Annotated in this window: 49 protein-coding genes (1 of these 49 running past the window's edge); 24 read left to right on the forward strand and 25 right to left on the reverse strand. The window is 66.3% G+C overall.

Annotated features, from left to right (window positions below; genetic code table 11):
• Window positions 1–132: 132 nt before the first annotated feature.
• From KF833_13050 to KF833_13065, 4 genes are all read left to right on the forward strand, one after another.
• On the forward strand, window positions 133–1,170 hold the full coding sequence (locus KF833_13050; GenBank protein ID MBX3746226.1) for an IS630 family transposase: 1,038 nt from the start codon (window positions 133–135) through the stop codon (window positions 1,168–1,170).
• A gap of 304 nt (window positions 1,171–1,474) precedes the next feature.
• On the forward strand, window positions 1,475–1,987 hold the full coding sequence (locus KF833_13055; GenBank protein ID MBX3746227.1) for a thioredoxin family protein: 513 nt from the start codon (window positions 1,475–1,477) through the stop codon (window positions 1,985–1,987).
• Between the two features lie 12 nt (window positions 1,988–1,999).
• Window positions 2,000–2,455, forward strand: coding sequence for a hypothetical protein (locus tag KF833_13060; protein ID MBX3746228.1), 456 nt, complete (start codon window positions 2,000–2,002; stop codon window positions 2,453–2,455).
• A gap of 115 nt (window positions 2,456–2,570) precedes the next feature.
• Window positions 2,571–3,617, forward strand: a complete 1,047-nt coding sequence (locus KF833_13065; protein ID MBX3746229.1) for a DHH family phosphoesterase — start codon at window positions 2,571–2,573, stop codon at window positions 3,615–3,617.
• Between the two features lie 71 nt (window positions 3,618–3,688).
• On the opposite strand, the gene KF833_13070 is transcribed toward KF833_13065, so the two are convergent.
• On the reverse strand, window positions 3,689–5,779 hold the full coding sequence (locus tag KF833_13070; protein ID MBX3746230.1) for an elongation factor G: 2,091 nt from the start codon (window positions 5,777–5,779) through the stop codon (window positions 3,689–3,691).
• A 515-nt stretch (window positions 5,780–6,294) separates the two neighbouring features.
• Here KF833_13070 and ilvB point away from each other — a divergent pair.
• The 5 genes from ilvB (at window position 6,295) to ald (ending at window position 12,322) form a co-directional block, all read left to right on the forward strand.
• Window positions 6,295–8,109, forward strand: coding sequence for a biosynthetic-type acetolactate synthase large subunit (gene ilvB, locus KF833_13075; protein ID MBX3746231.1), 1,815 nt, complete (start codon window positions 6,295–6,297; stop codon window positions 8,107–8,109).
• A 77-nt stretch (window positions 8,110–8,186) separates the two neighbouring features.
• Window positions 8,187–8,447, forward strand: coding sequence for an exodeoxyribonuclease VII small subunit (xseB, locus tag KF833_13080; GenBank protein ID MBX3746232.1), 261 nt, complete (start codon window positions 8,187–8,189; stop codon window positions 8,445–8,447).
• Between the two features lie 93 nt (window positions 8,448–8,540).
• Complete coding sequence (gene dxs / locus KF833_13085; protein MBX3746233.1) at window positions 8,541–10,544, forward strand: 1-deoxy-D-xylulose-5-phosphate synthase; 2,004 nt, start codon at window positions 8,541–8,543, stop codon at window positions 10,542–10,544.
• A 45-nt stretch (window positions 10,545–10,589) separates the two neighbouring features.
• Complete coding sequence (locus tag KF833_13090) at window positions 10,590–11,054, forward strand: metallophosphoesterase family protein (protein MBX3746234.1); 465 nt, start codon at window positions 10,590–10,592, stop codon at window positions 11,052–11,054.
• Window positions 11,055–11,209: 155 nt separating this feature from the next.
• Window positions 11,210–12,322, forward strand: coding sequence for an alanine dehydrogenase (gene ald / locus KF833_13095; GenBank protein ID MBX3746235.1), 1,113 nt, complete (start codon window positions 11,210–11,212; stop codon window positions 12,320–12,322).
• A gap of 15 nt (window positions 12,323–12,337) precedes the next feature.
• Here the strand turns inward: ald and KF833_13100 are convergent, their stop codons facing one another.
• From KF833_13100 to KF833_13155, 12 genes are all read right to left on the reverse strand, one after another.
• Window positions 12,338–13,267, reverse strand: coding sequence for a type II secretion system protein (locus KF833_13100; protein MBX3746236.1), 930 nt, complete (start codon window positions 13,265–13,267; stop codon window positions 12,338–12,340).
• A 665-nt stretch (window positions 13,268–13,932) separates the two neighbouring features.
• On the reverse strand, window positions 13,933–14,484 hold the full coding sequence (locus KF833_13105; protein ID MBX3746237.1) for a CvpA family protein: 552 nt from the start codon (window positions 14,482–14,484) through the stop codon (window positions 13,933–13,935).
• Between the two features lie 195 nt (window positions 14,485–14,679).
• Entirely contained in the window at window positions 14,680–16,488 is a 1,809-nt protein-coding gene (locus KF833_13110; protein ID MBX3746238.1) for a secretin N-terminal domain-containing protein, read from the reverse strand.
• 329 nt (window positions 16,489–16,817) lie between these two features.
• Window positions 16,818–17,453, reverse strand: a complete 636-nt coding sequence (locus KF833_13115; GenBank protein MBX3746239.1) for a hypothetical protein — start codon at window positions 17,451–17,453, stop codon at window positions 16,818–16,820.
• On the reverse strand, window positions 17,450–18,070 hold the full coding sequence (locus KF833_13120) for a hypothetical protein (GenBank protein MBX3746240.1): 621 nt from the start codon (window positions 18,068–18,070) through the stop codon (window positions 17,450–17,452). The genes KF833_13115 and KF833_13120 overlap by 4 nt, the downstream gene beginning before the upstream one ends.
• A complete protein-coding gene (locus KF833_13125; GenBank protein ID MBX3746241.1) occupies window positions 18,067–19,521 on the reverse strand; it encodes a hypothetical protein in 1,455 nt (484 codons plus the stop codon). The genes KF833_13120 and KF833_13125 overlap by 4 nt, the downstream gene beginning before the upstream one ends.
• Before the next feature lie 145 nt (window positions 19,522–19,666).
• Window positions 19,667–20,830 carry a type II secretion system protein gene (locus tag KF833_13130; protein ID MBX3746242.1) on the reverse strand — a complete coding sequence of 388 codons (1,164 nt, stop codon included), beginning with the start codon at window positions 20,828–20,830 and terminating at the stop codon, window positions 19,667–19,669.
• Between the two features lie 22 nt (window positions 20,831–20,852).
• Window positions 20,853–22,019: a type II secretion system protein gene (locus tag KF833_13135; GenBank protein ID MBX3746243.1), complete on the reverse strand. Its 1,167-nt coding sequence runs from the start codon at window positions 22,017–22,019 to the stop codon at window positions 20,853–20,855.
• A gap of 36 nt (window positions 22,020–22,055) precedes the next feature.
• Window positions 22,056–23,279 carry a type II secretion system F family protein gene (locus tag KF833_13140; protein MBX3746244.1) on the reverse strand — a complete coding sequence of 408 codons (1,224 nt, stop codon included), beginning with the start codon at window positions 23,277–23,279 and terminating at the stop codon, window positions 22,056–22,058.
• Between the two features lie 15 nt (window positions 23,280–23,294).
• The gene (gene tadA / locus KF833_13145) at window positions 23,295–25,022 is read right to left on the reverse strand and encodes a Flp pilus assembly complex ATPase component TadA (GenBank protein MBX3746245.1); all 1,728 of its coding nucleotides are present in this window, start codon (window positions 25,020–25,022) and stop codon (window positions 23,295–23,297) included.
• Between the two features lie 107 nt (window positions 25,023–25,129).
• Window positions 25,130–25,810, reverse strand: coding sequence for a prepilin-type N-terminal cleavage/methylation domain-containing protein (locus tag KF833_13150; GenBank protein ID MBX3746246.1), 681 nt, complete (start codon window positions 25,808–25,810; stop codon window positions 25,130–25,132).
• A 577-nt stretch (window positions 25,811–26,387) separates the two neighbouring features.
• Entirely contained in the window at window positions 26,388–27,146 is a 759-nt protein-coding gene (locus tag KF833_13155) for an SDR family oxidoreductase (GenBank protein MBX3746247.1), read from the reverse strand.
• A 682-nt stretch (window positions 27,147–27,828) separates the two neighbouring features.
• Here KF833_13155 and hypA point away from each other — a divergent pair.
• From hypA to KF833_13185, 6 genes are all read left to right on the forward strand, one after another.
• Window positions 27,829–28,173 (forward strand): hydrogenase maturation nickel metallochaperone HypA, encoded by a 345-nt coding sequence (gene hypA, locus KF833_13160; GenBank protein MBX3746248.1) that lies wholly within the window; start codon window positions 27,829–27,831, stop codon window positions 28,171–28,173.
• A 1-nt stretch (window position 28,174) separates the two neighbouring features.
• On the forward strand, window positions 28,175–29,047 hold the full coding sequence (gene hypB / locus KF833_13165; GenBank protein ID MBX3746249.1) for a hydrogenase nickel incorporation protein HypB: 873 nt from the start codon (window positions 28,175–28,177) through the stop codon (window positions 29,045–29,047).
• Window positions 29,048–29,053: 6 nt separating this feature from the next.
• Window positions 29,054–31,642 carry a carbamoyltransferase HypF gene (hypF, locus tag KF833_13170; protein ID MBX3746250.1) on the forward strand — a complete coding sequence of 863 codons (2,589 nt, stop codon included), beginning with the start codon at window positions 29,054–29,056 and terminating at the stop codon, window positions 31,640–31,642.
• Between the two features lie 3 nt (window positions 31,643–31,645).
• Entirely contained in the window at window positions 31,646–31,900 is a 255-nt protein-coding gene (locus KF833_13175) for a HypC/HybG/HupF family hydrogenase formation chaperone (protein MBX3746251.1), read from the forward strand.
• The gene (gene hypD / locus KF833_13180; protein MBX3746252.1) at window positions 31,897–33,003 is read left to right on the forward strand and encodes a hydrogenase formation protein HypD; all 1,107 of its coding nucleotides are present in this window, start codon (window positions 31,897–31,899) and stop codon (window positions 33,001–33,003) included. Before KF833_13175 ends, hypD begins: the two co-directional genes overlap by 4 nt.
• 642 nt (window positions 33,004–33,645) lie before the next feature.
• Window positions 33,646–34,887 (forward strand): DUF1343 domain-containing protein, encoded by a 1,242-nt coding sequence (locus KF833_13185; protein ID MBX3746253.1) that lies wholly within the window; start codon window positions 33,646–33,648, stop codon window positions 34,885–34,887.
• Window positions 34,888–34,899: 12 nt separating this feature from the next.
• Here KF833_13185 and KF833_13190 read toward each other — a convergent pair whose 3' ends face one another.
• On the reverse strand, window positions 34,900–35,550 hold the full coding sequence (locus KF833_13190; GenBank protein ID MBX3746254.1) for an NAD(P)H-dependent oxidoreductase: 651 nt from the start codon (window positions 35,548–35,550) through the stop codon (window positions 34,900–34,902).
• 70 nt (window positions 35,551–35,620) lie between these two features.
• Window positions 35,621–37,594, reverse strand: coding sequence for a GreA/GreB family elongation factor (locus KF833_13195; protein ID MBX3746255.1), 1,974 nt, complete (start codon window positions 37,592–37,594; stop codon window positions 35,621–35,623).
• A 41-nt stretch (window positions 37,595–37,635) separates the two neighbouring features.
• Between KF833_13195 and rsmB the strand changes: the two genes are divergently transcribed.
• Window positions 37,636–38,931, forward strand: coding sequence for a 16S rRNA (cytosine(967)-C(5))-methyltransferase RsmB (rsmB, locus tag KF833_13200; protein MBX3746256.1), 1,296 nt, complete (start codon window positions 37,636–37,638; stop codon window positions 38,929–38,931).
• Between the two features lie 57 nt (window positions 38,932–38,988).
• On the opposite strand, the gene KF833_13205 is transcribed toward rsmB, so the two are convergent.
• Genes KF833_13205 through KF833_13220 form a run of 4 tightly spaced genes read right to left on the reverse strand, consistent with a single transcriptional unit; the run spans window position 38,989 to window position 41,102 of the window.
• On the reverse strand, window positions 38,989–39,219 hold the full coding sequence (locus KF833_13205; GenBank protein ID MBX3746257.1) for a hypothetical protein: 231 nt from the start codon (window positions 39,217–39,219) through the stop codon (window positions 38,989–38,991).
• 13 nt (window positions 39,220–39,232) lie between these two features.
• Window positions 39,233–40,009, reverse strand: a complete 777-nt coding sequence (locus KF833_13210; GenBank protein MBX3746258.1) for a hypothetical protein — start codon at window positions 40,007–40,009, stop codon at window positions 39,233–39,235.
• The gene (locus tag KF833_13215) at window positions 40,006–40,473 is read right to left on the reverse strand and encodes a biopolymer transporter ExbD (GenBank protein ID MBX3746259.1); all 468 of its coding nucleotides are present in this window, start codon (window positions 40,471–40,473) and stop codon (window positions 40,006–40,008) included. Before KF833_13215 ends, KF833_13210 begins: the two co-directional genes overlap by 4 nt.
• Window positions 40,470–41,102 (reverse strand): MotA/TolQ/ExbB proton channel family protein, encoded by a 633-nt coding sequence (locus tag KF833_13220; GenBank protein ID MBX3746260.1) that lies wholly within the window; start codon window positions 41,100–41,102, stop codon window positions 40,470–40,472. Before KF833_13220 ends, KF833_13215 begins: the two co-directional genes overlap by 4 nt.
• A gap of 428 nt (window positions 41,103–41,530) precedes the next feature.
• On the opposite strand from KF833_13220, the gene argA reads away from it, so the two are divergent.
• Together argA and KF833_13230 are read left to right on the forward strand one after the other, a co-directional pair.
• Window positions 41,531–42,811, forward strand: coding sequence for an amino-acid N-acetyltransferase (argA, locus tag KF833_13225; GenBank protein ID MBX3746261.1), 1,281 nt, complete (start codon window positions 41,531–41,533; stop codon window positions 42,809–42,811).
• Window positions 42,812–42,816: 5 nt separating this feature from the next.
• Window positions 42,817–43,389 (forward strand): L,D-transpeptidase, encoded by a 573-nt coding sequence (locus KF833_13230; protein MBX3746262.1) that lies wholly within the window; start codon window positions 42,817–42,819, stop codon window positions 43,387–43,389.
• A 260-nt stretch (window positions 43,390–43,649) separates the two neighbouring features.
• On the opposite strand, the gene KF833_13235 is transcribed toward KF833_13230, so the two are convergent.
• Window positions 43,650–44,603, reverse strand: a complete 954-nt coding sequence (locus tag KF833_13235; GenBank protein ID MBX3746263.1) for a hypothetical protein — start codon at window positions 44,601–44,603, stop codon at window positions 43,650–43,652.
• 360 nt (window positions 44,604–44,963) lie between these two features.
• On the opposite strand from KF833_13235, the gene KF833_13240 reads away from it, so the two are divergent.
• The 3 genes from KF833_13240 to KF833_13250 are packed head-to-tail and all read left to right on the forward strand — an operon-like array spanning window position 44,964 to window position 45,711.
• On the forward strand, window positions 44,964–45,170 hold the full coding sequence (locus KF833_13240; protein MBX3746264.1) for a hypothetical protein: 207 nt from the start codon (window positions 44,964–44,966) through the stop codon (window positions 45,168–45,170).
• Window positions 45,171–45,187: 17 nt separating this feature from the next.
• On the forward strand, window positions 45,188–45,415 hold the full coding sequence (locus KF833_13245) for a hypothetical protein (GenBank protein MBX3746265.1): 228 nt from the start codon (window positions 45,188–45,190) through the stop codon (window positions 45,413–45,415).
• Window positions 45,412–45,711 carry a hypothetical protein gene (locus KF833_13250; GenBank protein ID MBX3746266.1) on the forward strand — a complete coding sequence of 100 codons (300 nt, stop codon included), beginning with the start codon at window positions 45,412–45,414 and terminating at the stop codon, window positions 45,709–45,711. The genes KF833_13245 and KF833_13250 overlap by 4 nt, the downstream gene beginning before the upstream one ends.
• A gap of 387 nt (window positions 45,712–46,098) precedes the next feature.
• Here the strand turns inward: KF833_13250 and KF833_13255 are convergent, their stop codons facing one another.
• Complete coding sequence (locus KF833_13255) at window positions 46,099–47,301, reverse strand: tetratricopeptide repeat protein (GenBank protein ID MBX3746267.1); 1,203 nt, start codon at window positions 47,299–47,301, stop codon at window positions 46,099–46,101.
• An 821-nt stretch (window positions 47,302–48,122) separates the two neighbouring features.
• Between KF833_13255 and KF833_13260 the strand changes: the two genes are divergently transcribed.
• Together KF833_13260 and KF833_13265 are read left to right on the forward strand one after the other, a co-directional pair.
• Window positions 48,123–48,431 carry a hypothetical protein gene (locus KF833_13260; protein MBX3746268.1) on the forward strand — a complete coding sequence of 103 codons (309 nt, stop codon included), beginning with the start codon at window positions 48,123–48,125 and terminating at the stop codon, window positions 48,429–48,431.
• 158 nt (window positions 48,432–48,589) lie between these two features.
• Window positions 48,590–49,747 carry an aminotransferase class V-fold PLP-dependent enzyme gene (locus KF833_13265; protein ID MBX3746269.1) on the forward strand — a complete coding sequence of 386 codons (1,158 nt, stop codon included), beginning with the start codon at window positions 48,590–48,592 and terminating at the stop codon, window positions 49,745–49,747.
• Window positions 49,748–49,802: 55 nt separating this feature from the next.
• Here the strand turns inward: KF833_13265 and KF833_13270 are convergent, their stop codons facing one another.
• The gene (locus KF833_13270) at window positions 49,803–51,719 is read right to left on the reverse strand and encodes a CRTAC1 family protein (protein MBX3746270.1); all 1,917 of its coding nucleotides are present in this window, start codon (window positions 51,717–51,719) and stop codon (window positions 49,803–49,805) included.
• A gap of 143 nt (window positions 51,720–51,862) precedes the next feature.
• Between KF833_13270 and KF833_13275 the strand changes: the two genes are divergently transcribed.
• Complete coding sequence (locus KF833_13275; protein ID MBX3746271.1) at window positions 51,863–53,350, forward strand: sulfatase; 1,488 nt, start codon at window positions 51,863–51,865, stop codon at window positions 53,348–53,350.
• A gap of 44 nt (window positions 53,351–53,394) precedes the next feature.
• Here KF833_13275 and KF833_13280 read toward each other — a convergent pair whose 3' ends face one another.
• The 3 genes in view from KF833_13280 to KF833_13290 are tightly spaced (at most 59 nt apart) and all read right to left on the reverse strand, a layout consistent with a single transcriptional unit that may run on beyond the window.
• The gene (locus KF833_13280; protein ID MBX3746272.1) at window positions 53,395–55,089 is read right to left on the reverse strand and encodes a CRTAC1 family protein; all 1,695 of its coding nucleotides are present in this window, start codon (window positions 55,087–55,089) and stop codon (window positions 53,395–53,397) included.
• A 53-nt stretch (window positions 55,090–55,142) separates the two neighbouring features.
• Entirely contained in the window at window positions 55,143–56,801 is a 1,659-nt protein-coding gene (locus KF833_13285; protein ID MBX3746273.1) for a CRTAC1 family protein, read from the reverse strand.
• A 59-nt stretch (window positions 56,802–56,860) separates the two neighbouring features.
• Window positions 56,861–57,671, reverse strand: the 3' portion of a protein-coding gene (locus tag KF833_13290) for a tetratricopeptide repeat protein (protein MBX3746274.1). 713 nt of this gene lie beyond the right edge of the window; only the last 811 of its 1,524 coding nucleotides appear in the window; the start codon falls outside the window, past its right edge; the stop codon is at window positions 56,861–56,863.

The following is a 57,671-nucleotide window of genomic DNA, read 5'->3' on the forward strand; positions in this document are numbered from 1 at the left end:
GTTTTCGGAAAATAGACAGGAGAGTGGGTAGGCTGTTTGTCTGAGTACAATGCCTCTCAGTTTAAACCCGCAATTTGAATACTGGCCACATTCAGTATTGCACTGATAGCTGGTATATATATGATTTCTCTCATGGTTCGCTTGTCACTCACTCAGACCGAGTTGAAAGACATCACTGAAGCGCTGGACGATCCCTCTGTCGAAGAGCGTGCCAAGCGAAAGCTTCTCGCTGTCCGGATGCACGTGCTGAACGTTCCACACTCGGCCATTGCACAGATCTTGGACATCACGGACGACACGGTGACAAACTACCTGAAGCGCTACCAGGCGGAGGGTCTTGCTGGTTTGCTGGAGGATAGGTTCTTCCAACCAACCAGCAAGGTAGCTCCGTTCTTCGAGACGATCAGGAAGTCACTCGCTGAGGAACCTGTTGCTTCTGCGAAAGAGGGCGCGGCTCGAATCGAGAAGCTCACGGGCATTCTGCTTTCCGAGACGCAAGCCCGGCGTATCATGAAGCAACTTGGTCTGGAGTATCGGAAGACGGCTGCGGTTCCTGGCGGTGCGGACCCGCAGCTGCAATTGGATTTTTTGACCCATGAGCTTCTTCCCCGGCTGGAGGAAGCTCAGATGGAAAAGCGCCGAGTCTTCTTCGTGGATGCAGCTCACTTTGTCCTCGGGGCGTTCGTTGGAATGATATGGTGCTTCGCACGCATATTCATTCGAAGCGCCAGTGGCCGGAGGCGCTACAGCGTCCTTGGAGCAGTGGAGACCAGGGACCATGATTTCGTCTCGATCCAGACGGACGGCTCTGTCAATGCTGGGACAGTATGCGAGCTCATTCGCAAGCTAGATGCAAGGTATCCAGGAGAGGAGCTGACTCTCGTGATGGATAATGCGCGCTATCAGTACAATGCTCAGGTTCAGGAGTTGGCCAAAAGTCTTAACATTGAGCTCCTGTATCTTCCTGCGTATTCGCCCAACCTGAACTTGATTGAGCGGGTTTGGAAGCTCGTGAAATCCAAATGCCTTCGTAACAAGTACTATGAGGATTTCGACGCTTTCCGATCTGCGATTGACACATTCCTGATTTCCTTGAGGGGTAGAAACAGGGATCTACTCAGATCACTCATCACTGATAACTTTCAGTGCTTGCCGAATCCGAAAATTTGATGCCGCGCAGTATACCGCAACATTGCGATTGTCGCGCTCATCGCGGCCATGCTTCAGTTTCTTTGTGTTGTCCTGTGTCGCGAGTGGGTCAAGACCGACCTCCGGCAGCGGCTATGCAAGGCGCACAGCATCCGGTGGCGGCCCTTTGCGTGGCGGACGAATGGGATCACGTGCTCCTTCAGAGTCGTCTATTCGGACTTTCGCGGACACATTCACCGAGCGATCTGCCGGACATATTGGCATCGCGCAAGCGTGACGTGGGTTGAGGACGAGATTGTCGATTTCAGACATGAATCGAAAGCGTATGAAAGGCCCGGAAGACCCCTACCCTAACTCATCTGACACCGCATCAGCCGGCGCGAAACGGAAACGCCACCCATTCTGGCGATGGTTCTGGCTGGCTTTCCTGGTGGCTTCCCTTGGCTATGCATACCATTCGTTCTACGTTCCTTCGAATGATGTCGTGTGGGCTGATGACATTGCGTCGGCTCGACAGCGGGCGAATGAATCCGGGAAGAATATGCTGTTGTTCTTCACCGCGGAGTGGTGCGTTCCGTGCCGGATCATGAAGCGTGAGGTGTTCGCGGATGACGAAGCAATGACTGCGATCAATGCGCAAGTCATCCCGGTGATGATCCATGCGGACGATCCTGGTGCGGAAGAGGCTTTCAGCCGGTATCACGTCGGCGGTACACCGGTGACGATTTTTACGGACCCTCAGGGCAACGTAATCGATTACGCAGTCGGAAGGATAGGAAGGGGGAGGTTCCTCGAGATGCTTGATAACCTGGGGAGCATTGGCGGCGAAAGGCTGTGACATGTCGCTGCGGTGGAGAATGGCGGTTGGCTGTTCCTCAGCGCAAAGCCGGCTTCCGCGGCGACGGCGGCGCTCGGCTTGGCCGGATACGTGCGGCTCGCCTTCGGGCAGTCGGGTGCAACTGCGAGGATCGTTGTGGCGCTTGTGGCGATCGGACTTCTGACGCTCGTCGTCGCCTGCGTGGACCTTACCTGGTCGTTCCGTGCGGTCACCGTGCTGGTTTACTACACCCTCACCCATCTCGCGGCCTTGCGGCTTCCGAAGGAGAGCAGGCTGTACCCCAGGCGGGTACCGGTCTGCGGCCTTGTATCCTGGCTTGGCCTCGCTTTCTGGGTGGAACCGGGGATCGGGTTGGCGGGCCTCGTGCTCATGGGTGCAGGCCTGCTTTGGCACAAGCACTTCAGGAGGCGCGCCCGGAAGGACGGCAGGACGGAGGATCCCCAACACGATCGTTCGACAAGGCACTGAAGGGGAACGCTCCTCCGCTGAGGCGTCCGAGCGTCCCTCCGCCTGAGGGTTCAGGAAACAGCGGGTGCCGTTGCACCAACAACGCCGATCCCCGGCAACCGTCCGCCGAGGCGCCATGAACCGGGGCGCTGGATCGGCACCCTGCACCAGGGACACCACCGCGCCGAACACCCCGGTTATTTCGCGTGAGGCGTCGCACGCCGACGGGTACGGTGCCGCGCACATGGACATCGCCGCGTTGCCCAGACCGGACGTCATCCTCACCCACGAAAGCGACCTGGACGGCTTTGTGGCCGGGCACCTGCTGGTGCGCCTCGCCCGGAATCTCTTCGAGACCGACGTCCCGCTCGAGGCCTGGAACAACCAGGGCTGGCGTCAGCGGCCCATGCGCGAACGAGCCGCCTGGATTTGCGACCTTGCCTTCGAGGAACGCGTCGATCGTCCCGACTGGGTGATCATCGACCATCACGTCGTCCCCGGCGCCCCGGTCAACGCGCGCCTCATCCACAATCCCGCCAAATGCGCCGCCCGGCTCTGCTACGAACTCTGCCAGGCCCGCGGACTGGGCAGTTCGAACCTCGACCGGCTGGTGGAATTGACCGAGGTCGGGGACCTCTTCCTCGAGGCGCATCCCGACTTTACCCTTGCCAATGACTATGCGTCCCTCCTCAAAGCCTATCCCTTCTGGAACCTGAGCCGACTGCTCGACGGCAACCTCGATCGACTCCTCGATCATCCCCTCCTCGAAGTCACCCAGGTCCGGCGAAGGGTCGAGGATCCCATCGGACTCGCCTGGAGCCGGGAACGGGTGGTCGAGGTCACGCCGCAGCTCGGATTCGTGGATGTCGTGGTCGGCAACGGCAATCTCATCGTGCACGAACTGCTCGCCGCCCCCGAGTGCCGTCACCCGGTCCTGATGACCCTCCTGAAGAAGGGTGCCGCCGGCGTGGTGGCGAGCTTCCGGAGCCGGGACGGGCAGGCCATCGAGGTTGCCCGTCGGTTGCAGGGCGGCGGCCACCCGAATGCCAGCGGAGCCACCCTGCCCCGCTCGGTCCAGTCCATTCCGGACGCTCTCACTTACCTCCGGCGCGTGCTCAATCCGACCCGCGCCGTTGCCGCCGCCCTGGTGGAGGATCCCGGAGGACTCCGCTGGGACGCCTGAACAGGACACGGGGCGGGACGAACGCCCGGCTGATTCCCGCCCTTGCTCCGACAGGCCCTGGACCGACTAACTCAGGCCTTCTTCTCCTCCTCATGGAGACGCTTGCTTTCCGCAATGACCTTGGCCTCGAGTTCGGCCGGCATGTGGTCGTAGTGGCTGAACTCCTCCGCGTGGTGGCCCCGTCCACCCGTGAGTGAGCGGAGCGCTGCGGAGTACAGGTAAAGCTGGTTCTGCGGGACGTGCGCCTTCACCACCTGGTAGCCGTCGGCGGTGTCCATTCCCAGAATGCGGCCCCGCCGGCTCGACAGGTCGCCCAGCACGTTCCCCATGAATTCCTCGGGAATCCGCACCTCGACCGAGCAGATCGGTTCCAACAGGCACGGACGGGCCGCCCGGAACGCCTCCTTGAAGGCCTCCTTGCCCGCGATCTGGAAGGCGATGTCCTTGGAATCCACCGGGTGCATCTTGCCGTCGTAGAAATCCACCCGCACATCCACCACCGGGTATCCCGCCAGAATCCCCTCGGTCACCGCCGAGCGAACCCCTTTCTCGACCGAGGGCACAAAGACGCGATCGACGTTCTGGCCCGTGAGGGATTCGTCGAACTCCACACCGTTGTTCCGCTCCAGGGGTTCGATGCGCATCCAGACCTCGGCGAACTGACCCGCCCCGCCGGTCTGCTTCTTGTGACGATACTTCGACTCGGCCCGGCCCCGGATGGTTTCGCGATAGGGGACCCGGGGTTCGTGCAGTTCGAAGTCGATCCGGTACCGCCGCTTCAGCCGCTCCGCCACGATCTGAAGATGCAGTTCCCCCTGCCCGGAAATGACCGTCTGATGGAGCGCCGAATCCACGTGATAGTGAAAGGTCGGATCCTCCTCGTGAAGCGCCGCCAGGCCGGCCGCCAGCTTGTCCTCCTCGCCCTTGGTTTTCAGCTTGAGCGCCATGTGGACGTTGGGCTTGGGAAACGCGACCTTGGGCAGGCTCACCACGTACTTGCTCGAACACAGCGTGTTGCCCGTGTGCGTGTCCTTCAGCTTCACCGCCGCCCCGATGTCCCCCGCGTTCAACCGGTCCATCACCGTGCGGGTCTTGCCGTTGAGACTGAAGAACTGGCCCAGCCGCTCGTTGGTCTTCCGGTCGCTGTTGTAGAGGTCGGTGTTGATGTGGACCGCCCCCGAATAAACCCGGAACAGCGACAGGTCGCCGAACTGGTCCTCGTGCGTGGTCTTGAAGACGTACAGCACCGGATGCTCGCCGTTCAACGCCACCTCGACCCCGTTTCCGGCCGCGTCGTGCGCCGCGAGCTTCATACGGTCCACCGGCGAGGAACCGTACTTCGCGATGAAGTCCATCAACCGGGCCACGCCGATGTTGGTTTCCGCCGAGGTGAAAAACACCGGGATGAAGGCCTGCTTCTGAAGGGCCGTGTGCTCGCCTGCCCGCAGCTCCTCCTCGGTCAGACTTCCCTTCTCAAAGAACTTCTCCATCAGGGCATCGTCCGCCTCCGCCGTGTACTCGATCAGTTCGCGGTGCAGCTGGGTGACCCGCTCCTTCCATTCGCCCTCGGCCGCCGCCTCGGTGTACTTCCCCGAGGCGTCCGTGGCGTAGGTCACGATTTCGCTGCGCATGACATCCAGTTCGCGGTTGAATCCCGGGCCCGGATTCACCGGCCAGGTCATTGGAAAGACCCGCGGCCCGTACTTCTCCCGCAGGGCCGCCAACATCGCGTCCGGATTCACGTTCTCCCGGTCGCATCCGTTCACCACCAGAATCTTCGGAAGCCCGTACTGGGTGGCGTAGCGCCACACGGTGTCGGTTCCCAGCGCCGGCCCGTGCAGGGCATGCACCACGACGAGGGCGAAATCGCCGACCTGCATGGCCACCGGCGCCTCGCTGATGAAATCCATGTAGCCCGGCGTGTCGATGATGTTGAACTTCCGGCCCAGCCACTCCAGCCGCAGCGGCGTGGCGTGGATCGAGATCTGGTGGAGCTTCTCGCCCGGGTGGTAATCCGAAACCGTCGTTCCATTCGCAATGCTCCCCATCCGGTTGATCTCCCCCGCGGTCGCCAGCATCGCCTCGCACAACATGGTCTTCCCGGCGGTCGCGTGGCCAACAACTGCGAAGTTCCGAATCTCTGCGGCTTGGTAGGTTTTCATGGGGCGCCAGGGGGCGTGGATGTGCTTCGCGCGGGATCATCCGCAAGGACCGTCCCCAGGCCAAGGCCGGATTGACGGACTGCCGAAAACCGGGGGCCGGGTACCACGAGGCCGCAGGAGGGCGGAGCAAGGGGTTGAGGACTCGCAGGGCTCGTCCCTCCGGTTCGCTGCCTCCCCACCCCCAACCCGGGGATGCACCGCGGGGATGCACGGCCCGAAACAGGACCTTGACCCGTGGCATTCCCGATCACTAGGTTTCCCGCCGATGTCGGATCGCCAACCCATGCCCCCGGGGCTCCTCGTACTGGTCGTCGTATCGACCGGCCTGGCCGGGGGGGTGAGTTGTCGGTGAACTCGTTCGAAACCTCCACCCACGGCCGGAACCGGTCGTGGGTTTTTTGTTCACCCCGCCCCGTCCGGCCTCATTATCCAAGAAGATGAGCAGCAAGACTCGAACCGCCCGCAACGGCCGCAAATCCGCCGGCCCCCGCACCCCCGCCGAACTCGGCCCCGCCATGCTGGGCCGGGATATCTTCGTCCAGGCCCTCGAGCGCGAAGGCGTCGAGGTGATCTTCGCCTACCCCGGCGGCGCCAGCATGGAACTGCACCAGTCCCTCACCCAGTCGAAGATCCGCACCATCCTGCCCCGTCACGAGCAGGGCGGCAGCTTCGCCGCCGAGGGCTACGCCCGCGCCACCGGCAAGGCCGGCGTCTGCATGGCCACCAGCGGCCCGGGCGCCACCAACCTCGTCACCGCCATCGCCGATGCCTACATGGATTCCTGCCCCCTGGTCGCCATCACCGGCCAGGTGCCCCAGGCCATGATCGGGCGCGGCGCCTTCCAGGAGACGGACATGATCGGCCTCACCCTGCCGATCGTGAAACACTCCTACCTGGTCACCGACGTCAACGACATCCCGGCCATCGTCAAGGAGGCCTTCTACATCGCCCAGTCCGGTCGCCCCGGCCCCGTGGTGATCGATGTCCCCAAGAACGTCCAGCAGGCCCGCACCCAGCCCGTCTGGCCCACCCTCGACGATGTCCGGAAACGGCTCCGCGGCTACAATCCCGAGATCTACGCCGGCGACCTCGAACTCAACGAGATCATCGGCCTTCTCGAAAAATGCGAACGCCCCGTCCTCTACACCGGCGGCGGCATCATCACCTCCGGAGCCGCCGCGGAATTGAAGAAGTTCGCCGAAACGGCGGGCATCCCGGTCACCACCACCATCATGGGCATCGGCGGGTTCCCGGAGGAACATCCCCTCTCCCTCCGCTGGCTCGGCATGCACGGGGCCGCCTTCGCCAATTGGGCCGTCAGCGGCGAGTTCGCCCACCGCAAGTCGCCCGCCGATCCGATGGTCAAACTCAAGGACGGCGCCGATCTCCTCCTCGCCTTCGGCGTCCGGTTCGATGACCGCGTCACCGGCAAGTTCACCGAGTTCGCCAAGGGCGCCACCATCGTCCACGTGGACATCGACGCCTCCGAGCACAACAAGAACCGGCGTGCCAACCTGACCGTCCACGGCGACCTCCGCGACACCCTCAAGCGCCTCAACGCCCTCCTTTCCAAACGGGGAGGCATCCGGCGCCAATACGACGCCTGGCACGCCCGGATCGCCGAGTGGAAGGAGCGCGCCCCCTTCCAGTACACCACCAAGGCCGAGTTCATCGACTCCGACCACATCAAACCCTTCGCCCGCGGCGGCAACGAGTACATCCTCCCCCAGATGGCCATCGAGGAACTCCACCGCCTCACCCGCGGCGAGGCCTTCATCACCACCGGCGTCGGCCAGCACCAGATGTGGGCCGCCCAATGGTACAAATACAAGTTCCCCCGCCAGTTCATCAGCTCCGCCGGCCTCGGCTCCATGGGCTATGGCTATCCCGCCGCCCTCGGCGTCAAGGTCGCCCACCCGGACCGCGAAGTCATCGACATCGACGGCGATGGCTCGTTCCTCATGAACATTCAGGAACTCGCCACCGCCAACATCGAGAACATCGCCGCCAAGGCCATGATCCTGAACAATCAGCACCTCGGCATGGTCGTCCAGTGGGAGGACAACTTCTACGGCGGCAACCGGGGACACACCTACCTCGGCAATCCCAGGGATCGCCAGGCCATCTACCCCGACTACGTCAAGGTCTGCAACAGCTTCAATGTCCCCTGCGAACGCGTCGTGTACCGCAAGGACCTTCGCCCCGCCCTCGAACGGATGCTGGCCGCCAAGACCCCCTACGTCCTCGACATCATCACCCCCTACACCGAGCACGTCCTTCCCTTCATCCCGGCCGGTCAGACCGTCGCCGACATGATCTGGAAAGCCTGACGCGCTGCCTCCCAGATGGGCCGGGCGTCCCCGATACACGCGGACACCCGGCCCCCAGCCCCCGCCCCACCGCTTCCATGTCCAAGACCTCCAAGGCAACCGAACCCTCCTTCGAGGACGCCCTCGGCAAACTGGAATCCATCGTCGAGGCCATGGAAGGCGGCGAACTGCCGCTCGAACAACTCCTCGCCCGCTACGAGGAAGGCACCCGGCTGGCCCGGTTGTGCGAGGAGAAACTCGCCGCCGCCGAACAGCGCATCCTCGAACTCCAACCCTCCAACCCCGGTCCCGACCCCGTCGGAGATTCCGCGGACGAAGACGACGAACCCGGCGATTGATTCCTGAACCCGCCCCCCGGACGCCTCGCCCCCTTCCCAACCCACTCCAGCCTCGTGCAATCCAAAACCCGCACCCCCGCCAAGCCCCTGACGATGAGCCGCTACCTCGACATGGTCGATCACCCTGACCACCTCAAGAAGCTCACCCTCGAGCAGAGCGCCCAGCTCGCCACCGAGGTGCGCCACGAACTCATCACCAAACTGGCCAAGCACGGCGGCCATCTCGGCCCCAACCTCGGCGTCGTCGAACTCACCATCGCCCTGCACCGCGTCTTCAGCACCCCCAAGGACAAGTTCGTCTGGGATGTCAGTCATCAGGTCTATGTCCACAAACTCCTGACCGGCCGCAAGAATCGCTTTCACACCATCCGCACCACCGACGGCCTCAACGGCTTCGCCCTCCGCTCCGAAAGCGACCACGACTGCTACGGCGCCGGCCATGCCGGCACCGCCCTCTCCGCCGCCCTCGGCATGTGCGCCGCCCGCGATCAGCGGAAGGGCGACGAACATGTGGTCTGCATCTTCGGCGACGCCGCCCTCACCAACGGCATCTCGTTCGAGGCCCTCAACAACATCGCCCACACCACCAAGCGCTTCATCGGCATCCTCAACGACAACGAGTGGTCCATCGCCAAGAACGTCGGTGCCATCTCCGGCTACCTCAACCGCCTCACCACCAACCCGCGCTACAACCAGCTCCAGCGCGATTTCGCCCACTGGCTCAAGAAACTCCCCAAGGGCGATCTCGCCGTCCGCCTCGGCCAGAAGGCCGAGGAGGCCCTCAAGGGCGTCGTCGCCGACATGTCCCTCGAACGGACCCACGAAGGCCCCGGCACCGACGGCCGCGGCGGCTACGGCAGCAGCCTCATCTTCGAGGAATTCGGTCTCCGTTACCTCGGGCCCTTCGATGGCCACGACCTCCCCACCCTCGTCGGTGTCCTCGAATTCGCCAAAACCTTCGATGGCCCCGTCGTCATCCATGTCCTCACCAAGAAGGGCAAGGGCTTCGATGCCGCCCTCCAGCACCCCGAGAAGTTCCATGGCCTCGGACCCTACTGCGCCGAAACCGGCGCCGTCGTCTCGCCCAAACCCGGCAGCCCGCCCGCCTGGCAGGAGATCTTCGGCCAGACCATGGTCAAGCTCTGTCACCAGAACAAAAACGTGGTCGGCATCACCGCCGCCATGCCCAGCGGCACCTCCCTCAAGGTCCTCGATCAGGCCCTCCCCAATCAATTCTACGACGTCGGCATCGCCGAGGAACACGCCGTCATCTTCGCCGCCGGCATGGCCACCATGGGCTTCCATCCCGTGGTCGCCATCTATTCGACCTTCCTCCAGCGCGCCTACGACTGCATCCACCACGATGTCTGTCTCCAGGATCTCCCGGTGATCTTCTGCATGGACCGCGCCGGCCTCAGCGCCAACGACGGCCCCACCCATCACGGCCTGTTCGACATCGCCTACCTCCGCTGCCTGCCCAACATCGTCCTGATGGCCCCCAAGGATGAGGATGAACTCCAGGACATGATGTTCACCGCCACCCTTCAGCCCCACCCCGTCGCCATCCGCTATCCCCGCGGTCCCGCCGAAGGGGTCCCCGTCAAGGAACGCCCCGCCGTCATCGAAATCGGCAAGGCCGAGGTCCTGCAGCACTTCCGCAATGCCGGCTCCCGCAAGGCCGCCTTCTTCGCCCTCGGCAACATGGGCCGCATCGCCCGCGACGCCATGGCCGCCCTCGAACGCGAAGGCTGGGACTGCGCCCTCATCAATCCACGCTTCGCCAAACCCCTCGACGCCGCCGTCCACGAGTTCTTCGCCCGCTCGTCCGATGTCGTCGTCACCCTCGAAGACCACGTCATCGCCGGCGGCTACGGCAGCGCCGTCATCGAATGCCTCAACGAACGCCGCATCGCCACCCCGGTGGTGCGCCTCGGCTGGCCCGACCAGTTCGTCGAACACGCCAGCAGCGTGGACTACCTCCGCCAGCGCCACGGGCTCACCGCCGAGGCCGTCGTCCAGCAGGTCCGAGCCGCCGTGCCGGCCTCCCTCCCGGCCGCCACCACCACTCCCCATCTCGCCGCCGCGGGCGCCGCCTGAGCGGTATCCATCCAGTAAGGAGGTAAGCGCCGGGCATCGCCACCCATGACCCTCGGCCTCATCTCCGATACCCACGGACGCCTCCCCCCCGCGGCCCTCCGGGCTCTCGCCGGCGTCGATCGCATCCTCCACGCCGGAGATGTCGGGCCGCCCAGCCTCATCGCCGAACTGGCCCGCCTCGCCCCGGTCACCGTGGTCCACGGCAATACGGACAGCCACGCCGGCTGGCCGGACTTCGAGTCCGTCGAAATCGGCCCCCATCGGATCCTGGTGGAGCATATCGTCTCACCCCACCACCCCTCCCCCTCCTTTCGCCTCCGCCTTCAACTCGTCCGCCCGACGGTGGTGGTCTTCGGCCACACCCACCGGCCCTTCGCCGAAACCCTCGAAGGCATCCTCTACGTGAATCCCGGTTCCGCCGGCGCCCCGCGCTTCGGCCTGCCCCCCTCGATCTGCCGCCTGCACCTCGATGGCGACCGCCCGCGCCACACCTTCGTCGAGCTGGCCTGAACCCCCTGGCCCCCCCTTCGGAGGGACGAGCTCCGCGAGTCCACGTCCCATTTCACCCCCCCCGCTTCACCCCCCGGAGGGACGAGCTCCGCGAGTCCTCCTCCCATGGCACCTAACGCCTTCCCGCCCCGGTCCCTCTCTGCCATCAATCGCCCGTGATCATCGGCGTCCCCCGCGAACTCAAGGACCAGGAACACCGCGTCGCCCTCGTCCCCTCCGCCGCCTACCAACTGGTCCAGCGCGGACACCAGGTCCTGGTCGAACGCGACGCCGGCCGCGGTTCGGGCTACCCGGACGCCGATTACGCCGAGGCCGGCGCCCAACTCGTCCCTGAACACCGCGTTGTCTTCGAAGACGCCGACCTCGTCATCAAGGTCAAGGAACCCCTCCCCTCCGAGTATCCCCTGCTCCGTCGCGGCCAGATCCTCTTCACCTACCTCCACCTCGCCGCCAACCGGCCCTGCACCGAGGCGCTCCAGCAATCCGGCGTCACCGCCATCGCCTACGAGACGATCGAGGTCAACCGGCGGCTCCCGCTCCTCGAACCCATGAGCGAGATCGCCGGCCGCATGAGCGTGGTGGTCGGAGGTTATCTCCTCGCCAAACACCAGGGCGGCAGCGGCGTCCTGCTCGGCGGGGTTCCCGGCGTCCTTCCCGGCCGCGTCGTGGTCCTCGGCGGCGGCACCTCCGGCATCAATGCCGCCCGCATGGCCACCGGGGTCGGCGCGGATGTCACCATCCTCGAAGTCGATCTCGAACGGATGCGCTTCCTCGACATCACCCTCCACACCGCCCACACCCTCTACTCGAACGAAGCCCACCTCCTGGACCTCCTTCCCTCCGTGGATCTCCTCATCGCCGCCGTCCTCGTCCCCGGCGCCCGCGCCCCCCGGCTCATCCGCCGGGACATGCTCCGCCGCATGCGTCCCGGCAGCGTGCTGGTGGACATCGCCATCGATCAGGGCGGCTGCGCCGAAACCTCCCGGCCCACCACCCACGATGATCCCGTCTATGTCGAGGAAGGCGTCAGCCACTACTGCGTCGCCAACATGCCCGGCGCCTACGCCCGCACCGCCACCCAGGCCCTCGCCAACGTCACCTTTCCCTACCTCCAGCTTCTCGCCGATGCCGGTCTCCCCGCCGCCCTCGAAAAGAATCCCGCCCTCTGGTCCGGTCTCAACATCGTCGCCGGCCATGTCACCCACCCCGCCGTCGCCGCCGCCCTCCAGTTGCCGCACCACGACCCGCGCACCGTCCTCCCCACCTGACTGCATGGCTGCGGCTCAGGGAAGCCCCGGACGACGGACCGGCGCCACATAGTTGCGGTGCCAGGACAACTGCCAGAGATCGTCCAGCGCCACTCGTCGGGCATGGCCGTCCGCCATGGCCATGTTGACCGCCCCCATCAGGGGCCGTCCGGATGGCGCGATCTGCGGGATCGGGAAGCTGCGGCTCCCGTGACGGGCGAGGCAATAGGTGTGGATGTTCGGGCCGGGGCCTCGAAAGCCGCCGTAACCGTGAAGATCCCGCGGCGGCGTGTCAGTCGCCCGCCCCCAGGCGATATGATACTGCCCATCCCCCACCATCGGCGTCCGGCTCGGCTCGACGACATCGGACTCGCGCTGAAACGCCTCGGGCACGATCCGGTTCGGCACGTCGTTCCATGCCTCCCAGGCGAACCACGCATTGATGGCATAACTGCCCGCCCGGTCCTCCGGTGCATCCCCGGGGAACAGGGATTCCTCGGACCACGCCTTGTCCTGCCATCGGAGGCGCAGGCTTCTCACCCACCTCGGGTGGGTCCAGGCACGGTCCACCGCCCCCGGCATAAAGGCGTTCTCCGGAGCGTTTGCCGCCCAGGGCAGCCGCCCGGGACGGACCGGCGCTCCGGGACAAATCCAGGCCCTGCCCGGCACCCCGAAATCGCGCACCAGCCAGTGCGCCAGAAACGGCTCCTCCAACCATCGCCCCTCGACCCCGGTCATCTCCACGATCATCGCCAGACTCACCTGCCGGACATGCCCGAGACAGACGGCTTCCCTGGCGCGGTCCTTCGCCCGCCCGAGCGCCGGAAGCAGCAGACTGGCCAGGATCGCGATCACCGCGATCACCACCAGCAGTTCAACCAGCGTGAACCCTCCCCTGTCACCCGGCCGGCTCCGAAAGACCCCGCCTCGAGATCCTGATCGAAGCCCTCTCCTGTCTGGACGCATCGCTGACATGGCAACCCAAGTGGACGATCCATCGAATGGCCCCCGACCCGATCTGTCAAGCCCGTCTCAGCGTCCACACCTCCACCGGTGCATCCCGGAGTGGCGGGTAAGAAGGCAGCGGATCGGATGGACGAGCTCCGCGAGTCCTCAATCCCATCGCACCACACCTTTTCCCCCTCCCCGGGACTCGTACTCAGCCCGAAGGGCGGTACTCGTACTCGTCATCGTCCTCGACTCGCAGGCACACCGCTTCAGCGTCGCCTCATGGCTGGCCCGATGGGTTTGATCGTGTTCGGACCTCCCATGCCGCATGGGAATTGGGGGGGCGATTACGAGTACGATTACGATTACGATTACGAGTACGATTACGATTACGATTACGAGGTTCTGCTGCAAAAAGGCTGAGGTGCGCTGGCAGGGCGGGGAGGTGGGGGGGCAGAGGCTGGGTCGGCCTCTGTTGGGTGTGCACGCTTTGGCGTGTCGGGGCGGATTTGGGAGGCTCACGCTGAAGCGTGTACACCCAACGGTCCCTCCGATTTCACCCCTTTGCCTCACGCCGGAGGGACGAGCTCCGCGAGTCCTCGTCCCAACGCTCCACACCCTTGCGGCCTCATGGAACCCGGCCCCTCCGAAACCTGCGGCAATCGCCCCCACCCCTCCCGGATTCATGGCGCCGTCGCCGGCACCAGTCCCCCGGACACATGCGTCCGCACCATCTCTCCCACCCACGATTCCTCGAGCACCAGCCGGCGCAGCGTGCCGGCAATGGCACCGAACAGCGCCGACACTGCCTCGTCCCCGGCCATCTCCTGCGGTTGCCAGTCCACCAATCCGGCCGGCGCCGGGTTCAGCAGCGCCAGCGTCATGAAGATCAATCCGACCCCGCCCAGCACTCCGGCTGCGGCCCCAAGAACCGCATCCCCCTCGCCCCACGGCGCCGTGGCGGAAACCCGGTCCGCCACCCGCCGCTCCAGCAGGCTCACCGCAAGCAGCACCGCAGCGGCCACGGCGACATAGGCAAACCAGTGGGCCGCACCCGCTGAGAGTCCAAGAGTCTGCCCGAGCGGCCCGCCAAGCGGCACACACAGCAGCGCCCCGGCCAGCGGAATCGTCAGCCACCTCATGGCGGGCCAGAGCATTGCGCCCAGACCGCGCTGATAGCCTCCGTACCCCGCCAGAACCAGGGCGGCCACCATCACCGCATCGATGGCATTCACACTCGCAAACGGGTTTCAGGAACCGCCCGCCGGAGGATCGCCGCATCGGCCCGGGTGAACACGAGCGCCCATGAAGGCGGGGGGCCACCTTGTTGTAGCGGAGGTGCGATTGGAGCATCGTGCTGCCCCGCCGCCTCCGTCGTTGGATCGCTCGTGTTCACTCGGACCGACGCATCCGCCGGCGTCTGGAAAGAATCAGTCAACGATCACAGGGGTGATCGAGATCACCAGTTCCTTCTTGGAAGTCGATTCCACCCGGCCCCGGAACAGATGACCCAGCAGCGGAATGTCACCCACCACCGGCACCTTCCGCACCGTCCGGGCATGCTCGTCCTGCATCAGCCCTCCGATGATCACCGTCGCCCCGTTCCGCACCCGGACCAGCGTCGAGGCCTGCTTGATATCGAGCACGGGAGCGGTCGTGGTCTCGCTCGGCGACGTTCGTGTCTCCACCAGGCTGGTCAGCACCGGCGCAATATCGAGTGTCACCCAGTCGTTGCTCGAGATCTGCGGCGTGATGGCCAGGATCGTTCCGATCGTGATCGTCGAGACGGCATCCTCCTGAAGCTGCGTCGTGCTGCCCGCGGTGTTCCCGGGAAGGAAGGTCGTCCGGCTCGTGAAGAACGGCGTCTCCGTCCCCACCTTGATCATCGCCGTCTGGTTGTTCACCACCCGGATCCGCGGCTGCGACACCACATTGACCGTTCCCTGCTCCTGCAGGGCGTCGAGCAGCACCGTGGTGTCGTTGCCCTGAAACAGGAAGTTGAACGAACCGTTCTTCATCGGCACACCGCCGACCGGCGCCGTCACGATCGACGATCCGCCCATCGTGGCCACACCCCCGAATGCCTCGGCCGCGTGCTGCCAGTTGATGCCGAACTGGAACTGGTCCCGCAGCGTGACATCGAAAATCCGGGCATGGATCTCGACCTGCCGCGCCACCGAACCCGACAGGCTCTCGAGATACCGGTTCACCCGCTTCAACGCCGAAGGACGGTCGGTGATCTGGATGATCCCCGCCGTCATGTTGATCGCCATCGTGTCGCGCCCGTCGGGGGTCAGCAGCCGGGACAGTTCCTCCCTCAGTTCGGTCCAGAAGTTGATGGCGTTGTCGGCGGTCAGATTGACGGACGATCCGCCACTCCCTCCTCCGCCACCCCCGCCCCCGCCCCCGCCCCCGCCTCCACCCCCGCCCATTCCCGAAGCGAGGTTCGCGGAACTCACCCCCATGCCGGACCGCGACAACCGCAGATAGTCGATCCAGTACTCCTGCGTCTGACGCGCCCGCACCCGGATGAGTCCGTCGTCCTCCATCCACACGTAATCGTAAGCCTCGAGAAGCGCCTGCATCACACGTTCCAACGGCAGGTCACGCAGTTCCACCGTGACCGGTCCCGACACGTCGCGGTCGGGCACGATGTTCAGCCCGTTGGCCCGCGCGAACATCGCCAGGGCGGCCTTCAGGTCGAGCTCTGTCGCGCTGAACGAATACAACGCCCTCCCCCCCGACTGCCGCGTCACCGGCTCCGGCGTCTCCGCATCCGCGGGTAGAATGATCAATGGCGACCCGGCCCCCTCCCAATCCCCGGACTCGTCAGTCACTTCCACCGCGTTGATCACCGTCTCGACCGGGCGCGGCTGCGGGAGCGGGACGGTCGCGGCAGGCCGTTCGACCGGTTGCGCCAGCGCCACCGCCCCCTTCGCGGGCTGCACCCGGGAGGTGGACGGTCCGGTCTGGGATGGCGGACGCCAGTTGGAGACGGACGCCGACACCGCGACTCCATGGGCCGCTGCGAGCCAGACACCCAGGCGCACGACCGCGAGGACGGATCGAACCGCCTCACAACGTCGCGATGCATCAAATCGAATGAGCTTCATGGGCGAAGGGCAGGCCCTCATGGATTCCTCATCGGCGCGTTTCGCAATCAACTCCAGTCCCTTCCGTATTCCCTTGGTTCTTTGTTGGCATCGCTCGGCGTCGTACCCCTTCCGCAACCCTCTCATTCCCGATCCCAACCTTGGTCTCCTTCCTGGTCTTAATCTTACTCTTAATCTTAATCTTAATCTTAATCTCCCCCCCGAACTTCCCGCCACTCCTCGCCCCACCCAGCGGCGACAGGCGCTCGTTCGAGAGTGGGGAAGATTGAGAGCAAGATTAAGAGCAAGATTAAGAGCAAGATTAAGAGCAAGATTAAGAGCAAGATTAAGAGCAAGACCAAGACCAAGACCAAGACCAAGACCAAGACCAAGACCAAGACCAAGACCAAGACCAAGACTGGGACGAGTATTCCACCCGGGCTCGCATGTCGGGGTGCGACGAAAGGTTCGCCTGCCTACGGCGTCCGCGCGGCGTGATGACTCGCCCTTGTCCCGCCGGGGGAAGGATTCGAACTCCGGCCCGGCGCCGCGGGACGTCTGGACGGGACCAGCGAAAACTCCACCCGTTCCAGTCCGTTGGTTCCGCTCACCCAGACGCCGTCGCCCTCGATCCGTTCCAGCGTGTAACCGGCCACCGGATCGCCCTCCCGCAGGACCGCGTTGTTGATTACCGCAAACTGCCCGCCCGTCTGCCGCCAGATCGCCCGCAACGCCAGGACATCCGCGGCCTTCGGTCCCTCCACGCGTGCCCGGACCGCGGTCTGACGCTCGAAGGGATCCCGCTGCGGCGCCTCGATCCATTCCCGGATCCGCGCCTGGATCGCCGCCAGGTCCATCGGCCGCACAGCCACGTCCTCCGCCCGGACAGGAGCGCCCGTCCCCGAACCGCGGTTCCCGGCGGCTTGAGACGGTGGCTTCGCAGCCTTCGCCGCACTCGCGGCAGGTTTCGCAGGAGTGACTTTGGCTGTCTTGGCCGGGCCGCGGGAGGGGCGCGATTTCTTCATCATCGGTCCCGCGATGTTCCAGACCACAAACGCCAGGGCGCCCGTGGCAAGAATCCCCACCACCACCGGATTGCGAAGAAGCTTCATGGTGCGTCATCCTCCTCGAAGGTCCCCGCCCAGAGATCCACCGTGACCGAGGCCATGGCCACCGAGTTCGATCCGCCCCGGACCCTCAGTTCAACAAGATCCACCCGCTGGGTCGCCGAAGTCAGATTCTGCACGAAATCCACCACCCGCCGGTACACCGGCCGGGCCGCCTCGATGCCGTACGCTGGCTCGACCTCGACCGTCGCCTGCAGCACCGCGAGCGACTGGCCCCCGACGCTGTTGGTGCGCGTTCCCACAAAGGCGATCGCCGGCTCCAGGGCCAGCGGAACCGCATCGCTTCTCAGTCCGTCATGCCATTCCGCCACCGCCTGGCCGCCTCCGAACAGACCGTCCTGCGCATCCGCCAACCGGCGGGCAATCTCCTCCAGGCGCCCGGGACCCTGCCCCGCCTGCATCAGTTCGATCTCCGTGGAGAGACGTGACGCGGTCTGGGTGAGCGCCGCCGATTCCTGCTGCACCCGGGACACCCGCCCGACGCTCCACCAGGACAGCCACAGGGCTCCCCCCACCACGCCAAGCAGTCCCACCCGTTCGAGGACTGCCAGCACGCGGGTGCGCGTGCGACTCGATCTCCGCGGGTTCGGGTTGGATTTCATTGGAGGACTCCCTGGAGATTGAACTGGGCCCCGGGCGGCGCAGTGGGCCCCGTGGCGCCCGGCGCCGGTCGGGCCGCCCAGACGGCGATCATCTCAATGGCGGATTTCGGCCGGGCCGGTTCGGACGCTTCCACCGGATCGGGTGCTCCCGCGGTCAGACTCACCTGGAAAGGCCCCGAACGAAGCCGCTCGGTCATTTCCGCAATCCGCTCGCCGGCAATCATCGCCTGGGCCGCATTGGTGGCCGATGGCATGCCCCCCGCCAACTGCAGTTGCCATCGGGCGCCCTCTTGGCGCAGATGGAGATTCGTCACCACCAGCTCCGTCGGCACCGCCTCGGAGAGATAGGCCAGAAACCACACCGGCACGGGTGCCGGCCGGCCGTCCAGCACGGCCTGCGCCCACTGGGACCGCCGCTCCAGCTTCTGGTGCGTCCGCTGCAGCTCCCGGTGCTGCGATTGCAGTTGGGCCTGCCGAAGCTCGAGATCCCGCATGGCCGCCCGCTCCGTCCGGACCAGCACTTCACAAAATGCCGCCGTGGCCAGCGCCCCGGCCGCCAGCAGGAGCGCCACCAGCGCCGTCACCCGCAGCGCGGCCCGTTGCTGCGGCGCCCGTCGCACCTCGGCGCTGATCAGGTTGGGAGACTGCGCCGGCCCCAGTCGCGCCGATTCCTCCGCCCAATACACCGGCCGGTGCTCCTCCGGACTCGCCTGCACCGCGACAGGAAGCTGGCCATTCAGCTCTGCCAGCCGCTCCGACGTCCCCGGACCAAACCACCAGACCCCCGCGACATTCACCCCGAATTGCTGCGAGACGAACAACAGCGTCCGGCTCATGTCCACCGCCACTCCCCCTTTGTCCCGCGTCCGCGTTCCATCCAGGGAGCGGGCCATGAGGAGCTGCCCGTCGGCACGCCCGACGACCACCGAGGTCATGCCCCCGGCGTCGCCCGCCACCAGGGCCACCTCGTCCTGCTTCAGCGGCAGACGCCCGATCTGCGCGTGCAGCACCGCGGTGCTCGGCGTGACCCCCACCAGGTGAAGTCCCGCCCGCTGCGTCTCGCTGACCAACCGGTCCAGCAGATCCCGCGGAAACAGATGCACCAGCACGCTCTGCGAATTCTTCGTCGGCAGGGCGGGCTGATACGCCCAGGCCGGTGCCCCTTCGAAAACCTTCGACTTCTCCACCTGCCGCTCCACCAACCCCCGCAACGCCGATCCCCGCGCCGGCGGCACCTCGATGAGCTGATGCGTCAGCCGCGGATGCGCCAAAAGAAGCGTGACCGTCCCCCCACGATACCCCGTCCGCGCCGCCGCCTCCTTCACCCACTCCCCAAACTGCGCCGGATCATCCCCGACCCCGCTCTTCTCCCACGTCCCCGTCGGCTCCCCACGCTGCACCGCCACCGCCTCGATCCGCCCATGCATCCAGCTCAGGCTGAGCGTGGTCAAACCTCGACCAAACTTCGGGGCCGACAGCGTCGGGCGCGAGGGTTCAAGCGTCGGCACGGAGGCCGGCTCCTGAGGTGGAGCCGGTTCCGGCTTGGGAAGGGCTGGGATGCGGAGGGTGAGCATGCGCGGACGGGACAGGCTGCCGTTACGGGCCGGGGGCCTCGGGCTTGTGGAGCAGATTGACCGAGGCAGTCTTCATGGCGGTCTGGGAGTCGGAGACCGCGGTTCGGGTGGCATGCTTGGCGGGATAGCCGGCGTCCCGCCAGGCGACGAAGTTCTTCATGTAATTGCTCAGCGTGTTGACCACGATCACCGGTGTGGCCTGCGGATTTCCCTTGGCATTCACGTTCAGCGGAGACGCCACAAACACGTCGTGCGCCGCCTGGAGATCCAGCCCCGAAGTCAACCGGAGTCCGCGCCCGAGAAACAACTGACCCCGCCAGGCATCCCCCTCGTACGCGAACGACACCGGATGCTGAAGCACCTCGCGGACCTGAAGTGTGTTCACCGTCCCCGCATGATGGTGCAGTCCAAGAACGGTTCCCTTGATGTAACTGGCCGAAAACGATGGCGTGGTTGGCAGGATGTTGGTCGTCGAGTTGCCGATGGTGAACCGCCCCTGATTCGTCCCCGCCACCAGGATGGTTCCATAGTTCAGCACCAATGGTACGAAGAGGTTGTCCAGCGCCAGCCGCCGTATCCTCAAGTCCTCGCCGCGCCCGGACCAGACCCACCCCGCCGGGATGGATCCCTCAGGCGCATTCCAGATGTTCGAGAACGCCGCCGTGCTCGAGGCAAGGCCGGTCAGGATGCCCGCCGGCAGCGGTTCGCCGACGCTCGACATCAGGATGATGCCCAGCGCGGGCTCGATGTCCGCCGCCACCCCCATCTGGGTCTGGGTGAAGGGAATCGGCAGGGTGTTGGTCACCGCCGGATCCACCAGGAACCGCCTCGCCTGCCCCCGGCTGTTGGTCAATACCGCCCCCTCCCGCCACCCGACAGCCACCGCGAGGAGCCCCGGGAAGTTGGTCGGATGCGGCACCTCCTGGAATCGCAGCACATGCGTCCGCAATCCTTCCGATAGCGTCTCCAGTGCCCGATCCTCCCGGTCCCGGGCCAGCCGGTCATACCCGCGGATCAGGGCCGGCACCAGCGCCAGGCTCAGTATGGTGAGCACCGCCATCAGGCCGATCATCTCGATCAGCGAAAACGCCGCCTCCCTCCGACTCCGATGCACGCTCCGATCCTGCTGGGTCTCCAGCCAACCCCGACCCGATCCTCCCGCTGCCGCCGCGTTCCCGATGCTCATGGTTCGTTGCACGTCCGGAACTTCAGTTGATGAGATTGCCCGAAATCCAATCGAGCCGGGACTGCGCCCCCAGAAGCGCCTGGTACGCCGGCACCTGCTGGTCACTGGTGCTCCCGCCATTGTCGAACGGCACGCTGTACGGAGGCTCGCCCGTCGCCCAGAACCCGTAGGTGTACAGATACGTGAACACCTCCTCCACCACCGCCTGGGCATTGGCCCCGAACTTCGAGTTCGGCGGCATCGGCGACTGCCGGAAATTCTCCGCCAGCAATCCGAACCCCGACAGCGGCGGCCGCTTCCCATAGTTGAGATATCGGCTCCACCGCCCGTTCTCGAAGACATAACTGATGTCCTCCCGGACATACTCCTGCGCCTGCAGGGTCTCGTCGGCGAAATGCAGCCGGATGCCGCTGGTCTCCAGAAACCACGCCTCGTGCCGCTGTCCCGCCGGAATCCGGACCATGGTCTGGGCCGTCGGATTCCCCTGAATCAGGAAGGTCGGCGCCCCGGCCACCGCGAACGGCGCGACATTGTCCGGGTCCATGTTGTTGAACACCACCCGCCGAAAGAGACTGCGCAGATCCATCCGCTGGATCCACAGGTCCTCCCCCAGCCCCGTCCAGTTGGTCCACCCCGCCGGGACCTGGCCCTCCACCGAGTTCCACGCCGCATTGAACGCCGCCTGGTTGGTCGCCCCCGGAAGCGGCGCACCCAACGTCGAGATCAGCATCACCCGCCCGTTCACCGGCTCGATCGATCCATGCATCCCCTGCGTGTAGGGAAGGGTCACGCCACCCGTCATGATGTTCCCAATCTGCAGTCCGGGATCGACCAGGAACCGCCGCGCATACCCGAGCCGGGTCTCGTTCGCATGCACCAGGGGAATTGCCAGTTCATCCGCAATGGCCTGGGCCCACTGGTTCGGCGTCCCGATCTGCTTCGTCCTGAGTATCCGGTCCCGCAGCGCATCCCGCATGGTCTCCAGATTCCGAGCCTCGGTCTCCCGCGCCGCCCGCTTCATCTGCGCCACCACGTTCAAGGTCACCGCCGACGCCAGGATCGTCAGGATCGACATTACCCCGATCAGTTCGATCAGCGTGAACCCCCGGGTCCGCACCAACCCCGATCGGACCCCCTCACCCCACCCCACGGTGCCGCTGTACGGGGCCTTGCCCTTCTGTGAGTTCATCCGGCTCCACCTCTCGTTCCGCCTCGTTTTCATACGTCAGTTCAAGGCTCCCATGAGTGAGATGATCGGAAGGAAAATCGCCAGCGCCACCGTCCCCACCACCCCCACCAAGAAGAGAATCAACGCCGGTTCCATGATGCTGAACACCTTCTTGATCCGGCGCGGAATCAGCACGTTGTAGTAACTCGCCACGTTCTCCAGCGAGGTGTCCAGGCTCCCGCTCCGTTCCCCCATCGCCACCATCCGGATGAGCAGTTGGGGAAACACCGGGTGACGCCGCATCGAGTCGCTGATGACCTCGCCGGCCTCGACCCGCTGCGCGATGTCGTCCAGCGCCTCCGCCACCAGCGAACTGCCCACCAGGTCCTTGCACAGCTTGATCGCGTTCACGATCGAGATGCCCGACCGGTAAAGCACCGCCAGGTTGTGCGCCAGGCGCGAGATCACCAGCATGTGGTTCAATTCCCCGAACACCGGCAGCCCGAACTTCGCCCGGTCGAATGCCAGATCGAACCGCTTCGACTTCGCCCGCGCAATCTGCACCGAGACGGGCACCACGATGAACGCCGCCATCCAGATCCACCACGTCGCCTTCGCCACGTCGCTCAACGAAAACACCACCCGCGTGATCAGCGGCAACCCCACCTTGGCCACCGTCAGCAGTTGCACGAACTGCGGCACCACGAAGGTGAACAGCACCAGGACGAACAAACACACCACCGCAAACACAATGGCCGGATAAATCGTCGCCTGGCGGATGTCCGCCATGATCTGTTCCTGCCACTCGAGATACCGTTTCAGCTCCAGAAACGCCTCCGGCACCGTCCCGCTGCTCTCCGCCGCCCGGATCAGACTCGTGAACTGCGAGGCGAACACCCGCGGAAACCGCGCCATCCCGTCCGCCAGCGATTCCCCCGATTCCACCAGCCGCTTGAGTTCCCCAATGGTGGCCTTGAACCGCGGGTTCGCACAGTCGGCCGCCGCAATCTCCAGCGACTGCATCATCGGCACCCCGACCCGGAGCTGGAAACTCATCAGGGTCGCGAAATCGATCAGCTCGCGTCGTCCCCCGCCGCTCCCCATCCCCCACCGCGTCAGGCTCGAGGCCTTCGCGTCCTTCCCCTTCTCCGCCTTCGCCGAGACCAGCCAAAGCCCCATCGCCCGCAGCCGCTCTTCAAGACTCGCCTCGTCCCGCGCCGCAAGCTGCCCGTTCACGGTCTTTCCGTCCTGGTCGATGCCCTGGTACGCGAAGGTCTGCATGGTGTCTCAACGCCCTCAATGCCCGCCCATGCGGGTCACCCGCAAAAGCTCCTGAATGGTTGTCGTCCCTTCCATCGCCACTCTTAAGCCGTCTTCAAACATCGTCGCCATCCCGCCCTCCCGTGCCAGCCGCGCAAATTCATGCGCCCCCGCCCGCCGCACGATCGGATCGTGAAACCGATGGTCGATCTGCATCAGTTCGAAGATCCCCTGCCGCCCCTTGAACCCCGTCCCGCTGCACGTCTCGCACCCCACGTTCCGCCACAACTGCAGCGGCCCCTTCTCCGGCACCGGCACCCCAACCTCCTGGAATACCCGCTCCGGATCGCCCACCGGTTCCTTGCACTTCGGACACAGCTTCCGCACCAACCGCTGCGCCAGCACCGCCAGGAGGCTGTCCGGCAGCAGAAACGGCTCAACCCCCATGTCCAGCAACCGCGGAATCGCCCCGGGCGCGTCGTTGGTGTGCAGCGTCGAAAACACCAGATGCCCCGTCAGCGCCGCCCGGATCATCAACTGCGCCGTCTCCACATCCCGCGTCTCCCCCACCAGAATCACGTCCGGATCCTGTCGCAGCAGCGATCGCAACCCCGCACTGAACGTCAGCCCGATGTCGTCCTTGATCTGCGTCTGCCGTACCCCCGCCATCCGGATCTCCACCGGATCCTCCAACGTGAAAATGCTCAGCTCGGTCGAGCTGATCTCGTTCAGCACCGCATACAGCGTCGTGGTCTTCCCGCTCCCCGTCGGCCCGGTCACGATGACCACCCCGTGCGGCTGATCCATCGCGTCCTTCAGGATCTTCGCCGCATCCGGCGGCAACCCAAGCTGCGTGAGCCGCGCCAATCCCGTCCCCGGATTCAGAATCCGCGCCACGATGCTCTCGCCATACGTGGTCGGCAGACTCGACACCCGCAGGTTCACCTGCCTCCGTCCCACCGTCACCGTCGCCCGCCCGTCCTGCGGCACCCGCGTCTCCGACACGTCCAGGTCCGCCAGGATCTTCATGCGCGACGCCACCAGCGCCTGCAGCGCCTTCGGAATCAGCACGTCCGGATGCAGCACGCCGTCGATCCGCACCCGGATCCGCATCAGCCGCTCCTCGGGCTCGAAATGAATGTCGCTGGCCCCGATCTCGATCGCCCGCTCGATGATCTGGCTCACCAAACGGATCGTCGGCGCCTCGTCGTCGGTCGTCGCCCCCGTCTCCAGCGTCGCCACCGGCACCGCCTTCGCATCCCGCGCCTGATCCTCGATGATCTGATCGATGGCCTGCTGGATGCTGGCCCCCTCCGCATCGAGCCGGTCCAGCGCGTTGAGAATGTCCCTCTCCGTCGCCGTGACGACGTCGATGTGCTTCCCCGTGAGCTGACCCAGATGGTCGATCGCGACGACGTTCGACGGGTCCGCCATCGCCACCGTCAGCGTCCCGTTGTACTGGGCGATCGGGACCGCCTTGAACCGGCGCGCCAGATCGCGCGGCACCAGGTCGGTGACCGCGCGATCCAGCTTGATCTGATGAAAATGAACCCGGCGCGACTGCGCCGCCTGCGCCAGGTAATCGGAAATCTTCTCCGCCGGAACCAGCCCCAGATCCACCAGGACCTTCGACAACGGCTGGCCCTTCCGCCGCTGCTCGCGCGTCGCGAGATCAAGCTGCGTCTCGTTGATCAGTCCCGACGCGATCAGGCGGTTGCCCAGATCGGTCGAAGACGTCGCCGGCATTGGCAGGGCGGCAGCCACGAGGGGTTTCTGTCGGGTGGTCCTTCACTCCCGCAACCGCGGGGGACGGATGCCCTCCCGGACACCCGTCCCATCTCGCCGCGGATGCAGAAACCAGTCATCGCAACTCAGCGATGGGCTAGGTAAATGTGGACGTCGACCTTGCCGCCCGCATCCGGGGTCGTGTATTTAACTCGGCCTTTCAGGTCCGGAAGAGGACTTCCACCACTATCCACCAACGGCTCGCCAAGCGTTGGACCATCAAGGCGATCATTGAGCGACTTCGCGTCTTGGTGATCCACACCCACGATGACCGCTTCAACGACTAGCGATCCGATCACGCGATTCACATCCGATCCATCCAAGGCATAGGTTCCAGCGTCCATGTCTGTGGCAACTGGGGCATTGGTTGCAACATTTGCACCAATCTGTATTACACGGAGTCGCGATCCGTTATTCGCAGAGCCAATTTGCCCATTCCCAATTCGAACCGAAAAGGGCTTCTCGGCAACGCCTTCGGCTACCAGAGTGGTCAGGTCCCAGTCCTCTGAAATGCCGTTTGTGAATGTGAGCGACGTCCCTCCAGGCCCTGCAATCAAGCCATGTTTCCCATAGTACTCATTCACCGCGGCCTTGATGCTGTTGCAGGTGGTGGCGGCGTTGCTGATTTTGGAATCCCCGATGGCCTGGAAGACGCGGGGGATGAGGAGGGAGGCGAGGATGGCGATGATGGCCAGCACGCCGATCATTTCGACGAGCGTAAAGCCGCCCCGGGCTTTCTTCTGGATACGTTGGGTTTTCAGTCTCATGGGATACTTATGTGTGGTTGGTTGCTCCGGCAGCCGTGCGGAACCGCGTCCGCGGCGGACGGTCTCAAGCTGGCCACGACTGGACCGGCTTCACCGACTTACTTCGGCCGAATCGGCCCCCACTGAAGTCGAAAGACGCCGTCAATCGGTTTTCTTGAAGACTACAACATCCCTCGTCGCAGCAGGATAAGTGAATTGGAGCCCCCCGTTGTACGGTGGCAAACCTGCTTGGTGTGCCTCCCGTGCTTCCGTCGGCGTAGTCCCTTCATCCCCCTGCCCCATGAACTAAGCAAATTCCCCAGCCCGCATCCCTCCGCCGGACGAAACCGTCGGAAAGCAATCCCCCCCCAGCGCCCGACCGCAGACGCCCCCCCCGTGCCGCCACCCCGGCATCGATCCCCGAACCCATCCCCCCAAAAAGCGCCCCCCCCTCAGGCCTCAGGTTTCAGGTTTCAGGTTTCAGGTTTCAGGTTTCAGGTTTCAGGTTTCAGGTTTCAGGTTTCAGGTTTCAGGTTTCAGGTTTCAGGTTTCAGGTTTCAGGTTTCAGGCCTCAGGCCTCAGGCCTCACGTCTCCCCATCAACTCACCGTCACCCCCCCATTCACATGGAGCGTCTGCCCGGTGACAAACCCGGCCCCGTCCCCTGCCAGGAACACCGCCGCGGCCGCCACATCGTCCGGCACTCCCCAACGGCCGGCCGGCACCCCGGCGAGATACGACGCCTTCGCCTCGGGCGAATCGTCGGCATGCCGTTCCACCGGGATCCAGCCCGGGGCGATCATGTTCACCGTGATGCCATCCGGGGCGAGTTCGGTGGCCAGACTGCGATGAAGTCCGTTCTGACCGCCCTTGGCCGCCACATACGCCGTGAACCTCGGCACCCCTCGGGCCACCACCTCCGACCCGATCTGGATCAGGCGCCCCCAGCGCTGTTCCCGCCAGTGCGGCAGACAGGCGCGGACCAGCAGGACGGGACTTTTCACGAAGTAATCCAGCATCCGCTGGAAGAAGCCCCAGTCGTATTCCTCGATCCCCAACTGCGGCTGCTCGCAGGTGGCATTGACCACCAGGATATCCACGGGCCCCAGGACCTCCCCACACTCCGCAACCAACCGCTCCACCTCGGCCGCGTCCGTGACATCGGCCCGGAACAGCTCCCCGATGTGCCCCGCCTGCCGGAACTCGCGCAACGTCGTCACCGCCCGTTCCTCGGTTCGCGCATAATTCAGCGCCACCCGCGCCCCGGCCGCCCCCAGTCCGAAGGCGATCGCCCGTCCCAACCCCGTCGAGCTTCCCGTCACCAACGCCACCCGACCCTCCAGGGGTTGTGCCGCCATGGTCGTCATGCCCGGATTCAACCCGCCCCCCGCGCTCCCGCAATCCCCGATTCGCCCCGCCGCCTCACCGTCCGGAGACCCTTCCCTTCGGAGGGACGAGCTCCGCGAGTCCTCGATCCATGGCTCCACACCATTTCCCCCCCTCGGTCCTCGTACTCAGCCCGAAGGGCGGTACTCGTACTCGTCCCCGGTTCTCGAACCCGCAGGCACACCGTTTCAGCGTCGCCTCAAGGCTGATCCGATCGGTTCGATCGTGTTCGGACCTCCCATTCCTCATGCGAACCGGGCAGGGCGAGTACGAGTACGAGTACGATTACGAGTACGAGTACGAGTACGATTACGAGGCCTGCTGCAGAAGACTGGGATGCGCTGGGAGGACGGGGATGTGGGGGGCAGAAGCTGGGTCGGACTTTGTTGGGTGTGCACGCTTTAGCGTGTCGGGGCGGATTTGGGAGGCTCACGCTGAAGCGTGTACACCCAACGGTCCCTCCCATCCCACCCCTCCGCTTCACCCTTCGGAGGGACGAGCTCCGCGAGTCCTCGTTCCATGGCTCCCCTCCCCTGCCGCCCCCGCAACACCCGGCCCTCCGATGCAAGGCACCAATTCCCGCACAGCATCGGCCAACCCATGCCCAGTTCCGTCTCGCAAACCGTGGCAGATGTCGTAGGAACGAGGAACCCCATGCATGAGGCAAGCCTCATGAAAACCGCATTGGACCTGGCCCTCTCCCAGGCCGCCGCCCAGGGCGCCCGGCGCGTTCACCGCCTCGGCATGCGCGTCGGAGACCTCAGTGGGGTCGTCCCCGACGCCCTTCAATTCGCCTTCGAAGCCCTCTCCCTGGGAAGCGCCGCCGAAGGGGCGCGCCTCGACATCGAACGCGTCGCCCCGCGCTACGCCTGCGACACTTGCGGTGCCGAGTTCGATCCGGCCGAGGAACTCCTTCCCGAATGTCCCCATTGCGGCGCCCTGGGAGGCCGCCTCTGCCGGGGACTCGAACTCGAACTGACCTCCCTGGAGATCTCGTGATATGTGCCAGGACTGCGGCTGCGGCCTTCCCCTTCCCACCCCGAACCCCGGATCGCCCGCCCACGAAGCGACCGGCCCGTCTCCACCCCATTCCCACGATCACCCCCATTCCCACGATCACCCCCATTCCCACGATCACCCCCATTCCCACGATCACCCTCACGAGCCCACCGTCGCTGGCAATGCCGCCAGTCCAACCCCGTCCTCCGAAGCGGCCCGACACATCCCCATCCTCCGTTCGCTCCTCGAACGCAACGAACGCTTCGCCGAACGCAACCGTGGTTTCTTCCGCGCCAAACGCCTCCTCGTCCTGAACGTCGTGTCCGCTCCCGGCTCGGGGAAGACCGAACTCATCGAGAAAACCGCCGTCGCCCTCCGCCCCGCCCTCCGGGTCGGCGCGATTGTCGGCGACCTCGCCACCGACCACGACGCCCAGCGTCTTCGGGCCGCCTCCGTTCCCGTCGTTCAGATCGCAACCGGCACCCTGTGCCACCTCGAAGCCGAAATGGTCGGCCGCGCCGCCGATTCCATGGATCTCGACGCCCTCGACCTGCTGGTGATCGAAAACGTCGGCAATCTGGTCTGTCCCGCTTCCTACGACCTTGGCGAGCACCTCCGCGTCGTGCTCCTCTCCGTCACCGAGGGCGAAGACAAGCCGCTCAAGTATCCCCCGCTCTTCCATTCCGCCCAGGCCGCCCTGATCACCAAGCTGGACCTCGCCGATGCGGTCGGGTTCGACCGGCAACTGGCCCGATCCAACCTCGAACGCGTCAGTCACCACGCCCAACGGTTCGAGGTGTCCGCCCGCACCGGCGCCGGCATGGATGCCTGGACCACCTACCTGGCTGAACAACACCGCGCCCTCCGCGGTTAGCCTCCCATGCCCCCTGCCCCCGTCATCGGAGGGTCGAACTCCCGCGACGCCACCCTGGGCGCGCTGCCCCCGGAACCTTCCCCGTCCGGCCCTCCCTCCGCAGCGCACACCGCGCTCCACGTCCACCTCACCGGCACCGTGCAAGGCGTCGGCTTCCGTCCCTACGTCCACCGCCTCGCTTCGGAACACCACCTCACCGGCTGGGTTCGCAACGGCGCCGACGGCGTCACGCTCGAGGTGGAAGGACCAGCCACCGCCGTCCGCGCCTTCCTCGAACGTCTGCCCCGCGAAACCCCGCCGCACAGCCGAATCCGGCACCTCGAAACCGCCTGGCACCCCCCCGGCGGCCACCCGTCCTTCGTCATCCGCGACAGCGACCCAACCCCCGCCCATTCCGGTCCCGTCCGTATCCCGCCGGACCTCGCCACCTGTCCCGACTGTCTCCGCGACGTCTTCGATCCCGGCAACCGGCGCCACCGGTATCCCTTCACCAACTGCACCCAGTGCGGCCCGCGCTACTCGATCGTCGAGTCGCTCCCCTACGACCGGCCCCGCACCTCGATGCGCGCGTTCCCGCTGTGCCCGGATTGCCAGGCCGAGTACGACGATCCGCGGGACCGCCGCTTCCATGCCCAACCCATCGCCTGCCCGCGTTGCGGCCCCCAGCTTGAATTCTGGGATCCATGCGGCCGAACCCTGGCCGTCCGCGACCAGGCCCTAACCCTCACCCTCGAATCCCTGCGCGCCGGCCGCATCGTCGCCCTCAAGGGCATCGGCGGATTCCAACTGCTCGTCGATGCCACCAACCACCGGGCGGTCCAGGACCTTCGCGAACGCAAACGCCGCGAAGCCAAACCCTTCGCTGTGATGTTCCCAAACCTCCCCACCCTTCTCCGCCACGGCGACATCAGTCCTGTCGAAACAGCCTGCCTCACCGGCCCCGAAGCCCCCATCGTCCTCGTCCGGCGCCGCCCGGATCGCCACGACCGTTCCCAGCCCACCACCGCACCCTCGGTCGCCCCCGGGAGCCCCTGGCTCGGCGTCATGCTCCCTTACTCTCCCCTTCATCACCTTCTGCTGGCCGGTTTCGATGGACCCCTCGTGGCCACCAGCGGCAACCCCGGCGACGAACCCCTCTGCATCGACAACCACGAAGCCCTGCAACGGCTCGCCGGCATCGCCGATGCCTTCCTCGTCCATAACCGCCCCATCGTCCGCCCCGTGGACGATTCCGTGGTCCGCGTCGTGGCCGGACGCGAAATGGTCCTGCGCCGTGCCCGCGGATTCGTCCCCACTCCCACTCCCATCGCGCCATCCCCTGTCCTCCCACCCGCAGCCGAACCCGGCTCCCCCGGCCCGAACGCCTCATCCCCTCCACGCCCGCCCGCGCGTCCCGCCACCATCGCCCTGGGCGGTCACCAAAAGGCCGCCATCGCGCTGTCCAACGGATCGGAGTTCATCCTGGGACAACACCTCGGCGATCTCGACACCGTGGCCGCCCTCGCCGGCTTCGACCGCTGCGTCGGAGACCTCGTCCGCCTGTTCCACCTCCAGCCCGCCGGGGTGTGCGTCGATGCCCATCCCGACTACGCCAGCACCCGGCACGGTCATCGCCTCGGGCTCCCGGTCCGGCCGGTCCAGCATCACCAGGCCCATGTCCTCGCGGTCATGACCGAACACCGCCTGCGCCCGCCGCTCCTGGGGTTCGCCTGGGACGGCACCGGCGCGGGACTGGACGGCACGGTCTGGGGCGGCGAGACATTCCACGCCACGATCCACGGATGGCGCCGGTGCGCCCGGTTGCGACCCTTCCGCCTGCCGGGTGCCGAGGCCGCCATTCGTGAGCCACGCCGTTCGGCCCTCGGACTCCTGTACGCCGCATTCGGCGAAGACCTGACCGCGCAAGCCAACCTCCCAACCCTGCGCGCCTTCGAGAGGCGCGAACTCGCTCTCCTCCTTTCCGCCCTCCGACGCGGACTCCATGCTCCCTGGACCTCCAGCGTCGGACGCCTCTTCGATGCCGTGGCGTCCCTCGCCGGCTGGCGCCACCTCCATCGCTTCGAGGGCGACGCCGCCATGGCCGTCGAGTTCGCCGCCGAGGGGTGCCCGGACGACTTCGGGTATCCCATGCCCCTGCAAATGCCGCCGCCCGATCGCGCCGCCCCCGACGGCGCCAACGAACTCGACTGGGAACCCCTTCTCCAGGCGCTCCTCGACGACCTCCGCGCGGGCATGGCCCCGGGCCGCATCGCCGCCCGGTTCCATCGCGGCCTCGCCGACGCCATCGTCGCCGTGGCCCGTCACATGGGCGAAAGGGTGGTCGTCCTTGGCGGCGGCTGCTTCCAAAACCGCCGCCTCACCGAATCCGCCGTCACCGCCCTGCGCGAGGCCGGCTTCGAACCCCACTGGGCCCACCTCATCCCCCCCAACGATGGCGGACTCGCCCTCGGTCAGCTCGCGGCAGACACCTTCCCCACCGAAGCCGGGCTCGCCCTCGGTCAGCTCGCGGCAGACACCCTCCCCGGGGAGGTCGGGCTCGCCCTCGGTCAGTCCGCTGACGCCTTCCAACCCGATCCACTCGCCCAACCCATCTGAATCATGTGCCTCGCCGTCCCAGGTCGTGTCGTGGAAATCCAGGGTGACGATCCCCTCTGGCGCTCCGGCCGCATCGACTTCGGAGGCGTCCTCAAGGACATCAGCCTCGCCTGCGTTCCCGAGGTCGTCATCGGCGACTACGTCATCGTCCATGCCGGCGTCGCCATCAGCCGCCTCGACCCGGACGAAGCCGCCCGCGTCCTCGAACAGTGGCGCGCCCTCGAAGCCCTGATCGGCCCGGAGGAACCTCCCCCGTGAAGTACCTCGAGGAATATCGCGACCCCGACCTCGCCCGGCGTCTCGCAGGCGAAATCCATCGGGTGACCACCCGCCCCTGGACCCTCATGGAGGTCTGCGGCGGACAGACCCATTCCATCGTCCGCCACGGCATCGACGAAGTCCTGCCTCCGGACGTCACTCTCATCCACGGCCCCGGTTGTCCGGTCTGCGTCACCCCCGTTGCGATCATCGACGCCGCCATCGCCATCGCGCGCCGGCCCGGGGCGATCCTCTGCTCCTTCGGCGACATGCTCCGGGTTCCGGGCACCGACACCGACCTGCTCGCCGCCCGCTCGGAAGGGGCCGATGTCCGCATGGTCTATTCGCCGCTCGACGCCGTCGCCCTCGCCGCCCGTTGTCCCGACCGCGAAGTGGTGTTCTTCGGCGTGGGATTCGAAACCACGGCGCCAGCGACCGCCCTTGCCGTGCTTCAGGCCGCAGACCGGCGCCTCTCCAACTTCTCGATGCTCGTCTCCCACGCACTGGTGCCCCCGGCCATGGAGGCGCTGCTCTCGGATCCCGACGCCTCGATCCAGGGCTTCCTCGCCGCCGGTCACGTTTGCGCCGTCATGGGCTACGCCGGGTACGAACCCATCGCCGCCCGCCACCGCCTCCCCATCGTTGTCACCGGCTTCGAACCCCTCGACATCCTCGAAGGCATCCTCCGCTGCCTCACACTCCTCGAGGCTGGCCGCTTCGGACTCGAAAACCCCTACGCCCGCGTCGTCCGCCGACCGGGCAACGAGACCGCCCAAGCCTGGATGCAGCGCGTGTTTCAGGTCGTCGATCGCGCCTGGCGCGGCATGGGCATCATCCCCCGCAGCGGCCTCGGCTTGCACCCCGGTTACGCCGCCTTCGATGCCGCCCTCCGCTTCGACCTCGATCCCAATCCAGTCGAACCGGAATCGCCCTGCCGCAGCGGCGAAGTCCTTCGCGGCCGCCTCAAACCCTTCGACTGCCCCGAATTCGGCACCCGTTGCACCCCGGAACATCCCCTCGGCGCCACCATGGTCTCCTCCGAAGGCGCCTGCGCCGCCTACTTCCGCTACCGGCCCCGCCCGGCCCCGGCACCCTCCTCCTGACCCTCACGCGCGCCCCCACCGCACCGTTCGCGCCCCCACCGTTCGTTGTCCCGGCTTCAGCCGGTCATGAGTCAATGTCACTATGCCCGGCTTGTTATTTGTCTTAGGTCAAAATTAACCTGAATGTCTCCACCTTTGCCTAGGGTCAATAACACTCTGCCCGTCTCAATATTTGCCGCTTCCGCTACCCGCCCCGCCCGGACGCCGCACGGTCAATTTCAATCTGACCGGCTTATTATTTGCAGCTGCGGTCAATAATTCTCTGCCGGTCGTATTATCTATCCCTGATCCTGATCCCTGCGCCGCCTCGCATCCGCTACCCCACCTCCTCTCCTGACCACGCGCCAATGCACCGTTCGCGCACCCCCCACCCCTCGAATCCAATCGATCCCGACAGGCTGAAATGGCCCTAAACTTCGTGCATATGCACGAAGTTTAGGGCCATCCCAGGATGCCAACCGCCGGCGCCCGGACGCCGCACCGCACCGCCTGCTCACCCTCACGGTATTCCCCGGGCGCGGCTTCGGATTCATCCCCCGGACAGTCCCGCTGCCCGAATCCACCGCCCGGACTTGCCCGAAACCCCGCCGTGCCCTTACCTCACCCCGCCTGCTGTTGCCCATGATGCCGAAGCTCCCACCCATGCCCCCCCGCCCTTCCGCCCTCCTCCTCCTCCTCCTCCTCGGCACGGCCGCGTCTGCTGCCGTCCAGCCCGGCATCGACGTCCTCGAAGCGGAACGGTTCGCTCTCCTGCAGGGAAAGCGGGTCGGACTTCTCTCCAATCCGACCGGGGTGAACCGCGCTGGTGAACCCACCTGGAAGGTTCTCCGCCGTGCGCCTGGGGTGCAGCTGGTCGCCCTGTTCGGCGCCGAACACGGTTTCCATGGCAAGGCCCGGGCCGGCATCGAAGTGCCGGACCAGCGCCACGAGGAAACCGGTCTGCCCATCCATTCCCTCTACGGGCCCGGGCCCGTTCGCCGCCCCACCCCCCGCATGCTTCAGGGCATCGACGTGCTGGTGTACGACATCCAGGACACCGGCTGCCGCAGTTACACCTACATCAGCTCGATGGGCCTTGCGATGGAGGCCTGCGCCGCCAACGGGGTCGGGTTCATGGTCCTCGACCGGCCCAACCCCCTCGGCGGCCTCCGCGTCGAAGGCCCCGGCGTCGAACCCAGGTTCAAGTCCCTCGTCAGCCAGTGGCCCATCCCTTACGTCTATGGGCTCACCCCCGGGGAACTCGCCCGCATGATCCATGGCCAGCGCTGGATCTCCAACCGCTGCGACCTCCTCGTCGTCTCCATGCGCGGCTGGTCCCGGTCCATGACCTGGCCCCAGACTGGCCTGCGCTGGATCGCCAGCTCCCCCAATGTCCCCGCCGGCGACACCCCCCTTTATCTCGTCGCCACCGGCATGCTCGGCGAAATCGGTGGCCTCAACCTGGGCACCGGCACCGCGGACTCCTTCAAGCTGATCGGCGCCGCCTGGCTGGACCCTCAGAGATTCGCCAGCCACCTCAACGCCTACCGCCTCCCCGGAGTCGTGTTCGATCCCATCGAGATGGACTTCAACCGCGACCCCAGGGACGGCCGCGAACTCCGCGGAGTCCGGGTCCGCTTCACCGAACCCGCCACGGCTCCCCTCATGGCCATCAACTTCCACGCCCTCGAAGCCGTCCGCATCACCGCCAATCGCGACCTCTTCCAACTTGCCCTGAAGCGTGGCAAGTCCTGGGACATGTTCGACAAGGTCAGCGGTTCCGACCGCCTCCGGCGCGACCTCCAGGCCGGCCGCTCCGCCCGCGATATCGTCGCCTCCTGGCGGGCCCACGAGGACTCCTTCCGCCAGCTTCGCGCCCCCTACCTGCTGTACCACGAGCGCTGAACCCTCCCGCCCCTACCGCCGCTCCAGCACTTCCGAGCGCGGATACCGGACTTTCGGCAGCCCGGCCTGCCGGTCCGTCTCCCCGCGGTACCCGGCGGCGCAGCACACCACGCTGGCCAGACCCCGCGCCCCCAATCCCAGAACCTCGTCGAACTTCCCCGGCTCAAACCCCTCCATCGGGCAGGTGTCCACCCCCACCATCGCCGCCGCCGTCATGAAATTCCCCAAGGCGATATAAACCTGCCGCGTCGCCCATTCGTTGATCACCGCCTTCACCGGCCCCTCCACCAGCGAACCCACCATCATCTGCCGAAACCCCGCCAGATTCGCCATCGGCGTCCCCCGCACCTCCCCAATCCGCCTCAAATACCGGTCGATCTCCGCCTCCCCCAGATCCTGCCGGATGCAGAACACCACGAAATGCGAGCAGTCCGCCACCTGCCGCTGCCCCCACGCATGCCCCACCAAACGCTCCCGCAGCCCCCGGTCCGTCAGGATCAGGAAATGCCAGGGCTGAAGACCATACGACGACGGCGTCAGGACCAGCGCCTCCTCAAGCGCCTCCCACGTCGCTTCCGGGATCGTCCGCCCCGGCTCGAAAACCCGCACCGCATAACGCCACTGCAGGCGGTTCAGCAATTGCTCCGGCGCTATCGATGTCATGTGAAGTGGGATTCCCCCAACCGCTGCCCCTTCTCGCCAGGCACCGACGGGCACGGGAACCCTTCGCCCATCAGGTTCCCGCCGCCGGGGCCTGTTCCTTCACCGGCTCGCCCGGACCCGGTCCGGCGTCCGGTGCCGGCCCCGTCCCGGAACTCTCCACGGCAACCGGCTCCGCTCCAGGCGCCGTGCCGGCCTCGGCCTCGATCGTTTCCACGGGTACCGCGGACGTCGGAGGCGCCTCCCGGATCGCCTCGATCCGGTAACGGCTGATCACCCCCGCCAACTCGATCTCCACTTCGTCGCCCACCGCCCGGTTCAGCAGGCTCTGACCGATGGGACTGAGATAGCTGATGATCCCGCGGCTCTCGTCGAAATCCCAGGCCCCCATCAGGATGAACTCCTCGTGATGGTCCTTTCCCTCCTCGACCACCCGCACCACGCTGCCCGGACTCACCACGTCGGTACGCGGCGCACTGAAGTCCGTCCCCCGCGCCCGCCCCAGGTCCCGCTCGAGTTCGGACTTGCGGCGCATCAGCACCTTTTGCGCCTCCTTGGCCGCCTTGTACTCGTGGTTCTCCCGAAGATCCCCGTAGCTCCGCGCCAGCGCAATGTCGCGCGAATTGGCCGGGATCTGCTTCTCCACCAGATCGTGATACTCCCCTTTGCGCCGCTCCAGGCTCCCCCAGGTGACCAGCAGATTGACCTCCTGCTTGACGTGCTCCGAGGAAATGAGCGACTGCACCGACGGAAAGGCCTTCACAATCCGCGCCAGCAGCGACCGCTTGTCCATGTCGTCGAAGCTCGGCGACAACTGCAGCGCCCGCGTCAGATCCTTGATCACCTCGATGTCCGCCGAGGAAATCAGTTCCACGATCAACTCGTGGTCCGACAGCACGTAGTCCCGCAGCTTGTTCGACTTCTTCTCGAGAAACAGGTCCCGCTCGATCGCCGTCAGCATCGCCCGGAACACCTCCGGCCCGAGAATGTCCGCGTACGCGTCCGACCGCGCCCGCGCCACCCACAGCAGGAGATCGCTGGTCGCCGCATGCTGGCTGATCAACCGCAGCAGCTTGTCCTTGAGCTTGTCGAACTGCCCCTCCCGAATCAGCAGCTCCGCCATCTCCCCCACCACCTTCGCCGGCGCCTCGTTCATCACCCCGAGGATGGCTTCGATCCATGTGTCCGGATGCGCCTGCCGGAAGGTATCCAGAATCCGCCCATGCTTTCCGGCCGTCGCCTCCGCCAGCACCGCCAGCAGCGGCGGTTCGATCTGCCACACCTCCCCGGTCCCGATCTCGCCCTCCCCAGCCGGCACACCCGACAGCGCCCGCAGATCGTCCCGCGCGAGAATCCCCTCGAGGGCCAGGCCCGGCATCGTCTTCAGATGACTCGCAATCTCCACGTTGAGCAGCGGAATCACCTCGGTCCCCAAAGCCTCCCGGTCCGTCAGGTCCTCCGCGCTCTTGAGAATCTCCTGCACCGCCCCGACCCGCGCCTTCAAGCCCCGGGCCGCCCGCACCTCGGCCACCAACCGGTCCTGCATCCCCACCGCCTCGGCCAGCAACATCACCGGGTCGGTCTTCTTCACCGGCACCTGGAAATGCCCGTCCTTCTTCAACACCCGCTTGGTTCCCTCCCACCACTTCTTCCAGTCCGCGCTGATCACCTCCGGGACGAGCGCCTGCTGGATCTGATCCACCGTCGCCCGCCCGTCGAAACTCTCCAGCACGATCCGCATCAACCCCTGGGGATCCGTCACCGCCATGGTCTTCAACACCCCCGTGTCGTTCAGCTTCCGCACCAGGATGTGGTTCGCCGGAACCGATCGCAGCGACTCCGCCGCGAATCCCAGATCCATCCCGTGCCCGGGCTTGTTCGCGAAATCAATCGTCAAACGCCCCAGGACCGGGTCCAGCCCCGTCACCCGACCGCACCCCCACGCCCGATGCAGGCAGTACCCCGCCTCCTGCAACGCCAGCAGCGGGTCCACGTGCCGCCGCTCCAGTTTTCCAATCGCCACCAGTCGCTCAAGTTCCTCTCTCATACTTGTCTCGCCCGTCGTCCTACTCTCGGCGAACATCCGGCGTGGTCTCGCAAAAACCAAGAGAAATTGCCGCCCGCATCCTCCTCCGCCACGCCGAATCCGGCGCCTTCCTCGAAGCCCTCGTGGACCGTCAGCTCGCCGAAGTACGGCTCCCCGCCGTCGATCGGGCCCTGGTCCAGGAACTCTGCTACGGAACCCTCCGCTGGCGTGCCACCCTCGACTGGCTCATCGAACGGAAGAGCGTCCGCCAACGCCCCACCGTCCCCGCCCAGATCCTCCTCCGCCTCGGCCTCTACCAGCTCTTCTGGCTCGATCGCATCCCCCCCCATGCCGCCGTCAACGAAACCGTCGAAGCCGTCCGAACCCTCGACCTCGGCCCCCAAACCGGCTTCGTCAATGCCCTCCTCCGGACCTACGCCCGCGAAATCGACCCCACCCGCGCCGAACTCGCCCAACTGAAGGAACGCGATCCCGCCCTCGGCTGGTCCCACCCCCGCTGGCTCGTCAATCGCTGGCGCTCCCATCTCCCCCAGGACCAGCTCCAAACCTTCCTCGCCTGGAACAACGCCCCCGCCCCCACCTACGCCCGCGTCAACACCCTCCGCGCCGATCCCGCCCAGGTCATCGAAGCCTGGCGCAATGAAAACGTGGACTACGACTTCGCCCGCTTCGACTGGACACCCCCGAACCTCGTCTTCCGCCTCCGCCAGCATCCCCCCCTCGAACGCCTCAAAAGCCTCCAGGATGGCTGGTACTACATCCAGGACCCCGCCACCCTCCTCTCCGTCCATCTCCTCAATCCCAAACCCGGCGAAGCCGTCCTCGACCTCTGCGCCGCACCCGGCGGCAAAACCACCTACCTCGCCCAGTGCCTCGACAACGACGGCCGCATCGTCGCCGCCGAACACGACGCACGCCGCCGCTCCCGCCTCGCCCAAAACTGCGAACGCCTCGGCGCCGATGTCACCACCACCGCCCCCGAGGATCCCAAGGCCCACGGCCCGTTCGATGCCGTCCTCCTCGATGCCCCCTGCACCAATTCCGGTGTCCTCCGCCGCCGCCTCGACGCCCGCTGGCGCCTCAACGCCGCCGAACTCGAACGCGCCCGCCGCCTCCAGGCCCAGTTGCTCACCACCGGTCTCCGGCGCCTCCGCCCCGGTGGACGCCTCGCCTACAGCACCTGCAGCGTCGAACCCGAGGAAAACCTCCTCCTCGTCGAATCCGTCCTCGCCGCCCAGCCCGGCTTCCGCCTCGAATCCTCCCGCCTCCTCCACCCCGCCCGCGATGCCGTCGATGGCGCCTTCGTCGCCCTCATCCACCGCAACCCCTCCCCCTGACCTCCACCCTCCGCCTACCGCCTACCGCCTACCGCCTACCGCCTCCGCCCTCCGCCCTCACGCCCGGAAATCGAAGCTCTCGTTCATCAGCCCGCACTGCGGGCACCGCGAGAGATCCACATCCGGATCGTCGGTGTACACACTGGCGCACCGCGAGCACCGGAACACCCGGTCCTCCGCCGGACCCGACAAAAACCTCCGGCGCCGCGCCGAGTGCGTGAGCCACAACGTCACCAGCACCACCAGCAGCGCCAGCATGTAGAGAAATAAAACGGCATCCGGTCGCATCGCGCCTCCCGCTTCATCGGTCCAGGCCCGCCGGGGCCCAATCCACCGCCACCAAACCCCACGTCCACCCCGCCCCCGATCCGCTGGATCCGCCGGATCCGCCATCCGCCCGCTCCCACCGCAGCCCCTCCACCCAGCGAAGCGCCAGCCCGTCCGCCGCCGGCACCCCGCTGCCTTCCCAGACCACCGGGGGCACCGCCACATCCCCCCGCTCGTTGATCGTGACCCGCAGGATGGTGGGACCGGGAATCGCACCTTCCGGCCCGGCAGGACCCTCCCCCCCCTCCGGCCCCTGCCATCCTTCCAGACCCGACACCCGCCGAAGGGTCGTTCGCCGGGGCACCGGCGGCGGCGTCGAGGCCGGAAGCGTCAGCCCCCCCGACGGCACCTCCCATCGATGCCCGGGCCCCGCGTCCATCCGGGCCAGCAACGGGCCGCGCAGCGACATCCCCGCCGCCATCGGCGCAAAGGGCAACGGCTGAGACTTCATCGTCAGCGGCTCGAACCCCACCTCGCTGCGCCTCATCTCCATCCACGCGGCCGCCGAAAAGTCGTGCGTGGACGGCAACAGAAACAGCCCCGGGTTCATCAGCCACAGCCAGTCCTCGAATGCCCCTTCCGAATCGCCCGCCATCGTCCACTGCGTTCGAGGCCCCTCCACCCGCACCTCCGTCGGTTCCCCGGGCAGCGACAGCATCCAGAAAAAGGCCACCTGCGCCCCCACCGCAATCGCCGCCATCGCCACCCGCCGCCGCCGCCACCACGGTCTTGCCGGACCCGCCCCCGTCATCGGTCCCCTCCCGGCCCGGGTGCCGACAACAGGGCGTCCGCCGTCCCCCACGGGCCCCCCGGACGCGGACTCGTCGCCAGCACCACATCCCGGATGCCCGCACCCCGCGCCAGCGCCTGCAATCGCGTCAGCACCTCCAGCGTCACCCGCCGGTCCGCCATCAGCAGCAGCGTTCCCGGCGTCTCCGAACGCGTCACCCCCTCCCGCAACCGCGCCTCGAAATCCGCCTCACTCACCATCTGGTGCTCGAACAGAATCCGCCCGGCCGGATCCACCGCCACCGACCATCGAGGAAGCACCTCCCCCCACACCCCCGCCGCTTCCGGCAACTCCAGCCGCACCCCGGGCGGAAGCACCAGCGACGAATGCAGAAAGGTCGCGATCCACAGCAGAAACATCGTCCCGGCCAGCGCCGACGGATCCACCGGACCCCGCAGCATCTTGATGTTCCGCGGCAGCCTCATTCACCCCCCTCCTCCGGACGTTCGCTCAGAAGCCGGATGATCTCCGTCGAGGACGTCTCCATCTCCAGCAGGACGTCGTTGAGCCGGGAAACCAGCAGGTTGTGCCCCACATACGCCGGCACCGCCACCGCGATGCCCGCCCCCAGACAGATCAATCCCTGCCACATCCCCTCCGCAAACTCCGCCGGCTGCAGCGGCAGCCCCGTCACCTGGATCCGCCAGAACACCCGCATGAACCCCAGCACCGCCCCGAACAACCCCATCAGCGGCGTGATCTGCGCAATCGTCGCCAGCACCCCGAGCTTCTCCTCCAGTCGCGGCACCTCCACCAACCCCGCCTCCTCCAGCGCCTCCCGCATCCCCTCCCGACCCCCTTCCCGGTTCAGAATCGCCACCTTCACCATCCGCGCCACCGGCCCCGGCGTCGCATCGCAGATCGACACCGCCTCCACGATGTTCTCCCGCTTGAGCACATTGCGCACCCCGTTCAGGAACTCGAGCGAGTTGATCTGCGCCCGGTGATAATGGAGCAGCCGTTCGATGAACACGGCAATCCCCACCCCGCCTGTCACCAGGATCATCCAGAACACCCAGCCGCCCTTCGCCAGCAAAAGAGGCATGCGCCTCATTAACCATGCCCGCCCCCGCGCTCAAGGCGCATCTGCCGCCATCCCGTGCATCCCGGTGTGGGTAGAGGCGCGAACTTCGCGAAGCATCGCCTCGGAGGGCCGGGTTCCACCAAGCCGCCGTGGAAGGGAGCGTTGAACGGTTCGCGTCCTGACGCCCGCGCCGACAGGGGATCGTGGAGGAGTGTTCGGTTGAGGACTCGCGGAGCTCGTCCCTCCGATTGGCTGCCTCCTCACCCGCAACGCCAGGATGCACCACCACCCCTGATCCCTCCCCCTTCAGATCTCAGGTCTCAGGTCTCAGGCCTCAGACCTCAGGCCTCAGGTCTCAGGCCTCAGGTCTCAGGCCTCAGGTCTCAGGCCTCAGGTCTCAGCTTTCAGCTTCCAGCCCCCAGGTTTCCCCCGTAATTTCCATTCCCGCCTCGCCTCCAGTGAAAGCCACCGACCTCCGCGGCATCCTCCGCTACATCCCCCGCTTCCGCGAACGCACCTTCGTGGTCAGCGTCGATGCCGCCGTCGTCATGGACGAGAACTTCGCCAACATCCTCCTCGATGTCGCCGTCTTCCGCTCCCTCAACATCCGCGTCGTCCTCGTCCATGGCGCCGCCGCCATGATCGCCCAACTGGCCTCCGAAACCGGTCAACACCCCTCCAACCTCGACGGCTCCGGCATCACCGACGCCCCCACCCTCAAACTCGCCCTCACCGCCTCCAACCGCCTCACCCACGAAATCCTCGAGGGTCTCGCCACCAACGACCTCCGCGCCGCCTCCACCAACGCCGTCGTCGCCCATCCCCTCGGCATCCTCGGCGGCATCGATCACCTCCTCACCGGCAAGGTCGAACGCGTGGACGCCGACATGCTCCAGGCCCTCCTCGCCCAGGGCATCGTCCCGGTCGTCCCTCCACTCGGCTTCGACGGCGAAGGGCATACCTACCGGGTCAATTCCGACGCCGTCGCCCTCGCCCTCGGCGTGGCCCTTCGCGCCGCCAAGATCCTCTACGTCACCTCCCAACAGGGTCTCCTCTGCGGCGGTCAGCTCGTCCGCCAGATCCTTGCCAGCGAACTCGAGGATCTCCTCGCCCGACGCCGCGCCGACATCCCCCCCGAACTCCTCCCCAAAGCCCAGTTCGCCGCCCAGGCCTGCCGCGCCGGCGTCTCCCGCGTCCACCTCATCAACGGATTCCAGGACGATGCCCTCCTCGCCGAGGTCTTCTCCAACGAGGGCGTCGGCACCCTCGTCTATGCCAACGAGTACGAACAGGTCCGCCGCGCCCTCAAAAAGGACATCCGCCAGATCCTTCTCCTCACCCGCAAATCCGTGGACAGCGCCGAACTCGTGAAACGCACCCGCGCCGAAATCGAACGGAACCTCGCCGACTACCACCTCTACGAAATCGACCGCAACCCCGTCGCCTGCGTCGCCCTCCACCTCTACCCCGAACACCACAAAGCCGAACTCGCCTACCTCTGCGTCAGTCCCGCCCACGAAAACCAGGGCATCGGACGCAAACTCATCCAGTTCGTCGAAGGCCGGGCCCGCGAGGCCGGGGTCCGCCAGCTCTTCGCCCTCTCCACCCAGGCCTTTACCTACTTCCAGTCCAAGGGCGGCTTCACCGAAGGCTCCCCCGACGACCTCCCCCCCGGCCGGCGCGACCGCTACGACGCCAGCGGCCGCCGCTCCAAGGTCCTCGTCAAGACCATCGCCTGACACCCATGCCCCGTCCCGGCGCCCTGCCCCGCTCCCTCCTCCTCACCTGCCGGCGTCACCGCATCCCCCTCACCCGCGACGTCCTCACGGTCTCCGTCCCCGCCCAGCGGGTGGCCTGGTTCCGATCCCCTTCCCTCCCCATCCATCCCTTCGCCCCCGCCCACACGCTCCATCGCACCTTTCGCGCCTCCACCTCCCGCTTCGGCATCGGCCAGATCCGGGATTCCCTCCGGACCCCCCTCGGCCTCCACCGCATCGCCGCCCGCATCGGACACGGCTGGCCCGTCGGCACCGTCTTCCGCGCCCGGCAACCCGTCGGCCGCACCTGGGCCGGCATGCCCCACGCCACCATCGCCCACCGCATCCTGTGGCTCGAAGGCCTCGAACCCGGCTTCAACCGCGGCGGCCCCGTCGATACCTTCTCCCGCTACATCTACGTCCACGGCCTTGCCGACGAACCCTCCCTCGGCCGCCCCGCCTCCCAGGGCTGCATCCACCTCGCCGCCGCCGATCTCATCCCCCTCCACGACCAACTCCCCCTCCATACCCTCGTCTGGATCCATCCGAAGGCATTCTGACCTGTCACCGCCGGACGGGGTTCCCTTCCGGATGCCCGAGGTCCTTCACCCCCCACCTCCTTTGCGCCTTCGCGTCCTCGCGTGAGCACCAAACGTCCCGTTGCACCCTTCGATCCAACCGCCCTGCCAAATTCTCACGCCACGAATGCAAAACGGCCCGGTCCCCAAAGGATCAACGCCGAAGTCCAACCCGCTCTCGAAAGGCCGCGCATCTCGGGTTCTCGGAACTCCCCCCAAACCACCCGTCGCACGACTCGTACTCAGCCCGAAGGGCGGTACTCGTACTCGTCCTCGAACCTCGCCTTGTAACGGGTGCGATGGGTTCGATCATGTTCGAACCTCCCATTCCCGTGCATCCCGGAGCTGCGGACAGCGGTGCGAACTCTGCAGGTCCGGCATACATGCCGGGGAACATGTCCGCTCCCAGTCCAGGATCGAAATCGGTGTCCAGCGTGCCATCGGGATCGAGCAGCGCGATGCCGGTCCGATCCTTCTACGGTTTGGTAAGGCAGGGTCAGCGGCAAGCCCGAGTCGTGGCCGGCGAGACGCACGTTGATTCGGGCCTCACCGCCAGATTCAACCACCGAAAGCGGACCCTCCGGGAATTCGATATTGGCAAAGGCTGGCGGGATGTCCGCGTCCAGAATGACAACTTCGGAGCGGCTTTGCTGGCCAAGGCCATGCATCCCGGTCACCGAGCCGAAACCCAGCCGAATCCGTTCCTCGCCCTCCTCCAGGTCGTCGGGCAGGATCTCGAAGAGGAACAACACATCCACCACGGTCGGCTCCGGCAATGTGTCCGCCGGGGGAAGGTCCAGGGCGTGAAGTGCCACCCCGGCTCGGGCGAGGGCCGGTCGGGCGTCATCCACCCTCGGCAGCCAGCCCGTGGCGCAATGGACGGGCGGCCTCGTGGCCAGTTGCCGCACTTCATGGAGGCCACCCTCGTCAACGGGCACCAGGCGGAAGTGCCCCAGTCCGCTCAGGCGGATCATGCCCGTCAGTTCGCGTCCCTGGAGCGTCAGGGTGACCGTGCTGGCCTCGTCGGTCGTGGCACGGCCATGCACCACCCAGCCGCCATCCACCGTGGACGTCACCCCCTCCACCGCCACGATGATGTCCTGGTCCTCGAGCAGGTCCAAACGCAGTTCCTGTCCGGGCTGCAACCAGTCGGAGGCCGACGCCGCAAGGGCTGGGTTCAGACGATGGTATTGCACGGAGGCGGGACGCGGCGAACCCGCTCGTCCGGCGGGCTGCACCGCGGCTTGTGCCTCCGCCGGGAACAGGAGCCGGTGCGCGGGTGCATCTCCCGTTGCGAGGGCGGCGGGTTGGCTGGAACAGACGGCGATAACGGCCACGCCAAGCCAGGTTGCCGCGGGGTGAAGGCGAACCCGTTCCAACAAGCCGAAGGGCCTCCCGGTTCGTGATTCTCCTTGGATCTTTGGGGATGGGCCGCGGACCGGCCTTGGGGAAGAATGCGGGATGTCCACATCCCCTCTGGCGAGATTTCCGGGAAGAACCGGACAAGAAATTCTGGGAATTCCGGATGACCCATCCGGGTGGACGGGCCCAAGGTCATGCTGACCGACGAAACAGCCCGCTCCGGCGGTGACCTTCTCCCCTCGATGTTCCGCAAGTTCCAACTCGGCACCTTGGTCGGCAAACGCACCTGGGGTGGACTCGTCGGCATTCTTGGGCGCCCGGTCCTCATGGACGGCGGCCGCATCACCGCTCCCAACCGCGCCTTCCCTATCGGTTCGGTGGTTGATAGGTTGGAGGCATGAACAGCGGGCCCAGGACGATGACCGAGTCCGAGCGCGAGGCGACACGGCGCCGGTTACAGATCTGGCAGGAAGCCCAACCGCTCCTGGAAGAGCAGCGTTGGCGGGAATTGATGGCCCTAACGGATCAGCAGGCACTGAGGCTGACTCAATCTCTTTTCAGTCGGCAGGGGATTGCGCCCAGGTTCCGCGACACATCCGGTTTGGTGGAACAACAGGCGTTGTTCCAAAAGAGCCGCGATCGATGAGCCTCGATCCCATCCTGGCGGCGGCATGGGAGTTGCAAGAGTTCTGCGAGGCACGGGGCTGGCGGTTCTGTTTCATTGGCGGTATCGCGGTCCAACGTTGGGGCGAACCGCGTTTCACGGCGGATGCAGACCTCACCTTGCTCACGGGCTTTGGCGAAGAAGAGAGCTTCATTGACCCCCTTCTGTCACGCTTCCGCCCACGCCGGGACGACGCGCGAGAATTCGCCCTCCGAAACCGTGTGTTGCTGCTTGAAGCGCACAACGGAACCCCGCTGGACGTGGCCACGAGAAGTTGAAACGACGGTTGGGATAGCACAACGCGGGAAGCAGGCCGGGATCGACCCCGCGTCGAAGGTGGCGAAGGTGCATGGGGCCCCCCGCCGTCGGGGGGCGTCGCGTTCGAAAGGACGCCATCTCATGAAGCCTCCTGCGGTCGGCCCCAACGGGGCCGGAGGCGATAGCCCAGGGCAACACCCTGGGGATCGCCATGCCCCCATGATCATGCGAGCCCTGAAGGGGCGAAACCTGTCGGTGGGCGCAGGGGATGCGGGGTGGGACGGTCGGGTTTCGCCCTTTCAGGGCTTGAGAATCTTTTTCACCCTGTTCGGCCCCCAGGGCGTTGCCCTGGGCTATCGCCTTTCGCCCCGTTGGGGCTTCGGATGGGGCGTTTCGCGCAGGACGGTTTATGGCCTGCCCGCCCGCGTGGGTGGAGTGGATGGGGTCGCTTCGGTGGGCTGTCCCATCCATTCCCGGGCTTGCCGGAGGGCCAGGTCGGTGGTGGCCATGTGCCACCAGTGGGGATCCAACATGCCGCTGCCAGCCTCGACCCGAATACGAAGGGCTTCCTCAGCCTGGCTCAGCCACCGACGTGCATCGTCGCGGCGGCCGAGTTTCCAGGCGGCCAGACCGGCATACGCCTTGGCGGAGGTCGAACAGTTGTCATCATGTGAAGCGATGGCGCCTTCGAGGTGCTTCAACGCGGCGTCGTACTCTCCGAGTCCGTGGAGCGCCATGCCATGGCCCAGGTGGAACCATTGCTGGAGCCACCCCGCTGCCGACACGAACCACGGTTCGGTCTCGATCGGGGTGCTGGCTTCAATCCGGATACGCTCCATGAGATCGGAAGGCAGGCGGTCGCCCAGCCAGGCGATGGCGAACCCGTAATGGGGGGTGCGGATGTCGAGTTCGCGGAATGCCTGGCGCAGGAATGCCACCATCCCCGCTTCGTCGCCGGCCAGAACCAACAGGAGCGGCACCGATTCGGCAAGGCGCAGACCGCTCTCGATCGCCGCCTCGCTATCGAACCCGGGATGCGCCCGGGCACGCAGGTAAAGGGCCCGGACGCAGGAGACGGTCGAGGAGCGTGTTCGCGTCGTGAAGCCGTGCCTCGGCGGAGTCCGCTTTCCGACACGGTGAAGCGCCATGGCGATGACATAGCGGCCCAGGACGGCGAGGCGGCGGTTGTCGAGGTTCGAAGCCACCGGTTCGAGGAGTCGAAGGGCGCGGTCGAAATCGCCGCGTCGATAGGCCACCTGCCCTTCGAGCATTCGCGTTAACAACCAGCCCCAAGGGTTCTGATGCGTTTCCTCCCCGGCGGCGGTGTCGTCGAGGAACCGCTGGGTGCGTGCCCGGTCGAGGTCCTCGGCGGGCAAGGGCAGCAAATTCAACAACGCCCCATGCCTGGCAGCGCGATCCGTCTCGGTATCGAACCGCGCCCAGAACGGTTCCGGCGACGCCTGCATGGAACCTCCGGTGCCCCCGAGGTGCCGAACGACCATCTCCTGGGAGAGTGACAAGGCGTCCACGCTGCCGCGTTCCCGCTTGGGCTTCCCAGCGAAGAGTTCATGGGTGCCTTCGCCCGGAAACGCCGGCACGCCACGCAGCACGACCTCCCCCTTGGTTCTGGGACCGCACGACGTTTCCTGACCGGGGCCGACCCTCCGAGAATAGCCAGTCCTCGCTGGCTCGCAGGATGCTGGCCGGTTCGAACCGGTCCGATCCCCGGCCCCACCGCACCGTGCCACTCCATCGGGGGGCTTCCGACACCACCTTGAGAACAAGGGTGTTCCGTCCGGGACGCAATGTCAGACCCGACCGCCGATCCGGCGACAGTGGCGCAGGCCGCGGCGAAGTGCAGAGAACACGTCGCCACCCATACTCCATGACCAGTTCGCCGTTTAGGTACAGGCGGTATTCCTCATCGCTGCCCACCTCGATCAGGACGTCTCTTACCTCACGATCGCTCTCCAACTTGGCCGTGGCATACGTCACCCAAACCCGACTATCGAAATCGCCTGTGGGGCCGGGGAGATCGACTTCACCCGCCGGTGTCATCCGAAGGCGCCACCAAACGCGATTTCCATCCATCATCGCCTCACTTCCTTCCCGAGGATCAAGACGTGCCTCGTCGGGCAGCAACTCCCGGTCCAAAGCCTCGACCGGCAATCCGGTGATCCAACACGGGTCCAGGACCAGCCACTCCTCAATAGCCCCCATAGCGAACCCCAGGTCGGGTAGGCCCGAATGCGATCGCTCCCATTCGACCTCGGCGGTTCTGTTGTCGATCTCGGCAAGGGTCGGCGCCCTCAGGACATGAGCCACACCGCCCGCTTCAAATGCAATCAACGCGTCACCCGTCGGCGCGAACTCGCAACGACGGCACCTCAACCAGATTCACCATCCCCTCCACGTCGGCGGTGACCAATGGATGGGCGTCTCGATCTCGGCGTGGGATCATGCCAACGGCCGGTTTGTGGCTGCCGGGACCGGCGGCCAGGTATTGCGTTCCCAACCGTTGGCGTACCTGGGCGATCCGCGTCCCGATCCCCTCGGGGGTGTACGAGTCCGGTTCGAGGGGGAGGCGGGACGCGAATATCAGGTGCTCGGCTCGTTCGACCTGATCCAATGGTCACCGGTCGCGACGGTGACGCCCACCCTCCCCATCCAGGACTTGATCCTGCCCGCCGAGGCCACCGCGGGCGGTTATCTGTTCTATAGGTTGGGCGACGGTCCCTAGAGGACTCCGCCCTTCGAAGTCATTCCCCACGATGCGGCACGATTCGGCTTCACCGAGACCCCGGGCACCGCCCGCCATGAGGATCCACTCCCGCACAAGATCACCCGAACAGCATTTCCAGTCCCTCACCGCCCTCACCCCCTGCTACCCTGCGCCCGATGCGCGACCGCTTCACCCTCGACCCCACGGTCACCTTCCTCAACCACGGCAGCTTCGGCGCCTGCCCGCGCGCCGTCCAGGAAGCCCAGCAGGCCTGGCGCCAGCGCCTCGAAGCCGAACCCGTCCTCTTCCTGGCCCGCGAACTCGAACCCCTCCTCGATCACGCCCGCTCGGTCCTCGCCGACTTCCTCCACGCCGACCCCGACGACCTTGCCTTCATTCCCAACGCCACCTCCGGCGTCAACACCGTCCTCCGCAGTCTCGCCTTCGAACCGGGCGATGAACTCCTGGTCACCAACCACGCCTACAACGCCTGCGCCGCCGCCCTCGCCTACACCGCCCAACGCAACCGCGCCCGCGTCGTCGTCGCTCCCGTTCCCTTCCCCGGCACCACCCCCGAACAGGTCGCCGCCGCCATCCTCGACGCCGTCACCCCGCGCACCCGCCTCGCCCTGCTCGACCACGTCACCAGCCCCACCGGCCTCGTCCTCCCCATCGAACCGCTGGTCTCCCAACTCGAATCCCGTGGCATCCCCACCCTGGTCGATGGCGCTCACGCCCCGGGCATGGTCCCCGTCCATCTCCACCGCCTCGGTGCCTCCTACTACACGGGCAATCTCCACAAGTGGGTCTGCGCCCCCAAAGGCTCCGCCTTCCTCCACGTCCGACGCGACCGCCAGCCGGACATCCATCCCCTCACCCTCAGCCACGGCTACAACAGCCCCCGCACCGACCGCTCCCGCTTCCAGCTCGAATTCGCCTGGACCGGCACCCTCGACCCATCCCCGTGGCTCGCCGTCCCCGCCGCCATCGAAACCGTCCACGCCATGCACCCGGACGGCTGGGAGGGTGTCGCCCGCGCAAACCGCGACCTGGCCCTGGCCGGCCGCCAGCTTCTCCTCGACGCCCTCGAAGTCCCGGCGCCCTGCCCGGAAACCATGATCGGCTCACTCGCCACCGTGCCCCTGCCCCCAGCCCTGTTCCCGCCCCTGCCCGCCCCATTCGCCCCGGATCCCCTCCAAACCCGCCTCTTCGACCGGCACCGCATCGAGGTCCCCTGCCTCACCTTCACCGGACGCCGCTGCCTCCGCATCTCGACCCACCGCTACAACACCCTCGACGACATCCGACAGCTCGCCGCCGCGCTCCGCGCCTGATCCTCCAGCAGGCCGGTCGGGAAGTCGCCCCGCAGCGAACCCTCGAAGCGCGCCCTCACGGCTCCGCCGGACCCTCGATGATCCTCATCGTGCGGTTGATCCCCAACCCTTCCGTCACCCGCTGGCGGAGCCCCGACGGCCAGCGCACCTCAACCGCCTCGATCGCCTCCGCATCGCCCAGCCCGAAATACAGCGGCATCGAACTCTGCCCGAGATATCCCGACTTCCCGTCGTGATACTGGGTCAGCGTCCGCCCCCCCGCCGTCACGCGCACCGTCGCACCCAGTCCGTCCCGGTTGGAACGTGTCCCCTGAAGCCGCACCGCGAGATACCGGACGTCCCTCCTCTCCGTGAGATCGCTCAACAGGATCTGCGGCCGGTCGTTGAACTCATGGATCACCAGATCCAGATCTCCGTCGCCGTCCAGATCCACGATCGCCGACGACCTTGAACTCAGCGTGCCCAGCACGTTGGTCCGCCCCTGGAAATCCCCGCACATCGGGTGACCCCGGTCGTCCCCGCCGCAATCGAGGCTGAACCAGACCTTCTCCGTGCGGCCGTCCGCCCTCGGCTCGACGCCCACCAGAAACTCCGCGTCGAAAAACCGCCGTCCGCCGTCATTCAAGAGCACGGAATTGATCGCGTACCGGAACGGATACCCCATGCCCGCGGTCACCACGATGTCCTCGTACCCATCCGCGTTCAGGTCCCCGACACTCACGCCCCACGGCCAGTATGTCTCGACCCCGAGCGCATCGGAAACCTCCTCGAAGACTCCCCCGCCCCGGTTCCGGTAGAAGGCATTGCCAAAGAGGTTGTTCTCCGGGCCCTGGAAATACTCCTCCGGCCACTGCACCGAACACCACGCCTCGCTCTTCGACTTCTCCACCTCCAGCCGGAACTGCAACGCCAGCTCGGTCTGCGGCTGGGTCATGTCCGAATGCATGTCCACCACATACCCGTCCATCCGGCCGTCCCCGTCGAAGTCGAAGAACTTCACCCCCATCGCGCCCCAGGGCGTTTTCGGGAAATACTGCGCGGTCCGCTCCACAAAACCCTTCCCCGCCACGTTCTCGTAATACCGGTCGTCGCCCTGCATGTTCACCAGGTACAGGTCCGGAAAACCGTCCCCGTTCAGATCCGTGAACGTGGCGTCCCCGCTCCAGCTTCCATCCCGGAATCCCATCGCGTCCGAGACGTTCCGGAACCGCCCGCCCCCGATCCCGCGATACAGAATGCTGTACTCCGTCCGCTCGGGAAACAGGTGGCCCTGGAAGGCGTCCGGCAACGCCAGAAAATACCCGCCCCGCCCCCGCCGGTTCTCCGTGTACCGCCCCACATTCGTCACCAGCAGATCCAGCCAGCCGTCGTTGTCGAAGTCGAAGAACACCACCCCCGAGGAATGCCCGAAATGCTGCAGACCCGACTCCCGGGTCACGTCCCGAAACCGTCCGTCCCCGAGATTCTCGAAGAGCCGGGTGCCGTATCGCACCGTCGTCACCAACAGGTCCGGATCCCCGTCGTTGTCCACATCCGCAAACGCGCACGCGACCGAGATCTGGTCGGTCATGGCCACGCCGGCCCGTTCGGTGATGTTCTCGAACCGTCCACCCCCCAGATTCCGCCAGAGTTCGTTGCTCCCCAACTGGGTCGTGAAATAGAGGTCCGGAAGCCCGTCCCCATCGACATCCGCCACCGCCATGCCGTTCCCGTGATCGTAATGCGCCGCCCGGTAGTTGATCCCGGCGTCGTCCACAATCCGGTGCTCGAACCGGATCCCGCTCGATTCCCGCGCATCCTGGAACCGGAACCCATGAAACGCCTCGAACCGCCGGCTGGCCGTCTCCTGCTGGCGTTTCCGCGCCTCCAACCGGCGCACCGCGAACTGGTGCTCCGCACTCTCCGCGCTCTCCGCACCCGGCGCCGGCTCCATGCCCGCCCACCCGCACCCCAGGGCCAGTCCAATCCTCATCCAACATGATGCCTTCCGCATCCCCCCTTGGTACGCTCCCCCACCCCGCCGCGGCAATACGCCGCATCTCGACCCCGCCTCCCAGGTTCGTGCAGGATCTCCCGGCTTGCCCCATGGCCCATCCCCGGTTCCCACTCCCCGTCATGACCCGCCGCCTTTCCCTTTGCCTGACGTTGTCCGCCCTCCCGCTGGCGATCCTCCTGAGCGTCGCCTCCGCACAGACACCCGCTTCCCGGCCCAACATCCTCCTGATCTGCGTCGATGATCTGAAACCGACGCTCGGCACCTACGGGGACACGCTGGCAAAGACCCCGCACCTGGATCGTCTCGCCTCGACCGGGCTCCGCTTCGATCTCGCCTATTGCAACCAGGCGGTCTGCGCACCCTCCCGTTACAGCCTCATGCTCGGGTCCCGCCCCACCTCGACCGGCCTCTATGACCTGTCGCGCAACCTGCGTCAGGTCGCCCCGGACGCCGTGACGCTGACCCAGCACTTCATGCGCCACGGCTACCGGACCGAGGCGGTCGGGAAAGTCCTCCATACCGGACACGGCAACGTCGAGGACGCCGCCTCGTGGAGCGTCCCGCCTGTCATTGAAAAGGTCGTCGAGTATCTCGACCCCGCCCATTCCGCAGGCGGCCGCCTGACCCGCGAGGAGGCCTACTTCACCAACCAGCAGCTCGACAACATCCGTGCCCTCCCGCGCGGCGCCGCCATCGAATCCGCCGACGTTCCCGACCAGGCCTACGCCGACGGCCGCATCGCCGACGAAGGCATCCGTCGCCTCCAGGCCGCTGCCGCCAATCCCGGGACGCCGTTCTTCCTCGCACTCGGCTTCGTGAAACCCCATCTCCCGTTCACCGCCCCGACACGCTACTTCGATCTCCACGATCCCCAGGCCTTTCCTCTCGCCCCCTTCCAGAACCCCCCGGAGGGCGCCCCGCGTTACGCCGGAAAGGTCGGCGGGGAGATCGTGAACTACGACCCATTGACCGTCGAAAACCTCCGCGACGAAGTCACCCAACGCCGCCTGATCCACGCCTACTACGCCTGTGTCACCTACGTGGATGCCCAGATCGGCCGCGTCCTCGATGAACTCAACCGCCTCGGCCTGCGCGACAACACCATCGTCGTGGTCTGGGGCGATCACGGCTGGCACCTGGGCGACCACGGGTTCTGGACCAAACACACCAACTACGAGGAGGCCAACCGCATCCCCCTCATCCTCTCGGCCCCGGGCGTCACCCGGCCCGGCACGGCCACCCGCCAGCTCACGGAAACGGTCGATCTCTTCCCAACCCTGGCCGAACTGGCCGGACTTCCCGCCCCGTCCGGCCCCCAGTCCATCGACGGCGCCAGTCTGGTCCCCGTTCTGCGCGACCCGGCCGCCTCGGTTCGCGACCACGCCTACCACTGCTTCCCGCGCGGCGAACGGATGGGCCGCGCCATTCGCACCGCCCGTCATCGCCTCGTGGAATGGAAACGTCCCGGCGCTCCCCCCGAAACCGCCGAATTCGAACTCTACGACTACCAGGCCGATCCCCTCGAAACCCGCAATCTCGCCACCGCCCAACCCGAAGTCGTCGCCCAACTCCGCGCCATCCTCGCCCGCCATCCCGAAGCCCGGTAGAACCGGCCGTTCCCTCTCCACCCGGCGCCCGCATCCCGCTCCCTTCAGTTCCCGGAGGATGTCCGGTCTCCCGCCGGCCCGCCCGGACCGGACCGGGACTGTCCCTCGATGATCGTCACGATTCGATCCGCCTCGACGTTCTCGAGGATGTCGATCCCGCCCCCGATCCATCGCACTTCGATCCGATCGACGCGCCCGCGCCGCCCCAGTCCAAAGTGCGGATGCATCCCGTAATGACTCTGATACCCGCGCCCGCTGTGAACCTCGCCCACCATCGTCAGATCCCCCGCCACCACCCGGACCCGCGCACCAATGCCATCCCGGTTCCCGCGCGTGCCCCGGGTCCGCACCCGGATCCAATGGTTCCCTCCCGGACTCTCGTTCCTCAGGATCGTGGGACCGCTGCGCGCGTTGAGAATGACGACGTCCATCCGCCCATCGTTGTCCAGATCGTCGAAGGCAGCCCCGCGACTGCTCAGCGCCACCGCAAGTCCGTCCCCGGCGCGTGAGGTGACATCCACAAACCGGCCCTGCCCGGTGTTTGCCAGCAGGATGTTCCGGGCCCGGTACCGCGCGGTGTCATCCCAGAGTTCGACATTGTCCTGCAAGTGACCGCAGACGATGAACAGGTCCCGGTGCCCGTCGTTGTCGAAATCGACCAGGCCGTTTCCCCAGGTGACCTCGGGCAGGGTCCCGGCGCCCGCCCCGGAACGGTGGGTCACGTCATCGAACATGCCCCGGCCAAGATTCCGGTACAGCGGCGCCCACTGCCGCTGATAGGACGTCATGTGGAAATCCAGCCGCCCGTCGTTGTCGTAGTCCCCGACCTCGACCCCCATCGTCCCCTGGCCCACCCCGTGCATGTCATACGCCAGTCCCGTGAGCATCCCCACCTCCTCGAACCGCCCCGTGCCGTCGTTCCGGAACACAAAGTTCGCCATGGCATCGTTGCCCACGATGATGTCCGTGTGCCCGTCGTCGTCGTAGTCCGCACACACGACGCCCATCCCGGTGCCCGCATGAGCCGCCACGCCGGATGCGACACTGACATCCGTGAAGGTCCCGTCCCCGTTGTTCCGGTACAGGGTGTCCGGAACCGGCCCGTAGATCATGGGCCCGACATAGGCGGGATGTCCGTTGATGACCCGGGTCCGGTGCTTCTCCAGGGTGAAGTCGATATAGTTGGCCACGTAGAGATCCAGGTGCCCGTCGCCGTCGATGTCCAGAAAGCACGCTCCCGCCCCCACCTTGTCCCCGTTGGCCACGCCGGCCTCCGCAGTCACATCCGTGAACGTCCCGTCCCCGTTGTTCCGGTACAGCACGTTCGGCCCGAAATTGTTCACATAAATGTCCGGGTGCCCGTCGTTGTTGTAATCCCCGATGCACACCCCCAGCCCGTACCCGGTGTCCCCCACACCCGCCTCAAGCGTGACATCCGTGAACGTCCAGTCGCCATGGTTCCGGTAGAGCGCATTCCGCGGAGCCGGCGTTCCCCCGGGCGCCCCGGGCAGCGCCGCGCCGTTCAGAAAGTAGATGTCCGTCAGCCCGTCCCCGTTGTAGTCGAACAGCGCAATTCCCGCACTCACACTCTCAACGATGTAGCGCCGTCCCGAACTTCCGTCCGTGTGCACAAACCCGATGCCGGTCCCCGAAGTCACTTCGCGCAGCACAATCGGCGACGACTCCGCCATCCCCCGGGACGCAGCCGTCCCCAGCACGCCCGCGAGAACGCCCGCCATCGCGCCGATCGCCCGCCCCACCCTTCCCGATCCCCATCCGCAAAGGTTCCAGATCATGGCCTGTCGTTGCCCCCGGTTTCCCCAACCCGGTTCTCTCCCTCCACCACGGTCACCAGGCGGTTCACCCCGACGTCGCGCACCACATCCACTCCGCCACCAATCCACTGCACCCGGATCTCGTCCACCGCACCGCGTGGCCCGAGTCCGAAGTGAAGCCGTGTCCCGAAATCACTCTGGTAACTGCGTCCGCTGTGCACTTCCCCGAATTGAGTCAGGTCCCCGGCCACCACGGTCACCCGCGCCCCCACCCCGTCCCGGTTCGACCGGGTCCCCCGCAACCGGACCTGAAGCCAGCGATGACCGCCCCCGGACTCATTCCGCAACACGGTCGGTTCCCGCCGGGAATTGAGAATCACCACATCCAGCAGACCGTCGTTGTCCAGATCCCCGACCACCGCCCCACGGCTGCTCAACGCCACCCGCAGCCCGTCCCCGCTCTGGTCCGACACATCCACGAACCGACCCCGGCCCGTGTTCCGCAGGACGATGTTCCGCGCATGATACCGGGTGGTGTCATCGAACCGCTCCACCTGGTCGATCAGATGCCCGCAGGCGATGAACAGGTCCCGGTGCCCGTCGTTGTCCAGGTCCGCAAGACCCGCACCCCAGGTCACCTGCGCGTAAGTGCCCGTACCCGCGCCGGTCCGTCGTGTCGCATCCGCAAAATAGCGTCCCCCGCGGTTCTCGTAGAGCGTGGTGAGCTGCCGCTGGTACGAGGTCGTGAATAGGTCGGGCCACCCGTCATGGTTCCAGTCCCCCGCCTCGACCGCCATGGTGCCATGGGCGGCGCCCAACTCGTCGTACGCAATGCCCGCCGCCAGCCCGACCTCCTCGAATTTCCCGGCGCCGTCATTGCGGAACAGAAAGTTCGCACCCAGGTCGTTGCCAACCACGATGTCGGTGTCCCCGTCCCCATCATAGTCCAGCGCGATCACGCCCATCCCGGTCCCACGATGCGCCGCAATCCCCGAGGACTCACTGACATCCGTAAAGGTCCCGTCCCCGTTGTTCCGGTACAGCACGTTGGGGACCGCCGGATAGTTCAGCGGGCCGACATACGATGGAAAGCCGCTCATGTGCGAGATGTGATGCGTCTCGAAGGTGAAATCAACGTAGTTGGCGACGAACAGGTCCAGATGCCCGTCGCCGTCGATGTCGAGAAACGTGGCCCCAGCACCCACCCGGCTGCCGGCCGCAACCCCGGCCTCGCGGGTCACATCGGTGAAGGTCCCGTCCCCGTTGTTCCGGTACAGCACATTCGGCCCGAAGTTGTTCACATAAATGTCCGGGTGACCGTCGTTGTTGTAGTCCCCCACACACACTCCAAGGCCGTACCCCGTGTCGCCAACCCCGGCCTCAAGAGTCACATCCGTGAAGGTCCAGTCCCCGTTGTTCCGGTACAGCGCATTCCTCGGAGGCGCGTCCGTCCGCGGCGCACCCGGGAGCGGCGCGCCATTGACAAAGTAGATGTCCAGATAGCCGTCCCCGTCGTAGTCCAGCAGCGCCAGACCGGCACTGACACTCTCCACGATGTAATAACGGCCCGAACTCCCATCCGTATGGACAAAGCCAATCCCCGAAGTCCGGGTGACATCGCGGAACCGGATGGGGGAGGGTTCGTTGGCGCCTTCCGCCCCGCCCAGGCCACTCAGCAGCAGCGCCAGGGTCTTCGCCAGGCCCTTCCAGCCCGGGACGTTCGAGCGCCGGCCGTTCACGGGCGCGCCACCCCGCTGAGTTGTTCGAGAAACTGCCGGTACCGCGCTTCGTCCGGGTGGATCGCCAGCGCGCGTTGAATCGCCTCCCGGGCTCCCGGACGGTCGCCCGCCCTCAGACACGCCACTGCCAGCAGATAATGATGCGGTCCGCTCGGCTCCAGGGTGACAACCCTCCGCGCCAGCTCCCTCGCCTCCGAACCAGGACGCCCCGCCCGCAGAAGGAGTTCCGCCAGGGCGCGGTGGCCTTCCGCCCAGTCGGGCGCCAGTTCCAGCGTCCGGCGATAGGCTCGTTCCGCCGCATCGAACTGTTCCATCCGCCCAAGGAGCCGCCCCAGAAAGTAATGATTCAGCGGATTTCCCGGCTGATCGGCGACCAGTCCTTCAAACGCCGCCACGCCCTCGGTCAGGGTGCGCTCCCGCACATGGTGGCCTTCCATCGCCCCCCGGTACGCCGCGTTCTCCGGATCCAGAGACGCCGCCCGCAACAGCAGCCCGCCCGCCCGCCCCGGCTCTCCATGAAGTCCATACACCTGGGCCGCGCCGAACAGCGTCTGCGCCACCGTCCGACGCACCAGCGGCAGCCCCGTCAGGGTGTCCTCCCGCGCACTCCGGTCCGACAACCCCTGCCGGTCTTCAGCCTCAAGCTCCTGAAACCGGCGCCGATACCGGTCGGCCTCGTCCGCCCGCTCCAGCCGGAGACTCGCGGTGTACAGGCCGAAATAGGCCTGGGTGTGGTCCGGAAGCAGCCTGACCGCCTCCAGAAAGGAGTTTATGGCCGCCTCATACTCACCCGACTGCACATGCGCC

It is taken from the genome of Verrucomicrobiia bacterium (assembly GCA_019634625.1).
In the GTDB taxonomy this organism is placed as follows: domain Bacteria; phylum Verrucomicrobiota; class Verrucomicrobiia; order Limisphaerales; family CAIMTB01; genus CAIMTB01.

What these genes read in the sequence shown, in the direction of transcription:
- KF833_13050 (MBX3746226.1), top strand. Translation starts at nt 133, where the DNA reads ATGGTTCGCTTGTCACTCACTCAGACCGAGTTGAAAGACATCACTGAA.
- KF833_13055 (MBX3746227.1), top strand. Translation starts at nt 1,475, where the DNA reads ATGAAAGGCCCGGAAGACCCCTACCCTAACTCATCTGACACCGCATCA.
- KF833_13065 (MBX3746229.1), top strand. Translation starts at nt 2,571, where the DNA reads ATGAACCGGGGCGCTGGATCGGCACCCTGCACCAGGGACACCACCGCG.
- KF833_13070 (MBX3746230.1), bottom strand. Translation starts at nt 5,779, where the DNA reads ATGAAAACCTACCAAGCCGCAGAGATTCGGAACTTCGCAGTTGTTGGC.
- ilvB (MBX3746231.1), top strand. Translation starts at nt 6,295, where the DNA reads ATGCTGGGCCGGGATATCTTCGTCCAGGCCCTCGAGCGCGAAGGCGTC.
- xseB (MBX3746232.1), top strand. Translation starts at nt 8,187, where the DNA reads ATGTCCAAGACCTCCAAGGCAACCGAACCCTCCTTCGAGGACGCCCTC.
- dxs (MBX3746233.1), top strand. Translation starts at nt 8,541, where the DNA reads ATGAGCCGCTACCTCGACATGGTCGATCACCCTGACCACCTCAAGAAG.
- KF833_13090 (MBX3746234.1), top strand. Translation starts at nt 10,590, where the DNA reads ATGACCCTCGGCCTCATCTCCGATACCCACGGACGCCTCCCCCCCGCG.
- KF833_13100 (MBX3746236.1), bottom strand. Translation starts at nt 13,267, where the DNA reads ATGCGTCCAGACAGGAGAGGGCTTCGATCAGGATCTCGAGGCGGGGTC.
- KF833_13110 (MBX3746238.1), bottom strand. Translation starts at nt 16,488, where the DNA reads ATGAGAGGGTTGCGGAAGGGGTACGACGCCGAGCGATGCCAACAAAGA.
- KF833_13115 (MBX3746239.1), bottom strand. Translation starts at nt 17,453, where the DNA reads ATGAAGCTTCTTCGCAATCCGGTGGTGGTGGGGATTCTTGCCACGGGC.
- KF833_13120 (MBX3746240.1), bottom strand. Translation starts at nt 18,070, where the DNA reads ATGAAATCCAACCCGAACCCGCGGAGATCGAGTCGCACGCGCACCCGC.
- KF833_13130 (MBX3746242.1), bottom strand. Translation starts at nt 20,830, where the DNA reads ATGAGCATCGGGAACGCGGCGGCAGCGGGAGGATCGGGTCGGGGTTGG.
- KF833_13135 (MBX3746243.1), bottom strand. Translation starts at nt 22,019, where the DNA reads ATGAACTCACAGAAGGGCAAGGCCCCGTACAGCGGCACCGTGGGGTGG.
- KF833_13140 (MBX3746244.1), bottom strand. Translation starts at nt 23,279, where the DNA reads ATGCAGACCTTCGCGTACCAGGGCATCGACCAGGACGGAAAGACCGTG.
- KF833_13150 (MBX3746246.1), bottom strand. Translation starts at nt 25,810, where the DNA reads ATGAGACTGAAAACCCAACGTATCCAGAAGAAAGCCCGGGGCGGCTTT.
- KF833_13155 (MBX3746247.1), bottom strand. Translation starts at nt 27,146, where the DNA reads ATGGCGGCACAACCCCTGGAGGGTCGGGTGGCGTTGGTGACGGGAAGC.
- hypA (MBX3746248.1), top strand. Translation starts at nt 27,829, where the DNA reads ATGCATGAGGCAAGCCTCATGAAAACCGCATTGGACCTGGCCCTCTCC.
- hypB (MBX3746249.1), top strand. Translation starts at nt 28,175, where the DNA reads ATGTGCCAGGACTGCGGCTGCGGCCTTCCCCTTCCCACCCCGAACCCC.
- hypF (MBX3746250.1), top strand. Translation starts at nt 29,054, where the DNA reads ATGCCCCCTGCCCCCGTCATCGGAGGGTCGAACTCCCGCGACGCCACC.
- KF833_13175 (MBX3746251.1), top strand. Translation starts at nt 31,646, where the DNA reads ATGTGCCTCGCCGTCCCAGGTCGTGTCGTGGAAATCCAGGGTGACGAT.
- KF833_13185 (MBX3746253.1), top strand. Translation starts at nt 33,646, where the DNA reads ATGCCCCCCCGCCCTTCCGCCCTCCTCCTCCTCCTCCTCCTCGGCACG.
- KF833_13190 (MBX3746254.1), bottom strand. Translation starts at nt 35,550, where the DNA reads ATGACATCGATAGCGCCGGAGCAATTGCTGAACCGCCTGCAGTGGCGT.
- KF833_13195 (MBX3746255.1), bottom strand. Translation starts at nt 37,594, where the DNA reads ATGAGAGAGGAACTTGAGCGACTGGTGGCGATTGGAAAACTGGAGCGG.
- KF833_13205 (MBX3746257.1), bottom strand. Translation starts at nt 39,219, where the DNA reads ATGCGACCGGATGCCGTTTTATTTCTCTACATGCTGGCGCTGCTGGTG.
- KF833_13210 (MBX3746258.1), bottom strand. Translation starts at nt 40,009, where the DNA reads ATGACGGGGGCGGGTCCGGCAAGACCGTGGTGGCGGCGGCGGCGGGTG.
- KF833_13215 (MBX3746259.1), bottom strand. Translation starts at nt 40,473, where the DNA reads ATGAGGCTGCCGCGGAACATCAAGATGCTGCGGGGTCCGGTGGATCCG.
- KF833_13220 (MBX3746260.1), bottom strand. Translation starts at nt 41,102, where the DNA reads ATGAGGCGCATGCCTCTTTTGCTGGCGAAGGGCGGCTGGGTGTTCTGG.
- KF833_13230 (MBX3746262.1), top strand. Translation starts at nt 42,817, where the DNA reads ATGCCCCGTCCCGGCGCCCTGCCCCGCTCCCTCCTCCTCACCTGCCGG.
- KF833_13240 (MBX3746264.1), top strand. Translation starts at nt 44,964, where the DNA reads ATGCTGACCGACGAAACAGCCCGCTCCGGCGGTGACCTTCTCCCCTCG.
- KF833_13245 (MBX3746265.1), top strand. Translation starts at nt 45,188, where the DNA reads ATGACCGAGTCCGAGCGCGAGGCGACACGGCGCCGGTTACAGATCTGG.
- KF833_13250 (MBX3746266.1), top strand. Translation starts at nt 45,412, where the DNA reads ATGAGCCTCGATCCCATCCTGGCGGCGGCATGGGAGTTGCAAGAGTTC.
- KF833_13260 (MBX3746268.1), top strand. Translation starts at nt 48,123, where the DNA reads ATGGGCGTCTCGATCTCGGCGTGGGATCATGCCAACGGCCGGTTTGTG.
- KF833_13265 (MBX3746269.1), top strand. Translation starts at nt 48,590, where the DNA reads ATGCGCGACCGCTTCACCCTCGACCCCACGGTCACCTTCCTCAACCAC.
- KF833_13270 (MBX3746270.1), bottom strand. Translation starts at nt 51,719, where the DNA reads ATGAGGATTGGACTGGCCCTGGGGTGCGGGTGGGCGGGCATGGAGCCG.
- KF833_13275 (MBX3746271.1), top strand. Translation starts at nt 51,863, where the DNA reads ATGACCCGCCGCCTTTCCCTTTGCCTGACGTTGTCCGCCCTCCCGCTG.
- KF833_13280 (MBX3746272.1), bottom strand. Translation starts at nt 55,089, where the DNA reads ATGGCGGGCGTTCTCGCGGGCGTGCTGGGGACGGCTGCGTCCCGGGGG.